Here is a 57,671-nt window from a genome sequence, read left to right on the forward strand (position 1 = left end):
CATGTGGCTCACCGGCTTTGATGTGCCAACCTTGTCGACCTTGTATCTGGATAAGCCCCTTAAGGCTCACACGCTGATGCAGGCCATTGCACGCGCCAATCGCGTGGCCGAGGGAAAGAATAACGGCCTGATCGTGGACTATTGCGGTATCCTCAAGCACCTGCGCCAGGCGCTGGCCACGTTTGCCGGGATGCGGCCGGAAGGCGAAGGCGGCGGGACCGAGCCAGCTCGGCCCGAGGAAGAGTTGCTAGCCGATTTGGCCGAAGCGATCACCTTGGTGCGAGTCTTTCTGTCTGACCGGCATGCTGCGCTGGATGACGTGATCATAAAGAGCGGCTTTGAGCGAAATGCCGCCATCATTGCCTGCAAAGAGGCGGCTAATGAAAATGACGAAACCCGCAAGCGCTTCGAGGTCATGTGCCGCGAAGTGTTCAAGAAATTCAAAGCCTGTATCAATGTGCCGGGGGTGAACGCCTGCCGCACGGATCGGGATGCGATCAATATCGTGTATAAGAGTCTGCAACAGGATCGTGAGCAGGCGGATATCACCGATATCATCCGCCAGCTGCACCAGGTTGTAGATAAGGCCATCGAGGTGCGATCCGATCGCGCGGCTGAACCTTCCAGACCTTACGACATCAGCAAGATTGATTTTGAGCGACTGCGGCAAGAGTTCGACCGCAGTCCGAAAAAGAACACGACGGTGCAGAACCTGCGCGAGGCGGTCGAGCAGCGTCTGCAACGGCTTTTGCGGCAAAACCCCTTGCGCACCAACTTTCAGCAGCATTATGAGAATATTGTGGCAGAGTACAACCGAGAGAAAGACCGGGTGACCATCGAGCACACCTTCGAGGCCCTATTCAAGCTGGTGCAGGAACTCGATGATGAAGCCCACCGCGCCGTGCGCGAGGGGCTGAATGAGGAGTCACTGGCCATCTTCGACCTGCTGAAAAAGCCGGATCTGAAGCCACCCGACATCCAACGCATTAAGGCGGTGGCCACACAGTTACTGGCCCGGTTAAAGGAAGAGAAATTACGGGTTGATCAGTGGCGCGAGAAAGAAGCGACCCGGGATGCCGTTCGCCAGGCGATATATGATTTTCTCTGGAACGAAAATACCGGCCTGCCGATAGATTGCTTTGCCGAACAGGATGTGGAGGTCAAGACTGAAGAAGTTTTCCGTCATATCTATCGTACCTATCCGACCCTGCCTTCCCCGTATTTCACGGCACATGCGGCAATGTGACCTGCTAGGTGCACCACAACACCCTCACTTTGTAAGTTCTATTCTTCCTCTCCTTAGTCACCTCAATTAGATGAGTTTTACTCTTCGCTTTTTTTGGGATCCGCTCTCGAGTCATTTAGACAAATTTTTTTTGCTCCTTCCCAGTGGTTATGGATGAAAACAGATGAAGTGAAAACCATACTCATGGAGGGCAAACCCTACAGTTTATGGCTATGGGAATTTCAAAAGAATCTCCTGGCCTATGACCATTCAAGTAATTGTTTTATAATTGTTTTTTGTGAATTTTTTAATTTATTCCTGGAAGTCATTTTCCTTTTGGTGAAATTATTAGAAATTCTTCATAAATTCACCAGGCAGAACGGTTACATTTCATCAACAAAAACAATGTGTTATGCGAATGAGTTTCCACTAATTCAGGGAATGATTTTTGCTCACTAAGGCGGTCCTGTGGGTAGTTAGAATTATTCTCCCAGGATGATCTAGGGAGAGCGTGGTTAACCTTTATTAATTTTGGAGGGCTGAATCATGGTTAAATTATTCACTGCTTTATTGACCTTACTTGTTGCCTTGTCCTTTGGCGGAATGACCTTCGCCGGGTCCTTGGCTGACAATTCGTCCATTCAGAACACCTTTCCCTTGGGCTCAGATGGGGATAAGGATGACCATGGCGATAAAGGTGACGACAAGAAGATGGACGACAAAAAAGACGATGAAAAGGATGGAGAAAAAGGCGAGAAGTAGTTTTTTGCCTGGTCTACATAAATTTTCTTTCAGTCTGATTGAAGAACGACCTTCCAGGGCTTATCCCGGAAGGTCGTTTTTTATGGAACATGTTTTCTCAAATCAACCCTAACCAACGTTCTTTACCAATCAGCCCCCAGCCGATCCAAAACAACCTGATGCACAACCGTATGGTATCCCAATGTCGCCAAAAATATGGCGGTTTCGGCCACATCATAGGGATTGATCTTTTCACTGTTGAGGATTTCTTCAGGCGTCGCATCCACCAATTCATCGGCCACACCACCCGGGCAGATCGCACTCACTTTGATATGAAAGGCACGCCCTTCATCGGCCAGCGACTTGGTCAAGGCCATAATGCCATGCTTTGAAGCGCTGTAAGTGCCTGTTCCTGCCCAGGCCTGAACGCCGGCGACACTGGAGATGTTGATGATAAGCCCGCCTCCCTGCTTTTTCATGTGTTGAAACCCGGCTCGACAACAGAAAAAGGTCCCCCGCAAATTGGTGCCCACCACCTCATCAAACATTTTTGTAGATGTGTCAGCCACCCGTCCTCCTCCAACCACGCCAGCATTATTAACAAGAATATCAAGGCGCCCAAAGCGCCTCATGGTCTCCTGCATGAGCGCCTCGACTTGTTCTTCCTGCGAAATATCCGTTTGTTGAGCATGCGCGATTCCGCCACCCTCTTGTATCTGCGCCACAGTCTTTTGACATAGATCGAATCGCCTGGCGGCCACCACCACCCTTGCTCCCTCTTCTCCGAATCGAAGGGCAATGGCCTTTCCAATCCCGCTGCTGCTTCCCGTGACGACCGCGATTTTCCCTTCTAACCGTTTCATAGGTCTCTCCTTCTTTAGGCCGCTCCTCCCCATACTGTTTCAGCCCCTTTCGCCGGACCAAGCCTTCGATTGACTGTAGACCACCTCGTCAGTAAAGGCCAACCATGATGAACCATACCCGGGATTGTTGAAAAAAGCCGCCAGCGGCGTTTTCGCCATTTTTCCGTGTTCGCGTAGTGGAAGTACGCTCTGCGCGCAAAAATGACTGCGGCCTTGCTGGACGGACCCTTCGGGAAGACTCAGGGCATGCTTTTTGAACCGCCCCGAGGCCTCTAATATACAACGTGCCTGTGGGGTAATATGCCCTTGGAAATTGGTTTCATTCAACATTTCCTACCCCGACGGTGAGAATGAGATCTCATTCAGGTCTCGACAGACATACGGAAACCTCCTTGAGAGAATGGCCTTCATTTCAGAGAAGTCTTTTAGCTGAAAGACTTGGTCGCAACCCCACCATAAGCGGAAAGGGATGAGAGAGGACTTCTTCGGCCAACAAAGAGGGCCGTTATTCCTGTCGCTCATTGGCCAGCCCCCGACACGGTAAGCCGGAGACCCTCCTCACCCGGTTCCCTTTTTCATTTTTTAAACCCGATACCCGGCCTAACTAGAGAATTCTCAAGGTTGTTTTTCGAAAACCGACAAGTTGAGACATGGCTCTCTCTACGATCACGCCCCTTGCACAAGAAGAAAGGGAAACCCTCCGTTCCTTCCTCGCCGGTCAATTGGAACGAGGCAATCTGGATCTCCCTCTTCTGCCCGTGGTGGCCAATCGGGTTCTTCTGCTTTCAAATGATCCGGATGCGGACGCCTCAAAGCTGTCTTCATTGATTCAACAAGACCAGGCCCTTGCGGGACAAATCCTCCGCATTGCCAATTCCCCTTCCTATGCGACGCGCACACCGATCGTCTCGCTGCAACAAGCCATTACATGGTTGGGGTTGACGATGTTGGCCGGGTTAGCATTTTCGGTGTCGGTACAAAGCGGCGTATTTCAAACGACCGGCTATGAAAAAGAAGTACGGAACCTCTGGCGGCACGCCTTAGCGACGGGGCTTTTCGGAAAGGAAATCGCCAGACGAATGCGTCATAATGTGGAAAACGCCTTTTTGTGCGGGCTTCTGCATACCATCGGAAAACCCGCCATTCTACATCTGCTCTCCCAATCCCCAGACAAATCACCGGAACCGGTTCCCTGGACTACGGTTGAATCTCTCTTTGAAGAGTTTCACGTCATGGCAGGCTCTAAATTGGCGGCCGTCTGGCAACTGCCCGATCCGGTTCAGGAAACAATCCGCTACTACCAGGACGACCACTACCACCAAGGACTTTCCCCCACAAAGGGAGCCATGATCACCTGCCTTGCTCATCATTTAGCCTCTCTCATGCTTGGAAATTCAACACATGACGAAGATACCCTGCTCACACTTCCCATCGTACAGGATCTGAATTTTTACCCTGAAGACATGACGGCCCTTCTGGAATTGCGGAAACCCATCAAGGCAAGCGTGGAGTGTTTTTTGCCATGACATCACCGACCCGATTTGATCTCATTGTGATCGGAAGCGGCCCGGCAGGACAAAAAGCCGCCATTCAAGGCGCCAAAGCAGGAAAGCAGGTGGCCCTCATCGAGCAAACCCGGGAGGTGGGAGGGGCATGCGTCTATCAGGGCACCATTCCCAGCAAAACGTTACGGGAAAGCGCCCTCCAAATGGTGCGATTTCTCCAGGCAACTGAAGTCTTTGAATTCCGCATGCGCGACGATGTCAAAATCACCAGCCTGATGACCCGCTTGGACCGGGTCGTGCGCGCGCATGGGAAGTTCATGAGGGACCAACTCACCCGAAATGGTATCCACTGCTTTCATGGTCGCGCGGGCTTTACGACCGACCATGAAATACGAATCCAAAAAATTGATGGCACGGCCGCCCTTATCACCGCGCCGATTATCATCATCGCCACCGGCTCGCGCCCACGCGTCCCTGAGAATATTCCCATCGACCATGAACATATTCTGGATAGCGACTCCGTTCTCTCCCTGGTGTATTTGCCGAAATCCCTGACCGTGTTGGGAGGTGGCGTCATCGCAAGTGAATACGCCTCAATTTTTACCTTGCTGGGAGTGCAGGTCACCATGGTGGATACGGCGGACCGCCCGCTCAAATTCTTGGATCAAGAACTCACCGATGAATTTTGTGAAGCGTTTGAGAAAACCGGGGGGCACTATCGGGGTGAACAAAAAATCGCCACAGTCCAGTGGGACGGATGCTCTAAGGTGACCACCATTTTAGCAAACGGTGAAACGCTGGAAAGTGAAAAGGTGCTGGTAGCTCTCGGTCGAGTGTCCAATCTGGAACATTTAAACTTACAAGCCACGGGCATCCACCCGACGACTCGTGGGCTCATTCCGGTCAATACCCACTGCCAAACGACGGTTCCCCATATCTATGCTGTCGGTGACGTCATTGGCCCCCCGTCACTGGCATCCTGCTCCATGGAACAGGGGCGACGTGCCGTCTGTCATGCCTTGGGCCTCAACCCCGGCGGCGCTCCGGAGCATATACCCATGGGAATCTATACCATCCCTGAAATGTCGAGCGTGGGATTAAGCGAGCAGGAAGCCACGGCCAAGTATGGGGGTGCGACAGTGGGAAGAGCGAGGTTTCATGAAATTGCACGAGGACAGATTTCCGGCATGACCAATGGATTGCTTAAAATGGTCGCCGACTCAACAGGCGAGCACCTGTTAGGTATTCATATCGTCGGGGAAGGAGCAACCGAACTGATTCATATTGGGCAAATGGGATTGCTTCACCGTATGCCTATCGACCGATTCATTGATAACATCTTCAACTTCCCGACTCTCGCCGAAACCTATCGGGTCGCCGCACTCGATATCGCCAAACAACGTCAGCACTAAACAGCAGGCTTCTCATATTCGGATATTATTTTTCCAGCGTAGAAGCCGTCATCAGTGTGATGATGAATCATTCGGCCATTGAAAGAAAAACACGATGAGGCGGGACGACCTTAACGGCGGAGCGCTACCTCCATGATGGCAGGAATCCTCTCAAATACCTTCAGAACCGATAGCTGAGCTCAATCATGTGCAGATCCACTCCGCGATTATTACTCCCGTATATTGCGGCATCTGACATATGATGGAATCGATACCCGACAGATACGTTCCAGGGAAGATGATAGGTAAGGCCACCATGCCCAATAATTTGAACGGGCCCTCCTATATCCTGGCGACCATACTTCTCCTGGCTCAGATACGCCGCACCGCCACCAATATCGAATGTGAGTCTCCAGCTTGCCTTTGAAAAGGCAATTCCAGGACTGAGCTCCCCGATAAACCCGGAGTCTCCGGCCGCTCTCAACGTCCCTGCGGCAAGATTCAGCCTAAAACGGATATCCCATCCAGAAGAAAAGTCCCAACTCCAAGGAGTCCCGACAACCGCAAACACATCGTATTGCTCAAAATCTTCTTTTTCGGTGGGCGGGATGCCAATCGTTTCAGAATTGGCCCCTCCCCGTATCCCGACAGAGAGTAATTCAGTCTCTTTTGTGTGGGCTAGGCCCGAAAAGATTACCGAAAGCCACACTGTCATCACCAGGATACCGGCTATCGTCACTGGGAATTTTGACACAATTTTGCTTCTCTCCACAGTTGGTCCTTTTGTTGAGTTGTGACAATGGCCAATCACTCCACCATTTGACAATAAACCGCATGCCTTCTGACTTGAGTAGTGCATGGTCTCTTCCCTTCACACTTCGCCACTTGTGGCCATAGCAACGGCTTTCACGGTTTTTCCACACGTGAAATTTCTCTCTGCTCGTAGCCGAAATCTATGAGAAAAAATTACAAGAAGGGATTAAGAAAAGAATGCCAAGGGTGCGATGAGAGGGCAAACACTGACGGGAATATATCATATTCTCATGTGCCTGTCGTCCCCTTGTATTTTTTTTGGGGGGCAGCAATCATACCCTATAAACTTTCCGTTTCTTTTGAGGCTGTCCATCCAGAATATGAATGTGGTTGCATATTCCCTTTTCTTTAAAAGCCTACCAGGTCTTCTTCACTCTGACAAAAATTTTCGGGTTAGCCAATGCCAGGGGCTAGATCTTCATCAAGCCGCTCTTTTTGAGCCTCTTTATAGGCTTTCTCGGCATCCTCTAGTGCCGTGGATTGTTGAATTTCCAGGACCTCTTTGGGAGTGAGATATTTTAATGCCGTCGCTCCAAGCACCTTTTGCTCAGTAGTGCCCTTTAATTGAATATGAATCAAGGCATCTGCCCCCATACGCTGCGCCTTCTTCACAAGGGCAAAATGGAGTTCATCCCAATTGACCTTCGATTTATCAGAAGATTGTTGTACCTCTATCTCATCCAACGTTTCATAGGGAACAATAGGGATTTCATCAAGTATTTCAACAACTTTATTGAGGTAAGCATGGTCCTCAGAGGGAGGGACATCTTCAGCAGCGGGTTCCGGCCGTGGAAAGCGGGCCACCTCCACATCAAAATCTTTCAATCGCATGGCGGCCAAGGCCGCCTCGTGTGGATTGCTGCTCTCTGACAACCGTTTGAGTTTCTCCACCCGTGCAAGGGCTTCTTGCAGACTCATTCTCGCCCCAGGTTTTCGCAAAGCATTCACCGGCATTGCACAACTCCATGATCGTATAGCATAGACCTTCCAAGGCTCATTTCAAAAAGGAAGGAAATCGCTTACAAGGCGGCTTTAAAGTATGCCCAATAGCAGATGGGTCTAAGCTTTTGGGGTATTTTTCTACCTGTCTAGGATTCAGATTGTCAAATGATCTTTTGGCAAGGAAAGATAGGCTCCAAAGGCTGTCACCCTAGGGCCTTCTCGTCCAAAGCTGGTCATCCAATCATGGCGAGGAAATGGGGGCGCTGGCCTGAAGCCACCAAAGACCTTGATCGCCATCGATTGATCAGCAACCATGTTCTTCTGAATACAATAGAAATTGGCTTTTTCTTTGCCTATGGAAACCAATGTGGATTGAGCACCGGTCCCCTGAAAACTTCTATGAGGGTCACTATATTATGGAGTGGTCAACCGGATCAGCCCAAATCACCTCACACCCTAAACAGATACCCCATTTTGTATATTGGCTTATTCCAACTTCCGCTCTGTAATTGTGCACCGAACTTGGTGATGTCTATAATTAGTGGCTTGACCATGGGTATGGGATGACCTCCTCACGATTGCCCCTGGAGTTTCCCATATCATTCCTATCATTCATAAGAAAGAAATGGGAAGAAAGCCGGTAATCCCCGGTACAAGTCGAGAGCAGGGTGAAAAAGGCAATCCACCAGAAATCTTCAGAATGTAAGGAGGAAGCATATGAGTCTAGCCGATAATACATGCGTACCTTGTCGTGGGGGCGTACCTCCCTTGGAACCTCAAAAAATTCAGGATCTGCTTGGTCAATTAGAAAAAGGATGGGTGCTCAATGCTCAAGGTCATATTGAGAAAACCTATTCTTTTGACAACTTTGCAGATGCCTTGGCTTTTACTAATCGAGTAGGGAATGTGGCGGAACTTGAGGGCCATCACCCTGATATATATTTGGCCTGGGGCAAATGCAAGGTGGAAATTTGGACTCACAAGATTCAAGGCCTCACCGAAAGCGATTTTTATTTAGCCGCCAAGGCCGATCGCGCCTTTCACCTTCCTCCTTCCGATTGAAGTCTCCTATGGCCACTGTCCCGATTTTGATTCACCCGGTCGCTTCAGAAACAAAACGAACCCAGACTGCGGTCTCTCAGGGCACCACCGATTTCCGATCTTTCGGAACGAAGGTTGCTCTGGTAACCATGCCGTTTAGTTATTCGAAATTTCCCTCGATCCAATTAGGGACCCTCTCCTCCTTACTAAAAGCGCAAGGGATTGGTACCCAAACCTATCATTTCAATCTCCAATTCGCCCATAAAATCGGGGTGCCATTATATGAAATTTTATGCGAAAAACGTGGGCTATTTGGCGAATGGCTGTTCTCAGCACTCCTGTTTCGGAACAATCCGAAACACAGGGAATATCCTATTGTGTTTAAACCGATTTTTGAAGACACGGCTCGGGAAGCCGGCTGTTCGATCAGTCATTTAGAAGAGATAGCCCGGTCGATCGCTCCTCAATTTTTAACCTGGTGCCTGACCTCAGTGGATTGGAGTCAATTCGAAGTGGTGGGCTTCACCTCCACGTTCGATCAAAATGTGGCCAGCTTGAGTCTGGCCAAATTGATCAAGGACGTATATCCCGATGTTCGGATTGTTTTTGGGGGGGCAAATTTCGACGGAGAAATGGGACTGGAACATTTTCGGGCATTTCCCTGGATTGATTACGTCGTGATCGGAGAAGGTGAACAAACCTTTCCTCCATTGGTTCAACGCATCCTCCTGAACGATGAAACGGATATTCCTCCGGGAGTGGCCTTTCGACGGGAAGGACAGATCAACTTTACCCCTCAGGAAACCTTATTCACCAAGTTTTCAGAAACGCCCCCACCCGATTACGACGATTATTTTGCAGAACTCCAGGAATTAGCCAAGCAGGGATCCACTGGATTGAACCGGATTCTCCTCTATGAAGGATCTCGCGGTTGCTGGTGGGGAGAAAAACATCATTGCACCTTTTGCGGATTAAATGCTCAAGCGATGGAATTCCGCGCAAAAAATCCTGCTCAGGTCGCATCAGAATTAGACTATCTTTCCAGCCGCTACGACACCACCCGTTTTCGCTTGGTCGATAATATTATTGATATGAAATATGTGGACGGTGTTTTCGGGCAACTGGCCCAAGAACACGTGGACCTTGACGTGTTTATGGAGACGAAAAGCAATCTCAATAAACGACAAATTCAGACACTGGCAAAGGGTGGGGTTAAATGCATGCAACCGGGCATCGAAAGCTTGAGTCCGGCACAACTAAAAGAAATGGATAAGGGTGTTAGCCCGCTTCAAAACATTGAATGCTTAAAATGGAGCCGATATTACAATATTGACCTCTCCTGGAATATTTTATTGGGCTTTCCACAGGAAACAGATACCGATTACCAACAACAAATCGAACTCATTCCCTCATTGATCCACCTGCAACCTCCGGAATCCACGGCCAAACTCTGGCTGGAACGGTTTAGTCCTTATTTTAAATGGCCCGAACGCTATGGGATTCGCCGAACAGGACCGGGGTTAGCCTATGCCTATGTGTATGACGAACGGCAGGTTGATCTCAACAAGATCGCTTATGATTTTGAGTACACAATCGATTGGAAAGTCGATCCACATCTCTATAAGGAACTTGTCAGACTTGTTGAAGAGTGGAAACAGCGATATCACTCTTCCAATCGGCCCTTTCTCTTCTTTGCAAAAGCCTTAAGCTATCTCACCGTTTACGATGGGCGAGGCTCAACTCCGACGAGCGAACGTTTTGAAGGACCCCATGCCTTCATATTAGAATTTTGCAATGAGCAACCCAAGTCCGTCGAACAGATTCGTAAAGCCTTGCAGGGTTGCTCCTTTCCAGGATCGAAGGAAGACGTGGTCGTGCCCATCACGGATATCCTCACGACATTGCAGGGGAAAAGACTATTGCATGAGGAAAGGGGCCGGTATTTTACTCTCGCCCTGCCGGTCAACCCTCATCGTTGACATTTTTGCCTAATAAGCGGAAAAAAAACACCGCTCTCATTCACTGGGCCACCATATTTTTTCTTCTTTTCATACACTTATTTTTTGGTGCATTTCGTGCAGGATTTCTACCCATGGGCAAATGTCAAAAATTCATGAATATGTTTGACAATTTTTCCTTACGAGGGTAGCCTATCAAGTTATGCATAGATTTGCCGAAAAATCTTATAAAATGAGCCACTTAGATAAAACATTACAAGATCAACGCTCCTTCCTGACTCCGCGGGCTACAGGTCTTGCCCGCAACTTACTGCTTGGTTTCAGTGTGACTTTGATCACCTTAGCTCTCGGCCCTCAACCAACCCTCGGTGAAAACTCTATTTTACCTCCAAATGATTCCCCCGAGACTCTTACCTTCAATTATGCAATTGCGAATAGCCACTCTCGCCCAGCGACCTCGATTGAGGCTCAAACGTTTGAGACAAGCACCACCACCAACCATAACAATCAACAATCGTCTATTCTCATAGATCAAACCGGGGGGAAAACACCAAACACGCCGGGGTTATCTACCGAAGATAACCCGAGTCCGTCTTCTGCAGAAACCCTAGCTCAAACCCCTGAACACCAGATTCAATCATCGGATGCTGGAAAACCTGTTGTTCCCTTATCCGTTGATGTCGCTCAGGAATCTAACGCTACCCAAGACCAGCGGATTTTTTTGTCTGACGAGAACAAGTTTGAAGCCCTCGACACTCAAACACAATTTTCAACTAACTCCTCTACGAAATTACGCTTTTACCCTGCTGACTCATCTGAGCAACGGTCGCAAGTTGCCCTAGCCCGATTTGCCAAAGTTTTCGATCAAACCTGGGAAGCACCCCAGCAGAGAAAACCTGGGGCATATGGCAGCATTCCCCTTGTCTTGAACGATTCTGTAGAAAAAAATCTTGAATATTTTCAGTATGGCATTCATGAACGATTTCAATCGTATCTTGACCGCTTTCATCATTACCAAGATCTTGTGGAACCCGTTTTTCGTGAACTGGGTCTCCCGCCGGAACTCATGTATCTTTCACTCGTTGAAAGCGGGTTCAACCCACGAGCTTTTTCTCGATCCCGTGCTTCCGGCCCCTGGCAATTTATGAAAGGGACGGGTCGTGTGTATGGCCTCGATGTCGACTGGTATTTGGATGAACGGCGGGATCCAATTAAATCCACAGTTGCTGCGGCTCATCATCTTCGTGATTTATATGACCAATTTGGCTCATGGCCTCTGGCCCTTGGGGCGTATAATGCAGGAAGCGGAAAGATTTCGCGAGCCATCAAAAAAACGGGCACCCGTGACTTTTGGAAGATTCGACGGTCACGTTACATAAGACGGGAAACTAAAGACTATGTGCCTCGCTTTATTGCGGCGACCCTTATTGCCAAAAATCCCACGGCCTATGGATTCACAACTCCAGACGGTGAGCGCCATGAATTTGAAGAAGTCCTGATTACAAAACGCGTGCATCTTTCCGCCGTCACCCAACAAACAGGGATTCCGGTCGAGGAACTTCAACGGCTAAACCCTGAACTTCGACGCAGTATCGTACCCAATCTTACGGCTCCTGGTTATTATCTCAAGGTACCCCTTGGAATGGCCTCGCTTGTTGAGGAACTCCATCCGACACTCGCTGTCTGGACCCAACCTCCCCCGCCACCAACCGAATGGCATACGGTCAGACGAGGAGAAAGTTTATCGGTTGTAGCCAAACGATATAGGATGAAAGTGAGTCAACTGAAAGAAATGAATAACTTGCGGAGCAATATAATACGAGTCGGAACCAAACTCCGGGTTCGTGGAGAGGCTGGTGACGAGGATACTGACACTGAAATCACCTGGTACCGCGTTCGATCAGGGGATTCCCTGGGAAGCATTGCCACTCGATTTAGACAATCAGTTAATTCACTGATGAGACTGAACAATCTCTCCAGCCATATCATTCATCCAGGAGATCGGTTACGCGTAAAAGGGGAGCCTTCCGTCAGCCCTTCGGGCAAAAACAACTCTAAATGGTATAAGGTCAGACGGGGAGATAGTTTATGGACGATTGCTCAACAATTTAGTATGAGCGTGAACGATTTGCGAGCACTGAACAATCTCTCTTCCAGCATTATCCAGGCTGGCCGCATGTTAATGGTGAGCCAATAACCTACCTGATCAGGTTAGGCGACTGGACCCATTCTATTTCCCTTCTTCTTTATCCTGAACCTGTGGAGTTTCAGGACTGCCCTTCTCAATTTCACCCTGACCATTTGTTTCAGATGAAGGAGAATCTTTGGCGTCTTCGGGCGCTAATACCTTTATCCGGAGAGCGGCTTCAGAGGCAAACGGAGATAAAGGAAATTCCTGGATAACCTTTTTATATTGCTCCACTGCTTCAGTAATATTTTCATCCGCCTCTGCAATCTTCGCCAGCTCAAAAACTACCTGGTCTTTATTTAACGCATGTGGATTGGCCAACACTGCGTCAAAAGCTTTAAGCGCGGCCTCTCGATTGCCATTAAGTAAATAGGCAAACCCCAATCGTTGCTGGACTAATCCGAGAAGGATCTGATTTTGCCCATATTCCTTGACCCATGAAGTATATACATCTATAGCGCCTTGGTAATTTTTCTCCTCAATCAAACTATTTCCCAATAAAAATGAGGAAACTCCCGCGCTAGGCGTACCTGGGTATTGATTAAGAATGTCTTTGAACATGCCTGAAGCCTTTTGAATATTCTCTTGGCCCTTTTTGACATCATCCAGAGGACGATCCAAATAGACCGTTTGCGCCTGGCCTTCTAATTCCCAGGCATGCTCTTGGTTATTTTGATTGAGCCAACTCAATGTCACAATCGCCACAATCACGGCCAAACCAAGAAAAATCCCGCCCCATACCAAAGCTCGGTTCTCTTCGACAAAGAACAAAAACCGTTCTTTACTAGACAAAAACTGAGCTTGCTCCACCATTGGAGGTTTATTGCTAAGGTCTTTAATTTTATATCCCATAATTATTTTTCCCTCTCGTCACTAGGACGACCACATATTTTTTCGGGCAATACGCATTGATCAAGGCGTGATGCCTTATACCCACGTGCCCTTATCATGTCAAACTGTATTCCACACTATTCCATTTAAGTTGACAAGACCTAACTCACTGTTATAATAGAATAATTGTAGTATTTTTATTTTTAGGCGGATAGCTCAGCTGGCAGAGCGCTGCCTTTACACGGCAGATGTCGCAGGTTCGATCCCTGTTCCGCCTACCAAATATATTTTTTTGGCTTATGGTCTTCTTGATCTGATATATTACCGAATTCTTCATCGACTCCATTTCCTCTTTTGAATGAATGTGTGGGCTACTTGCCCAAGATCAAAAAAATTTTTCGGGGCCGTCGTTCAGCTAGGTTTAGGACGCCAGATTGTCAATCTGGAGGTCGCGGGTTCAAATCCCGTCGGCCCCGCCATACCTCATCTCCCAGTGGTTTATTTCTGTATCACTTATCCCCTGTTTAGATTCTGACCAGCCTAGAGGAGGTCGAAACACAATCTATGACCTTTGCTGCCAATCCTTCTGAGTTTTTTGGATCTTTGGGACTGCTATCCATTGTCATTCTTTTCATCCTGTCAATTTTTTCCGTGATTTCATGGGGAATCATCGTGAACAGATTCAGGCGATTTAATCGCATTCGACAAGAGGAATCACAATTTCTACAATTGTATGAACAAAATCCCATCGACCAGCACACCTTAAGAAGCCAGGCTCAAGCATTAGCTTATAGCCCAAGCTCAGCGGTTTATTTGGGCATTACGGACCGCTTGCCAGAATCCTCCGATCTTTTTACCTCGAGACCTCCCATGGAGGCAAAACACACAGAGCGCTCCCCTAATCGACAGTATTTGGAAAAGGTCGCTCAATACATCATCCAGAACCAAATCGGCCAACAGGAAGCCTATTTGCCTTTTTTGGCAACCACAGGAAATCTGACTCCATTTATTGGTCTCCTCGGAACCGTCTTGGGCATCATCAATGCCTTCCATGAAATCGGTCTTCAAGGTTCAGCAAGCATTGCCGCAGTTGCTCCTGGCGTCTCTGAAGCACTTGTGGCTACTGCAGCCGGGCTATTTGCCGCAATTCCTGCTGTGATGGCGTACAACTATTTTCTCTCTAGAATTCGAAAGATGGCCTTCAGAGTTGAGGCCTTTACAATTGAATTTCTCAATACGATAGAAGAAGCGGAAAAAGCCTTTGAGGTAGAAGTAACCCGATGAACATTGGATCAAAGCCTCGGCAATTTCTCTCTGAAATCAATGTCATTCCTCTCGTCGATGTCGTCTTGGTTCTCCTGGTGATTTTCATGGTTACCGCCCCGATGCTACATCGGGGCTTAGACATTAACCTCCCGACGACAACGGCCAATAATATAAAAGCCGAAGAACGACTGATTGTGACCATTCAGCGGGATCACACCTTATCCCTCGGTAACGAGACAATTAGTTTGGTCAATTTACGAACTAAACTTCAAGAAGCCAAAACCTTAAATCCCTTGATTTCAGTGTATCTGCGAGCAGACCAAACGGTTCCCTATGGAACCGTTGTGCAGGTCATGGATGAGGTCAAAGGGGCCAAAATTGAACGTCTCGGAATGATTACCGGCCCGAAGATTGAAACACTAATCGAGGACGAGACCATCGGGATTTCCCGCTAAGCGTTTGACCAATGGGACATGCTGAATCCCCAAGTCTAATTTCCCTTGGGCTCGCTACTGACGTTTCTCAAGAAGACGCCTCATTTCGCTGGGGACTCGCCACTTCAGGGCTTTTTCATGCTGTTTTTATCATGATGGCCCTCTTCCTACGATTTCAATCGACAGTTGAGGAACCTCTCCGAGCCATTGATGTAACTCTTATCTCTGTACCGGAAGCCCAAGCTCCGGCTCCGGCTCCGGCTCCAACCCAAAAAAAATCTTCTCCTCCGGCGCCATCTCAACAAAAATCCCAACCAACAAAAGCAGAACCAACAAAGACGCAACCAATAGAAGCCCCCCTTCCGCCCTTGCCGGTTCCAAAAGCATCCGAGCGATTATCGGAATTCTTGGAAGGGGCCGTTGGCTCAATCGTGATGCCCCACAAACAAGAAATGGCTTCTCCAACGCCACCTCCCCCAGTCAACGAACAACCTCCCTTGAATGATCAGTCACCGTTATTGGAAAACCTTCGAATGCCTCCTATTGCTCCAAAAATTTCGCGCCCGGAACGTTTACAACTTTCACAACCCTTAGTCATTCCCAAACCTGCTCCAGCTCCAGCGCCATCTCCTAAAGAGGCTGCGCCCCTAACAACAGTTCCTCCCGATCCTCAAGGCTCGGAATCACAACCCCAGCTTCCTAAAATTGAACCAACAGTCAAACTAGCTCCGGTGCTACCGGAACTGAATTCGGTGACCCCATTTAGGGCATCGAGAAAAGAAATAAAACCCAACGACGCTTCTCCATCGAATAATATTGAGGAATCTCTCAAACGATCCATCCCAACAGTTCCAGTACCCGCGCCAACTCCAAAAATCAAAAAACAGCCAAAAGCCTTTGTCCCAAAACAGGAAAAACCTTTCGTCCCTGAAGTCTCCCCTCCTCAATTGGCCCCAATCTCTCCTTCCCCACCACTGGAAAAAACTCCCCAACGCGAAAAAATCTCCGATATGATGAAGCAATTACTGGAAGAAGCTAGAGTCCCGAGTTTACAATCGTCTCCACCGCCACCCCCCTCTCCACAACCATTGCCCTCTTCTTCCACATCAACCCAGCCGGTCCAGTCGGAAATTGATCAACAAATTGCAAAGTTATCTATTCCCACTGTCACACCCGTCGAATCAATCAAGGAACGACTCCAACGACTCGAGGTGCAGCCTAACTCAAAACCAGGCCAAACTTCGTCTCCGGCTTCCCCTGGAAAAAACCAATATTTGGCGATGGTCGAGGACAGAATAGACCACGAGTGGAGAGCCCTTCCACTCGTAGCAAACCCTCCGGTTGTGGTCCTCAAATTCCGTATTTCCCGATTGGGGGAAATTTCTAATATTCATATCGATGAAAGCTCAGGAAACGGGAACTACGACTCCGCAGCCAAACGGGCGGTAACTGCCGTGAACCCATTACCGCCTTTTCCACCAGACATTTCAGATCCATTCTTCGAAGTACGATTTCGATTCATTAAAAAAGATTAGAAGGACACCAGCTTTATTATGAAGAAAGCACTCAATCCTTTGTATGCCATTCTGGCTCTTTTTGCCTTTTCTGTCATTTCGGTATCACCGGCCTTTCTTCATGGGGAGGAAGCGGACCTTAAAGCCACACGTTCAGAGTTTCAAAAAATCCCGATTTGGGTAATGGGATTCTCGCCCGTTCAACGAGATACCAACCTTTCAGAGGACCTCGAGACTCAAGTCGCATCGGTCCTAAAAGCGGACCTTAAACGCTCACAAATATTTTCGATTGCTGAATTACCTCCTGCCAAAGGGGAATTTTCTGACAACAAATGCATGAGTCTTTCTTCAAATTTGGCTCCGCACTTCCAAAAGGTGACAGTCTCTACCTGGGGAAGAATAGGTATAGGAGGGACATCGAGCGGAGTCCAGGGACTCATCCTCGATGCCTGCGCATTTGATCCCGGACAACAGGATGTGTTGACAGGGAAACGCTACTTTTCCCTTAAAACGACAGAAACCCTCACTCGCTTAATGGCTCACCGGTGGGCAGACGAACTGGTTTATCGGTATACCGGCGAGCAGGGCATTGCCAGAACCAAAATTGCATTTGTAGGTCAAAAGGACAATGGGCGGGAGCTTTTCGTCATGGATTACGATGGTTATAATCCGCAACAGGTTACCGCTGATGGGTATTTAAACCTCATGCCTACCTGGGCCCCGGACCGGAAATCACTTGTTTACACCGCGTATCGTGACCGAAAACAACTGATTATAAAAAGGGAGCTGGCTACCGGTCGGGAGGAAGTCTTGGTCTCGCCAGCCAGTCTGAACATCACCGCCACCTTTGCTCCTAATGGAAAATCTCTCGCCTATTCCGCGGCCCAAGATGGCAACTCGGATATTTATCAGATAGAATTGGACAGTAGAAGCGTGAAGCAGTTAACCTCCCATAATAGCGCAGATCTGTCCCCGTCATGGTCGCCCGACGGGCGGCATCTGGCCTTCACCTCAGATCGGGGAGGCCGCCCCCAAATTTACATCATGGATGCCGATGGCTTGAACGCCCGTCGATTAACCTTTGATGGAGACTACAACGCGGCGCCAGCTTGGTCTCCAAAAGGAGATTGGATTGTTTATGTGTGTCGGATACCAAACGAGGGATTTAAATTATGCCGCATCAGTCCAAATGGGGAACAACGGAAACAAATCACCAACGGGCAAAGTATTGATGACTCGCCTTCCTGGGCTCCAAATGGACGCCATATTGTCTTCAGTTCGATTCGAAGAGGAGAGAGTCAATTGTACATCATTACTAGCGAGGGAGCAGGGTTGGAGAAAATTTCCTTGGCAGGCGAACATCTCAGCTCTCCCTCCTGGTCACCGTTTCAACCATAATTAACGAGACAACAACCGTGATAGTCCAAAAAAGGAGTCGTTCCATGCGCCCAGTCATTCATATGATTTCACTACTTGGCATTCTCAGTCTTTCACTCCTCAGTATTTCAGGATGTGGAGAAAAACGGATTCACGTCTCCACCGCTTCCGGCTCCCCAGGTGAAGAAACCGGGTCATCCGCATCAGGCACCGACACGGCAGGGTTAACAGGAACCTCCCTTGATGAATCCCCCCTGCCAGGGCAAGGCACTTCCAACGATGAACTTCGGGCAGAGGCGGTTCAACCACCCGCTGCAAAGGACGATCCCAATTTTGGTTACGACCCCAACCACATGGATGAATCGTTTAAGCAGAATCTCCAAGCTGGTGTTCCTTCTGGGAAAAACTCCGAAATTGAAAAAGACAGTGCCAGCTCATCGAGCCCGTTTAACGAGGGAAATGACATCTCGACTCAATCCAGTTCTTCAAGTATGAACGGCTCACCTCACGACCAAATAGGAACGTCCCCTTATACCTCCCAGGCGGAATTCCAAAATGATCTTTCGAATTTGCCAAAGGACGTGGAACCAATTCCTGAGACGTTTCAAGTAGCGAAAGCTGAACCATCAGAAATCATTCGGGAGCAGTTGGATAAAATTCAGGAGGAAGAATTGGCCACCGTATCCGCCGGCTTAGAGGATGTATTTTTTCATTTTGATAGTTGGTCTCTCACCGCAGAAGCCAAGGATTCCCTCGAACGAGATATGGCGTGGCTCACCAACGATCCCTCCTCGCTGTTAATAATTGAAGGACATGCGGACCAGCGTGGAACACAGGCCTATAATATGGTGCTCGGAAAAAAACGAGCCATGGCTGTTCGGGATTTCCTTTCTCAATTGGGGGTCGATCCCTCGCGATTGACCGTCATTTCCTATGGCAAAGACAAGCCCTTTTGCCAGGACACGACAGAAGTGTGCTACCAATTGAACCGACGGGGACATTTGCTTGTGCAAAATTAACCATTCCTTTCAATCGACCAGTTTTCGAAAAACATGGAGGGATAATTCCAGAGTGAACAGAGGGCTGACCTTGCAACATATTTCAAAACTTTGGCCATCGCCTTTTTCTCTTAATTGGCTAGTGGTCTGTGGCGTCTGTAGTTTATTGGGTGCGGGTTGTGTAGCTCAACAGGCCGATCTTGCCCGAATTCAAAAGGACTTAGAACAACAAATCGCCAAGATCAAAGAGGAGAAAAAGACCCTTGGCGTGCAAGTTGAGGAAACCAAAGCCCAACTCATCAAGATGAATGAGGAAGCGCAAAAAACACGGGGCAATCTGGCTTCTATTAATCAAAAAGCCACACTCCTCCAAGAAAAGGATGTGGCGAGTCTATATGGAAAACTTGAAGAAACTGAAAAAAGTATTCAGGATCTCAATAAGGATTTTACGAATCAGACAGGCGCTTTAAAATCTGAGGTCCAATCGATTCAAACAACCATTCAAACACATGGAGAAGATCTCCAAACGATAAAAACCCACAACACAAACCTCGCCCAACAGGTGGATGAAAACAATTCAGCGTTGACCACAAACATGGGCGAATTTCAGAATTCGCTCACCCAATTCAAGGAAACGCTGACCAGCCTCGGAGCGAGAATTGGACAGGTCCAAACAGATTTGTCAACACAGCGGCAAGACCTGGGAACCGTGCAATCCCGCACGGAAGAACTGCCTAGGGTGTTTAACACCAGACTTGAAGAGCAATCAAAGCAACTCACTCAGCTGGAAAATCAGGTCACCACCCTGCAAGAGAAACTTACCGCCGATACCCAAGCCCTTCGTTCCTATCTGGAACAAGACGTGAAAGGATCTATGGCGGGGTTGGTTGCTGATATTGACGCCCGCCAAGGCCCAATCTTAGCGCAGATTGATTCCTTACAAAAAGATATGGAAGCCCTGGGAACGCACGTGCAAGCGGATGCCTCTCACGTGCAGGATCTATCCCAATCAGTTCTTAAGCTTCGCGAAGCTCAGGAAGTCATGGGAAGTTTACTCGGGAAACGCGGAGATGAAATTATTCAACAAGCGGGACGAATTTCGGAACGCATGAATATGATTGAATCACACCAAACCGCACTGACCGAACAACTCCAATCCAATACCCAAAAAACGTCAGCCCATCTAGCCGAGGTCCATGCCAGCCTCACCTCCATTACTCAAGCCCTTGACCAAGCCAGGCAATCACTCTCCAGTCGCCTGGCCAAACAAGAAGAGGCAGGACAAACACTGAATCAGTCGGTTCAACAAATTCAACAGTTGAAGCGAGACGTCCAGGACCAAAAGCAACAAGCACAGGCGGTCAGCCAGGTTGCCGATCAACTCAACCAGACGGTCGAGCGCATTGGCTCACGATTAAAAGATCTGGAGACTCATCAATCTGGGCTGGTGGGGAAAATTGACTCTGACACCCAGATGACCAATACCCATCTCCAGGAAGTCAACAGCGGAATTCAATCGGTCGCCCAAGCATTGGAAAATGTCAGTACGAAGTTGAATGCTCGCATTGAAAGCCAGGAACAGCGGCTGAATCGAGCCATGACCTCTTTCCAGCAGGTCCAGGGAACCGCTGATACCTCGCAAAACAATCTGACTCACCTCAACCAGTTAACAGAAACGGTCAATAAGTTGCGCGATGTGATTAATACCATTGGGACCAAATTAGGCGAGCGGGTGGACCAGCATGAAGATCGTCTAGGCCAATTGGCCCAGAGAGTCAATCGCTTGCAAAGCCCCAAACCGCAAAAATAGGGTACATCATCATTTAATATTCTCAAAGAAAGGCCGACTATACTTATATACTGTGAAAGACCCCTTTGTCTAAACTCCCTGGCAATTGATAAGATATGGGGCGGAGGGTAGCTGCCCCCCTCATTTCAAATACTATTTGTTGCCGAAGCCGGAATTTCATGACTTTAAAATTTTCCAATATGGCCGTCTTTATTGGGTTAGCCCTCACGGGCGGATGGGGTTGCGCAACAGAACCCAATTTGACTGACATCCAAAAACAAGTCCAGACTCTTATCATCCAACAGGAAGCATCCCACAAGCAGGAACAACAAATTCTGGACCGCCTGGAGACGGTTGAATCGCAATTAGACGAACACGATTTCTTAGTAGGAGAACTCATCAAAACAGAGGAAGAAGCCAGTCTGGACACGCGACACCTCCTAGAGAAGCTCGAACGGACCAGCGCTCTGCTCCGAGAACAAATCGAACAAACCCGCTCCACCACCCAACGCCGGGATCAGGACCTATCCATTCGGGTAAAAGCTCTGGAAAGCCGAATAGACAATGTGATCCATCAACCTCGATCTGTATCGGAATCCCCTGACGGCACGACTCCCAACCCCACAAACCCCTCTTCCGACCCGAAAGCGACCCAGACAGGAATCCCCGCATCACCGAATTCCTCTGGAGAAAGCGCAGGAGCGGAAAACGAGGCATCGGCCTTTCGGTCAGCCTACAAAGTGTACCTTAACGGAAATTATGACCGGGCCTCGGTGGAATTCCAACGATTTGTCACAAATTATCCTTCCACCACCCTAACTCCCCAGGCCTATTATTATCTTGGGGAATCGTTCTACGTGCAAAAACAGTATGACCCGGCCAAGCAAGCTTTAGAACAAGTCATCAGCCGCTATCCAAGCAGCAAATATCGAAGTCACGCTTTGTACAAGCTCGGACAGATTATGCTGGAAATCGACCAACGATCAAAAGCCCAGGAACTGTGGAACTCCATCATCCAAGATTACCCGGACTCACCAGAATCCACCCAAGCGAAGGAACAATTAAAAAAATCTGGGCTGTCTTGATTCTCTGCAAGTCTTCGCATTCTATTGTTCACCCTGATCACCCCGTGCTTGGAATCTCATGATTTCGACCGTCACTGGAAAAGTTCAAATTCTTCCAGACAGCGTGTCATGCCGTATCGCCGCAGGAGAAGTGGTTGAACGACCAGCCTCCGTGGTGAAGGAACTAATCGATAACAGCCTGGATGCTGGCAGCACGTTGATCACCGTGGAGGTCGAAGAAGGTGGTCGACGTGTCATTCGCGTCATCGATAATGGGACAGGCATGACGCGAATGGACGCCCAACTGGCCTGTCAACGTTTTGCAACCAGCAAACTTCGATCCGAAGACGATCTCTTGACACTCATGACCATGGGATTCCGGGGGGAAGCTCTCCCCAGCATTGCCTCCATTTCTCGTTTTTGCTTGAAGACAATTCCATGCGATAGCACGCTTGGCACCCATACTCAGTCCACGGGGGGGGTGACATGGGAGGTTCAAGACTATACCGGACCTCAAGGTACGCAAGTGGAGGTGCGCGATCTCTTTTTTAATACTCCAGGACGGCTGAAATTCCTCAAGACCGTTCCCACCGAATTTTCTAAAATCTGTTATGTCGTCCAACAGGCAGCAGCCGTGCATCCCGAGATTCACTTTCGATTACGCCACCAGAACCATAAGGTGCTGGAGTACCCCGCTGTGTCTTCGCTGCAGGATCGATTATTCCAGATCTACGGACCAGACTTCCTTGAACGCTTTATCCCCGTCACCTATAACGCTGGTTCATTTCAACTCACCGGGTATACGGTCAGTCCTCACCACGCACGAGCATCTCGTGCGCCACAGGAAATTTTTGTCAATGGACGCCCTATAAAGAATTCGACCATATCCCATGCGGTGCTTGAAGCCTACGGATCCTTTTTACCAAAAGGAAAACATCCACAATTTATTGTATTTCTCCATCTTGATCCCCAGTCAATCGATATCAATGTCCACCCGACGAAACGGGAGATTCGCTTCTCCAATCCAGAATTTATACATACGGGTGTTCTTCGTGGCATCAAAGCCCTCTTTTTCACGCAACATCTCCCATCCGATGAACACAAGGAACAGACCGGGGCGGCTCCTCATTCTGCCAGGCCACCTTCCGGACTCACTGTCGCACCGGCTCCATTCCAGAATGCTTCTGTATTCTCTGGTGGCGGCACCGCTCGCCATCCTGCTCTTTCTCTATTTGTCCAGGAACCGCCTGCTATCTATACAGGCAGAGAGCAGCCATACGATGTATATCCGCTTGGGCAGATTCATCACACCTATCTTCTCGGACAAATCGGTCAAGATCTATTCATTATCGATCAACACACGGCCCATGAACGGGTTCGTTTTGAGAGACTGCTTCGGTCATGGAAGAAAAAAGAAATCCTTCAACAACCCTTACTCATTCCTGAGCCGATTGAACTTCTGCCCCACCAGGGAGAATTATTGGACGAATGGCTGCCCCTCCTGGCTCAAGCGGGATTGGAGGTAGAACGATTTGGCACCACATCATATGTTGTGCGAGCGATTCCAGCCATATTAGGAAATATATCCGTTGGTCCCTTGGTCCTGGAATTATTGGATGAACTCTCAGAATGGCAATCAACAGATTCGCTGGACAACACGATTAAACCCATTCTGGCTACCATGGCCTGTCAAAGTGCCGTTCAGGCCGGACGACCCATGACGCAACCGGAAATCACCATCCTTTTGCAGGACTGGGCACAGGAAAGTTTTCCTATGACTTGTCCGCATGGAAGGCGAGTGGCCATTCGACATTCCTTGGAAGAATTGCACACCATATTTGCCCGTCCATTAAAATAGTTGTTATTTGCCGATAGCTCATGAAACAGGCCGACATCATCTCAGCATGGAAACCCGTCGTCGCCATTGTGGGACCCACCGCAATCGGAAAAAGCCGAATCGGGATTGAGGTCGCTAAAATTCTTAACACCGAGATTTTAACGGCAGACTCCCGGCAGGTCTATCGTGGAATGGACATCGGCACCGACAAACCATCCTTAGCCGAGCAACAAAATATTCCCCATCGCTTGATTGATCTGGTCGATCCCGACCAATCCTTTAATGCAGGTGATTTCAGGCGTCACGCCATCCAAGACATTGCCCGTCTGCATCGCCTGGGTCTCCTACCCCTTGTCATCGGAGGGACCGGGCTCTATATCCGCGCCCTCTTACGAGGTCTTTGCCCTGGTCCACCGGCTGATTGGCTGATTCGGAGTGAATTGGCCCAAGAAGCCAAAATTCAAGGACCCGCGTTTCTTTATGAAAAGCTTCAGCAAGTGGATCCTGAACTCGCACAACGGCTCCATCCCAATGACCAGCCCAAGATCCAGCGCGCACTTGAAGTGTTTCGCATTCTTGGCACGCCTCTATCAGTCATCCAAAGACAGCACCGTTTTGACGAGGCGCCGTATCCATATTTATTGATCGGGCTCACCATGGGACGCCAGACCCTCTATCAGCGAATAGAAACCCGCGTCGATTGGGAAATTCACAAAGGTCTTGTGGAAGAAACGCAATCCCTCATGAATCAAGGATTTTCTCGAGAACTCGGTTCCATGAAAGGGCTGGGCTATCGACAGTTTTCAGGATTCTTAGCGGGGGACTATTCTTATGAAGAGGCTGTGCGATTATTAAAACGCGATACCCGTCACTTCGCCAAACGACAGATGACCTGGTTTCAGAAAGAATCTGAGATTCAGTGGATGACGTTGGAAGAGTCAGACATTCCTGATCGAGCGGCCGCCAAAATCGTGGACCACATCTATCAGTTTCTCTCTACCTTCGTAAATTTACCACTTCCGGCAAAAGCAACGTCCCCTCTAAAATCCGCTCCATCGTCGGGTTAACCATACAGGACCGTTCATGATACAATGCCGGGGTTTTCGTTCCGTTGAGACATGAATGACTCCCCATTTGTTGGGGGCCAATCAGCATGCCACCAAAACCACATGTCTTTCCCCTTTAATCAGAGAGACTTTTTCACATGACGGAGAACGAGGAAGCGAAGACTACAGGGCCTTCTTTACGTACCCAGCAGGCCAAAATCGGGATTATCGGAGGCAGTGGACTGTATGAAATGGACGGGTTCACCAACCTCAAAGAAATCCGGATGGCCACCCCGTTCGGAAAGCCTTCTGACCCCATTATTGTGGGTACCTTGCATGGCATACGAATCGCCTTTTTAGCTCGCCACGGTCGAGGACACCACACGCTACCTTCCGCTATAAATTATCGCGCAAATATTCATGCCCTAAAAGCCCTGGGTGTGACCCGGATATTTTCCATCAGTGCGGTGGGAAGCATGAAGGAATCCATTCGACCGGGGGATTTTGTCCTGCCTGATCAATTCATTGACCGAACCACTCAACGTGCCAACACGTTTTTCGACAAGGGGATTGTCGCACATGTAGCTTTTGCAGATCCCATATGTGAGACCTTATCGAGTGTGTTAGAAAAGGCTAGCCTGAGTGTCTCCGTCACGGTACACCGTCCGGGAACATACCTCTGCATAGAAGGCCCACAATTCTCCAGCCGGGCAGAATCGTTTCTCTACCGACAATGGGGCGTTGATGTCATCGGGATGACAAATATTCCTGAAGCCAAATTGGCTCGTGAAGCCGAAATTTGCTATGCCACCCTTGCGCTGGTGACGGATTATGATTGCTGGCACGAGACGGAAGATGCGGTTTCCGTTGGGGCCATCCTATCTATCATGCATCAAAATGTCGAAACCGCTAAAATCGTTTTGCGGCACGCGCTGGAACTTGTAAAAGACCTTGGGCCTTGCTCCTGTCAAACTGCATTGGAACACGCCGTTATCACCCCGCTCAATCGAATCAGTCCGGTCTTGCGAAAGCGGTATCAGCTTCTGTTACGGCGTCATTTATTATCGACCACCCTACACAAAAAAAGGGCCTAATCATTATGGGTAATTTATTAGTCGTTGGATCCGTTGCCTTTGATTCTGTACGAACGCCGTTTGGCGAAGCCTCGAATGTGCTGGGAGGATCCGCCACGTATTTTTCCACTTCGGCCAGTTTTTTTACAGATGTAAATCTCATTGCAGTCGTTGGTGAAGACTTTCCAAAAGAACATCTCGATTTCCTGCACAGTCGGGGCATCAATCTGGACGGATTAGAGCAACGGCCTGGAAAGACTTTTCGCTGGCGAGGAGAATATTCCTATCAACTTAACGAAGCTCAAACCCTGGAAACCCATCTCAATGTCCTAGAAACGTTTCGCCCGAAAATTCCCGACAGCTACACCACGCCGTCCGCCTTATTTCTGGGTAATATCGATCCAGAATTACAACTGGATGTCCTGAATCAAGTGAAGCGGCCCTCTATCGTGGCCTGCGATACCATGAACTTTTGGATTGAGGGGAAAAGGGAAGCATTATGGAAAGTCCTTGAACATATCGATATCCTTGTCATTAATGACGGGGAGGCCCGTGCGTTAGGCAATGACGCAAATCTCGTACAAGTGGCAAAACGGATCTTATCGCGCGGCCCCAAAACCCTGATTATCAAACGCGGAGAATATGGCGTCTTGATGTTTCATCAGCAGGAAATTTTCGGGGCTCCAGCCTATCCGCTGGAAGCGGTTAAAGATCCAACCGGCGCAGGCGACACCTTTGCCGGCGGCTTTATGGGATATCTTTCCGCTACGGAAAATTACTCCCAGGCTGGACTTCGACAGGCCATCATTTTTGGAAGTGTCATGGCGTCCTTCAATGTGGAGGAATTTAGCCTGGACCGACTCAGGCATTTAACCCGCGAAGAAATTGACAAACGATTCACATCGTTTAAACATCTGACTCATTTTGAGGATTTGTCATAGGACTCAGGATTTCCCAAGGCACACCTTTTAGATGACGTGGGCCTTGCCATGACAAGTCAATCACATGCATACCGGAAAGGCCTTTCCCATTCAGGATAACGCCATGGAAACTCTTGGTGGATTATTCCGACAGACCCGGGAACGACAACGTTTATCTTTGGAGCAGATCGCTTCCAAAACTCGCATTCAACAACACCACCTGCAAGCACTTGAAGAAGAGGATTTCGCAAGGCTACCAGCCAAAGTGTTCGTCAAAGGATTCGTTCGGTCATATGCACGTGCGTTGGGACTGGATGAAGATAATGCCATTCAGCTTTTCCTGACCTCCTCCAGCAATTTCTATGATCGCGCCCAAGAAGAGCAACAACACAGCCAAGTCACCTTGCAAGCAGCTCATCGTAAACGATTCAATTGGAATTTTGTGCTCATACTGTTTCTCGCTCTCGGCGGAATCCTCTTTTATCTGCTACCCGAACAGCAGGAACCCCTTCCACCCACATCTGAATCCGAACCCCCCTTACCTATCAATGAGAAGCAGAAGGAAGCCCTCATGGAGCCCCTACCCCCCATTGAAAAATCACCCGACAGTGTTTCATCAGAAGACCCTGTCCCCACTGAGATACAGCTCACTGCTCCTCCCCCATCCGACATCCCACTTTCACCGCTACCCCCTAAGTCTCGACCGCTACCCCCTGAGCCTCGACCGCTACCCCCTGAGCCTCGACCACTACCCACTGAGCCTCAACCGATAGCCCCTACCTTGCCCGATTCCCCCGTTCCTGAGAAGACCACAGAGACCGATGGAACGCTGGTCCTGGAAATCGAGGCCACCCAATTGACCTGGGTGGTGGTGAAATCTGACGATCAGGCTCCGCATGAAGCCTTATTACAACCGGGACAAAAAAGCACCTGGAAGGCGAATACACAATATTTGCTCACGCTTGGAAACGCTGCCGGTGTGGTCATCCGCCTAAATGGAGAACTACAAGGTCCATTTGGAAAGCCAGGTCAGGTGGTCAGAGACATTCGCTTGAAGCCTTGACCTCACAAAACGAACGCCAAGGGCTCCACATAATCTTCCTCCCGTCCTCCCGCCCCCCAAATTTTCTTAAATTCGCAATCATCTATTTTCCTTACCGAATAAAGGTTAAAAAACCATAATCCTGGCTAGTGCACTCTTCTCAGATGTTCGAGTGGGTCCAGCCATCTTGACCCGCGATAGAAAATTTCATGCGGGAAACCACATTGCAATTCCGGTCGTTCTGGGCCTCTTTGGGCACGAGTTGCACTTTCCAAGGCCCTAACCCTTATTACCGGGCCGAGCTTGCAACCAACTACTTGTGGGAATTTGCGCCGAAGGTCAGAATTGTGGTTGAAGTAGAAGTTAGGGTCAAAGACTACCGAGAATCCATGATATTCTGTCTTTTTCCTTTTAAGTCAATGAATGAATATCATTCAGAAATGCCTCGTCAATCTTGCTTCAAAACAACTCATTTTTCACCTTCTTGACAGTCTAAAAAATTGATTGATATGATGACTGAGTTTGGGTGGATTAAAGTTAACCTAGCTTATGAATATGCTATGATTATGAATAAGTTAGGTGCACTCAAACGACACCACTCCAAAAAGAGGAATAAAAGGGGACGCGATAATGCACCCTCATGTTTTTTACGGTCTCATCAACTCTGTTTAACCTAGGAGGCTTACATGACGTTTTCGATGAAAGTGCTTGGAACCTTGACTGCCGCCATGTTTTTGACCACGGGCTTGGCCATCGCCGGACCAGAAAAAGATCCTTTACCAGCCCGTGTTCCGGCTGATCAACGTGGTGATGCTAAGAAGGATAAATCCCCCTTATACGACAAAGCAGAAGAGGCTTCGCCGGAAATCGTGGCGGAGGGAAAAGCTTTGTACGAGGGAAAAGGGACCTGCATTAACTGCCACGGCAAAGAAGGCAATGGCCAAGGTCCGGCAGGAGCCGTCTTAAATCCGGGTCCACGCGATTTCACCAATTGCAAATTTCACAAGAAACGGAAAGATGGCGAACTCATGTGGGTCATCAAGAATGGTAGCCCGGGCACAGGCATGGTTCCTTTAGTCCCAGCCACTATCAGTGAGGAAGAGGCCTGGAAAGTCATTGCATACGAAAGAAGTTTCTGCAAGGGTTAATAAAAGGTATTTTCACGAAAACCCCCGCTGGGCTTGACCTAGCGGGGGTTTTTTTTTGAGGAGAACCTACCCCCTGCCAATAATGACGGTTCCCCGTTGACACCATTCAAATCCCTTGACTAGACTCAACGTGGGAGAAGGTAACCCGTACCACTATTCGTCACTCAAATTTTTAGTGTAAGGAGAGCATAATCATATGGCCAAACGACGATCACTTCAGGAAGACGCAACATCTCTAAAAGCCAAGGTCACGAAATCCCTAGCCAGTAGCGACAATCCTGAGGGAGACTCAGCCATTCGGTCATTACGAAAACGATTACGACGGGTACAACGGAAGGTTCGAACCGCCAAGCGGCGCGAGGAACACCGAAAATCAAAGAAAGTCGCGGCAGAGGCCTAAGGTTTTCTGCAGATCGACCCTGAAGAGTAATGTGGAGGAATTGAGTTATGAGAGACGACGAAAAAAATATCGATGATGCATTTTCAGATCAAACGGAGGAGTTTGTATCACTGGAAGGCAAGACAACCCTGCCTCAAGACGAACTAGTGGATGAAGTCTCAGAAGCCATCACGGCAGAAGCAGATGAAGAAACAGCCGACACCGTCGCCTCTGCTGAAACCGAAGAGGGCGCAGAACAAGAAGAAGAGTTGGTCGAAGAGCAGGTTAAAGATGAAATCGATATTCAGATCGATCTCTTGAATGACTCAGATTGGGTCGTCCGACGTGAAGCAGTGATTACCCTCGGCGAAATGGGCGATGAACGCTGTGTTGAGCCTCTTGTCCGGTGCCTTCGAGACGGGGACTGGCAGGTTCGGGATGCCGCCGTTGAAGCCATTGCCATGATTGGGTCACCGGCTGTAGACCTGCTCCTCCGCTATATACGAGACTACGATGCCCGGAAATCAGTGATCAAAGCATTGGGGAAGATCAATGATGAACGAGTCCTTGATCCGCTAATTTCAATGCTTCACAATGATGAATTTAAGGACGATGCGACCTGGGCGCTTGCAGAACTTGGACAACCCGCTGTTGGACGGTTACTCGAATGCCTAAAAAATCCAGATGAAGTGATTAGAAAGCAGGCTATCCTGGCTCTTGGAGAGATTAAGGATGCCAGTTGCGTGGATTTATTGATCGAACGATTGCAAGACCCTGACTGGTTTATTCGACTTTCATCAGCTGCCGCGCTTGAAAAAATTGGAGATCCTCGTGGCCGTGAGGCGATCAAACCCCTGATGAAAGATCCTGATCTGGTTGTGCGCTTACGTATCGAACGCATGTTGGCAGCATGGAAAAAACAGGCTGTCACGGCTTAATCCTGTTTACGCCGTCAAGGTTGCAAACAAACCTGAGCCCTCAATTGTCCGGACAATTGAGGGCTCTTTTTATGGGATGAGTCCCATCACATCTTCCCGCCAGCACTCTTAATTTCCACATAGAAGATCGACGAAGAGAGGATCAGAAATGGACGAATCAGGGAAAATAAGATGGGATTGAAACCACCACACAACACAATCGACGTCAGGCTATTTAAAGCCTTGATCAAGGCATAACGGATTGCAATTCTTGACGAAGATCGTCCAACAAGTGAGGAGGAAGGCTATGGCCTTGAGCCAGACTTTGCTGGGCCTCCCGAATTTTCTGTTTAACGATTTTGATTTTTTGAGCCATGGGTCCCTGAGGGTCCAACTCAACCGCTTGATCTAAATGGTGCAGTGCACGCTCAAACTCCTCCGAAGCTTCCTTGAAATGATGATCTAACAGATACGCTCGTCCTTCCAAAAAGCCATCCTTTGCTGCCAGCATTTGTCTCTGCAAGTTGGTCTTCTGATCAAATCCAATCGTGTTCTCCAGGACTTGTCCCGACAAGTCTCGCAATCGTTGCTTCACCTCGTCCGGCTTTTGCCCCGTGTAATAGCCCAAGCCAAATACAATACCCAGAAGGATCAATATTCGTAAAACTTTCATAGTGGACCTCGCCGGCTCAGTTTGCCTTCCGCTCTTTGCTGAATAGACATCGACCCTAGTTCACTCCATGAATAAGGCCGGAAGGGAAACTCATATTAATTGCGATTGAGGAGGAACGGATGAGACAGGGAATGATGCACCATACGTAAGTCGATGGTAGCACTGCATTGCAGAAGGTACAACTCTGACACGGGATACTCAATGACCTTCTGGGCAAAGAGTCAGCCTACCGCACATGAGCTGAAATTTATAGAACACGCTGAGAGATTCAGGCCAGCTTTGCGTCTCGCTCCTTCCCTGCCTCTGAGAACAGCGGCGTATAGGCACGCTTTACGTATTCTTTGAGCATGCGACGGGCACTAAACCTTGGAGCCGATGTCCGAATGGAATTTTTGACGACCGTACACCACCCATGTGGAACGCCATCAACACCACGGTCGTAATACAACGGAATCACCTCGTTTTCAAGTTTAGTATAGAGGCCGACCATATCCAGGTCGTCCTGTGCCCAATCACCAAGTGGCTCTTCAGGGAGAGGCACTGCCCAGCCATTGCTTCCATCATAGCCTTCCTTCCACCATCCATCTAACACGCTCAAATTGGGCACGCCATTTAAGGCGGCTTTCTGGCCGCTTGTCCCGCTCGCCTCTAACGGCGGGCGAGGATTATTGAGCCAGACATCGACCCCTTGCACCAAAAATTTGGCCACATGCATATCGTAATCTTCGACAAAGGCAATATGGCCACCCAGATGGTGCGCTTTGGCAAATTGATAAATACGATGGATGAGTTCCCGCCCTGCCTGATCAGCAGGATGTGATTTGCCGGCAAAGATAATTTGAACAGGCCGCCATGGATTTAACAGAATCTGTTTCAGCCGGTCCAAGTCTGAAAACAACAACGTGGCACGCTTATAGGAGGCAAATCGCCTGGCAAAGCCCAGTGTCATCGAATGCGGTTCAAGAAACGCCCCGCTCGCTAACACCTGGATAGGCTCCATAGTCCCATCCATCCACCCCATGCGGGCGCGCTGACGGATAAACGTCAACAGCTTTCGTTTCAAAAATTGCCGGACCTCCCAGATTTCCCCATCCGGCACCTCTTGCATGCGCTGCCACATGCTCGGATCGTCACACCGTTCACGCCAGTCAGAGCCAAGATATTTTTGATACAACACATCCATTTCCTGGGCAATCCACGTGGGGACATGCACCCCATTGGTGACGCTATGAATAGGCACCTCCTGCAGCGGTCGTTCCGGCCACAAAATGTGAAACATTTTTTTTGAAACCTGTTCGTGTTCCTTGCTCACGCCATTAATGAACGAGGCCAGGCGGATAGGCAATGTCGTCATATGGAATTGATCCGCTGATAATTCCGGATGACGCCCCAACGCCATAAAATCTTCCTGCGTGAGCCCTACCTCCTCCCACCACCATTGACAATGCTCACGAATAAGGTCTCCCGAAAAGACATCATGCCCGGCCGGGACAGGCGTATGGGTGGTAAATACGGTATTCTGGCGAACCTGAGCGGCCGCCTCCGACAGGGACAGCCCTTGTTGAAGTTGTTCCCGCATCCGTTCGACCAGAAAAAAGGCCGGATGTCCTTCATTGGCATGCCACACATCGGGATCACACCCCACCGCACGAAGGGCCCGCACACCGCCAATGCCCAACAACAACTCCTGACAAAGCCGTGTCCGGTGATCTCCTCCATAAAGCCGGGCAGTCAGATGACGATCCTCTGGTGAATTTTCCGGGGTGTCGGTATCCAAGAGATACAGCGAAACCCGGCCCACTTGGATCTGCCAGATCACGCAGGCGACCATTCGGGAGCCCAATTGGACTTGGACCTTTGCCAAATCCCCGGCCGGTGTCCGCGCCAACTTAATCGGCATCATCATCGGATCGACCGAATCATACACGGCTTCCTGCCAACCATTGGTATCCACGACCTGTCGAAAATAGGCCTGGCTATACATAAATCCGACAGCCACCAGCGGCACTCCCAGGTCACTGGCTTCTTTAAGGTGATCACCAGCCAGAATCCCTAATCCCCCGCTATACAGGGGAACGGAACGATGCAAGCCGAATTCTGCAGAAAAATAGGCAATTGTGTGATTCTGCCACTGAGGATATGTTCGGCCAAACCAGTGGTCCTTGGCTTCCATATAAACATGAAACGCCTTCATCGCCTCGCGATACAGGGAAAGAAACACTACATCCTGCCCGAGAGCCTCCAACCGATCAGAGGCAATCTTCTGCAACTGCTTAATGGGATCGTGATACGTCAGTCGCCAGAGCGTGGGATCAATATACGAAAAGACAGCCCGGCCCTCAGGAGACCAACTCCACCACACATTTTGAGCTAACTCAGAAAGATTACGAAATTCTTCCGTCAACGTACGAGTTTGATTCATAGCATATACTCACAAAAAGATGGCATCATCCAAGGGTCAACAGTGAAGGATCTTCACCAACACTGGACACATGTTGAAGTGGTCAAAGAGAACACACAGAAGAGTCAATTAGAGAGGGTTAGGCATTCCCAACAGGTTGATTTGGATTCGTCCCCGATTGCGCCAACGAAGCCACAACCGCAAACCGCTCGCCCACGATTCGGGTCGCCCGGTTCATGTGCTTGGCCAATTCCTTGGCTTCATCAGGGGGAAGGTCGCGCCGAAATTGTGGATGAAGCCCCCACCAGGATTCGACCTCTTCTCCCTGTGCGCGTGACACCACGCTGATCAACTTGATCAGGTTTTTCCCCGCTGTCTCTGCGCCACCGGATTGTGTCGAAGGGCTTCCTTTTTCAGTAGCCCCAGACGAACCGGCCCCTTCCGCTGCGGAGTGAGCCGCAGACGTCGCCGGTTGGACTTTGGGTTTAGTCGCATCTTCAAACAGGCTTTTGAGAGCGGGGACAACCGCGCTTCCACACAAAAATGCCGCAGCGGTAATTTCCTGCTTGCCCGGGGCTCCGGCTTTAGAGGCAATGCGTTCCGAAAAAAACTGGAAATATTGATCCCGCTCTTTGGTTTGGTCTGTGACCACAAACTTAAATTTTTCATAGGTTTTTCGACTATCCGCCACCACCTGGCCAACGGACAGCGTCACTTCCATGTCATCGACTTCACTTGAACTCAAAGAAGGGGCCAGGACCGTTTTTAATTGATGGGCCACGGAATCTTCCAAACTATTCATAAATTCCTTTTGGCCCTGAATCGGGATATAAAATCCAGACAGGCGATCCACCAGGTTAAACAGCATACGCAGGAATTCCAAATAAATTTCCCATTCCTGCTTCCGCTGAAGCTTCATGGCGTGCTGCTGGTCAGACCGTTTGATCAGGCCGACCGATTCCCGGGCCACGCTCATCATGGTATGAGCAAGATCCTTCAGCACACTCTCGTAATTTTCTGCAGATTGTTTGGCCATGTTCAACTCCGTAATTGGCTAAAGTATAACCGAGGGCTCGTGACCTGTCCAAGCCTAATATGGAAGTGGTGAAAAAAGCCGCCAGTGGCGTTCTCGCCACTTGGCCGTGCTCACGTACTACTTGTACGCTCCGCTCGCCCAAGTAGCTGCGCCCTTACTGGACGAGCCTTTTTGAACACTCCCCCATTGTTTTCATTTGCTTTTAGCCACTCATCTGCTCCGGAAAAGGGGAACATATTCCAAAATTCAACAGACCTCATATCGCCCGCGTTGCAACCCACCACCACGTATGCTATACACGGCCAAAGGCCTTCAAAAGACGAAACCCGGGTGCATATCTCCCGTCAATTCCTGCCCATGGATTCATGGATTCCACGTCGCCATCATCCAAAGTTTATGTCCTGAAACGTCCTCTGGAGGAGTCCACTCCGCCAAAATTATCGCGTAATTACGCGGAAGAATTGAATCCCCAACAACTGGCCGCCGTGGAAGCCGTGCAGGGCCCGGCCCTGGTCATCGCCGGGGCCGGCAGCGGGAAAACGCGCACCCTCGTGTACCGGGTCGCCAGGCTTATCGACCTGGGCATTGTGCCCAGCTCCATTTTACTCCTGACCTTTACCCGAAAAGCCTCCCAGGAAATGCTCAGCCGGGTCGGACTCCTCATCGGACTCCGCGCCCAGCAGGTCGGCGGTGGAACCTTTCACTCAATGGCCAATATCCTCCTGCGACGATATGGCCGCCCCGTCGGACTGGAACCAGGGTTCACCATACTCGATCGGGGCGATTCAGAAGATTTACTGAGCCTCCTCCGTGGTCAATTGGGGCTTAACGACATCGGCAAACGGTTCCCCCGCAAACATACCCTGGCCGAAATATTCGGGAAAACAGCCAACACACTGGAAAGCCTGGAAGACATTGTCATTAACGAATACAGCCACTTCGGGGAGTATCTGGGAGAACTCCAGAAACTCCAGGCCGCCTATGACGCAGCCAAGCGCCAACGGCAACTGGTTGATTACGACGACCTCTTAGTCAAACTCCTCGAACTCCTGGTCATCGACCAACAGGCCCGGGAAACCATTAGTCAAATCTTTCGCTATATTCTGGTGGATGAATATCAAGACACCAATCGCCTGCAAGCCTCACTGGTCCGCAATCTGGCGGCTACCCATGACAATGTCATGGTGGTGGGCGACGATTCCCAATCCATCTATGCCTTTCGCGGTGCCACCTTCCGCAACATCATGGAATTTCCCGATCTCTTCCCGGGTACGACCATCTACAAATTGGAGGAAAACTACCGGAGCACGCAACCGATTCTCCAACTGGCGAACAAGCTCATTGAAGCGGCGCCCGAAAAATACAGCAAAACCCTCTTCACACGAAAAGGAGAGGGCCCATTACCCACGGTCGTGGAGGCGATGGGAGAGAACGCTCAATCGCGATTCATCGCTCAAAAAATTCTGGAATTACGGGAAGAAGGGATCCCCTTACATGAGATCGCCGTGCTGTTCCGATCCAGCTTTCATGCCTTTGACCTCGAATTGGAACTCACCCGGCGAAACCTTCCCTTTATTAAACGAGGCGGGTTCAAATTCATTGAAACCGCCCATGTCAAAGACCTGATGGCCCACTTGCGGGTCATGCACAATCCCTTGGACACCATCAGCTGGAACCGGCTCCTCTTGCTCCTCGAAGGGGTGGGCCCCAAAAAAGCCAAGGATCTGATCGCGTCCATCCTCCAGGCCCATGGCCAGTATGAAGTTCTGAAACACAGCACCGGCCGCTCCGCCTCGGGATTGCGGCACCTGGCCGCCACACTGGACCAGTTAACGGAAAATCCCCTCACCCCTGCCGTGCTGCTCGGAGAAATGATGGAATACTATGTCCCTCTCCTCAAAGATCAGTATGACGATTATCCCAAACGGATTCGAGACCTGGAACATTTATCCGTCATGGCGGAACGTTACGAAAGTCTCAACGATTTCCTGGCCGATCTCACGCTCGAGCCCCCGAATGAAAGTGTGGTGGACGTCGAAGCCCCCGATCGGGACGACGAGCGGTTGATTCTTTCAACTATTCACTCGGCCAAGGGATTAGAATGGCAATGCGTCTTTGTCATCTGGCTCGTGGACGGACGGTTTCCTTCAGCCTACTCATTCATGGGCCCCGAAGAACTGGAAGAAGAACGCCGACTGCTCTACGTGGCGGTCACCAGAGCCAAACATCACCTCTTCCTCACTTACCCCATCAATGTGTACGATAAAATGACGGGGTCCGTCCTCACGAAACCCTCACGGTATCTGGATCACATCCCGCCATCCTATTTCGACACCTGGAGTTTAGTTGAAGAAGATCAAACCTATTCCTGGAGGTAAGACAGTGTCATATTTCGGTCGGATGTTGGGCCTGGCCATTCTGGTCAGCCTGATAAGTGTGAACATGCCAAGCCAAGCCCGGTCCGCTGAGGACACCAATTCAAGTCGTCCTAACCCTCGTCATCCGTGGCCTGCCCTTCTGCAGCAAGCCGACACCCTGGGGCTGCCAACAGGGTTTCTCAAACACATCGACCCCAAATTTGTCACCGTACACTTTGAAGACCTCCGCACGTACGCCGCAGAATATCATCCGCACGATCACACCATGATTCTCAATCTGCGGCTGTCCTTTAATGAGGCCGGCGGCGCTTTGGCCGATCTCGCACGGATGACCCATCATGATGTCGCTCTGCTTTATCATGAACTCCTCCATGCCTATCTGGACTATCTCTACGCCACCGACCATGGACAAGCTTTGACCGCGGAAGACCAGAAGGTCTTGGAGGCAGCCAACAAGCAGATGGCCTGTCATTACCGCTTTGTCCGGATCAATCCTATCCGACAGCTCAAAGGGGCCACTGAACTGCGATTTCTCTCGGATCAGGATACGTGGGAAGTCATGAATGAAACCTGGGCGGTCTTTGTGGGCTGGGTGCTATGGACTAAATTGGAACTCTTCCAGGATCACCTGACCACAAAAAGCTGGACACCCGCACTCATTGAGCAATGGACCCAACGGTTAACGGATGCGGTGAAATCCGGTGAATTATTGGGCTATTACGAACCCGATGATCCGGAGGAACGCCAGATCGCCCGTAAACGCTTCATTGCCCCTTCCAATGGCCTCACCCCGCAAGACGTCGAACTATTATTAACCACAGTCCTAGGGGAACCCCCCGAACTGGTCCAGGCCTCCACCGCGGTCTTTGAGGAGTACCAAACCAGCATGGAACCGGCTCCCTCCTGCGAATAAAATCGGGGCCTCCGGCAGGTAGACATCACCTAAACATCCATGCTAGCTTCAGAACTTTTCCGGGGCGGTTGCCTTCTGTTTTTCCTCTCTGATGTCGGAGAGGCCACAAGAACTAGAGGCCGGATGTAATTGTACATGAACACAATCTTGCGCCTGTAGCTCAGTGGATAGAGCACTTGCCTCCGGAGCAAGGGGCCACAGGTTCAAATCCTGTCAGGCGCACCATGCACATGAGTAATTCGACTTTCCTCTTTCTTAAAAAAAAAAGGCCTAGGAAGAGGCAGATTCGAAATGCTTTCTCCTTATGTAAGTTGGGCAACGAAAAAGGGTTCAAAATCCCCCTCCTTTGTAAGGAGGGGCTAGGGGAGGTAGAATTTTCCGATAATCAGTAATGGTTCTGGAAAAACCCTAAATATTTTCATAAAATATTTTGCATCTCGGTGGGGCCGTTAGCTCAGTTGGTAGAGCAGCTGACTCTTAATCAGCGGGCCGTAGGTTCGACCCCTACACGGCCCACCAGATCCCAACATCTAGACCTACACCAATCCAATACGAAACCAAATTACTCTTGGGAGAACGCACAACATCAAAGAGCGTTTCTCCCCAATTTCTCGACATCCTTCCGGACAGAACCTTTCATTCATCTGGTCTTTTGAGTTCCCATTTCTCAGGTATCAGCACTCGATCATGTTCGCCGTCTGGTGAAGGCAATGTGACAGTCCTAGGCACATTGGTCGACACGAAGTCTCCTTGGACTCCAAAACTCAGTCAGTGTTTCAAGACAGCATGATCATCACTCACTCTAAATGAACCAGAGATGTTCACTTCGGGAGTTTGCGCTGTGACCTAAAGCTTTCGCATCCGAAGGTGTGAGGTCCTCAAGAAATTTCCCACCAAAGATTAAGAAAAGGATGAACGGTCCTCAGAAAGCCGACACAAGATTTCTCTCGATAACTTCGAAGTTCCTTCACCTCTTCAGGGGAGAAATTCATTTCTGCTCCCCCCCTTCATCCAATTTGACCATTTCAGCATTCATCGCTGATAGACGAGGCATGCCTGCTCATCAGCATAAACTCGATTCATAAAAAACATCAGGTCAGAATTAGTAAGTGTCCTTCTGGGACACGCTTCTATAGCAGGAAACCAATCCATTTTTTTTGGTTGAAAGAGTGTGGTTAATCATTTATCCTTTTTTCACCTTCCAAAATAATTATTCATCAATAAAGTAAAGGAGGGAGTTTTGACACTAAAGAAACACAAAGTCATCCTGCTTACAGTCCTCTCTGCGTTCTTTGCGTCTTGCTCGCTTATTGAACGCCTTGAGTTTGGACCTACAAACACTGGATTTTTTTCTGCAGATGACCTCCCTTCCTATCGGAACAATTACCAGCGGATATCCAGTTATCAATTCAACCCCGGGTATGGGGAATTTCACATAGGTCGCGGTCGCGTGAAGATGACCGGCATGTATTCGCTCCAAGATTCAACAACTGCGGGTTTGACTCAACTGGGCCAGATCGATTTGGTCATCGACTTTAGCGACAGGGATGAACCCAGGCCAGGCACGGTCGAAGTTCCGATTGTCGAGGGCCAAATCAGCCGAGTGACGAATTTGGGTGGAGCAGAAATTCCCGAGGTCGGAATCGGGTGGGAAGGAACCTTGCCGATCACCGGATCCGTGTCGCTTACCGAATCTGATGGCACACGTAATCCCCCGCAACTGATCTCATTTGAGGCCAAAGGAACCCTTCGGTCGATCTCCGCCGATGGTGGAGACGGTTCTGCACGGCTGGTTGAGTTGTCCTTTTCGGGGACCTTTAAGAAGGAAGTAGAACTTGGGAGCTTCCTCTTCGCAGCAGCAGGAAAAATCGATTCGACGAGCGGAGAATCGGATTTCTATCTGGAGAAGGTGCGGTAAGGAGATCGCAGCCGGTGGATTTTCTCAACCTTCTCCGTTTCGGCGGGGCCGTTAGCTCAGTTGGTAGAGCAGCTGACTCTTAATCAGCGGGCCGTAGGTTCGACCCCTACACGGCCCACCAAAAATCATTAGGTTACAAACCACAGACCTCCGTCACGTCGCCGCCCGGACACCATGTACCGGTGGAAGGCAGCCATTTTCCGTCACGGCAACTCTGGCCTTCTCTCTCTTCAATCTTTTCCAGTCTCAAATAGTTCTGACAAAGCCCGGATTATTTTGGAATGGTAATGCCTATTTTCTTCCAAGAAACTTCCGCTTTGAAAGTCGTCCAACCTTCAGGAGCTAGTGCATAATTCCCGCCGATTCCCTACTAAACCGCCACAAAAACGCCTTCATCAGGACCGGAAGAGAATGGACCAAAAAATCCCTATCCGATCGACTCGGAAAAATGAAATCTGCCATCACGGGCATCCATCCGAGTGGTAATCTGACCAGGAAGATGACGATCGTGCAGCAGAAACCACAACCCGCCTATTCCATCCCTGTGGCGATGGTGGCGGATATCCTGTTAGGAGGCACGGCCGCGGATGCCGCGGCAGTGGCAATGGAAACCCATACCACGTCGGGACAGACGCCCAACAAGACTTCAATCCTCTCCCAACCCCCTACCCAAAGGTAAGCACATCTGTCATGGCCTTTTCGACCTAAGGCTGTTTCCCAGAGATATCGTAAGAAAAGCTGAGCTGTCCCTGTTGTTTGGCCACTGTGAATTTTAGGTTTGGCGAAGGTGCTTAACGAAACAAGGCCGGGGAGCCTTCTACTTTTTCCAGGACATCAGAAGTGATAGGATTTCTTTATGATCCGCCATGTCCTCCTACTCGTATTTGGTCTGTTTGCGCTGTTGGGCCAGGAATTGGCAGCCCAGACCGAGGGCGTAGTCCTTGAGCGGCGATATTTTTACAAACAAGGGATTGTCGGGGTGTTCGGTATCGACGGAGAGTTTAACCCGGGTCGCTATAAATGGTCGATTCTTACGCCTTCGCAAAACTCGCTCCCGGGACTACCCGCTTATGTGGATCCCAATCGCATTCTCCCATTCCCGGAAACCTCCCAACTGCCGGAGACATCCACCTTTTCTGCACTTGTGTACCAGGGCTGCTCCGAGAGTGACCAGTGCGAGTTTTCTTTCCAACAGACGAACGCACCTGCAGTGAAACGCCTAGTCATCCGACTGGCGGGCATCCGAACTCCGCACATCAAGGCGTCCTGTGAACAAGAAACGTTGTTGGGCCGACAGGCCCAGCAACTCATCCATGGATTTCTTTCATCCGCCGTTCACATTGAGCTCATCTCCTCCTCGATAGACCGGAGAGAAATCGTGGGACGGTTGGTTGCTGATGACCAGGATCTTTCCGAGCTCTTGGTCAGCCAGGGACTTGCCATTCCCGTTAGGGAAGGGAAAAGGGATTGGTGCTCATAGAACTCAGCATCGGTTCCGGTGAAGAGGAAAAAAGGAACGTTCCACGTTTTCGGTAACGCGCGAGTGCGCCACCGTGGTCGCAAGTGGCATGGTCCACTGAAGTCAAATTTCGCCTATCCTTTCTATTCATTCATCCGCATGGAAAGACAGGTGTTTCTGGTTTCCCAAAGCTGGATGAGTTTTTTGACCATAACCACGTCCTCAGCAACCTGGCCTCCATTGATTCTCATCTGCCAGCCATGGTCATCACCGGACTTACCGACCTTGATCAGAGGCCCGGGACAGATCAACACCGCGCTCTTGTCTTTCTCCACAAGCCTGTTAATGGCCTAGAATTTCCGGCGAATAAGGGGTTGAATTCTCGTGTCCAGCAGGCCCGGGGTTTTTTTGATGGTACCCTGTCGATCCCTTCTGGGAGTGTTGAATAATAAAGATTTTCAAGGGAAAATTTGCCCAGGATTAGGTTACTCATCAAAGGCTCCGGGTCGGTTCAAAAAAGCATGCCCTGAGTCTTCCCGAAGGGTCCGTCCAGCAAGGCCGCAGCCGTTTGTACGCGCGGAGCGTACGCGTCGTACGTGAGCACGGAAAAATGGCGAGAACACCGCTGGCGGCTTTTTTCAACAGACCCCTCCTGCCCGGGTTGCCCTCATACGCTAAGCCATTTATTCTTGTCCTTCCCATGGAACCTGAATGGAATTTGCCTGCATCCGATCATTCGAGCACGTCTCGGCTTGGGGGGATTCTCTCGGCTATCCTTCCAGGACTTGGGCTCCTGGTCCGGGGGTATCCTGTTCAAATGACCTGGGTGCTGATGACGGGAGGGCTGCTCGGGATCGTCACCTGGGCGCTCGGAGCCGTCGGGGGACCGGGTGCGGGCTGGTTCTTTGGCATGTTGATGATTTTGCCATGGTGGTGCCTTCAGGCCTATCAAGCGTATCTTCCAACTCCACAAGGCCAATTGGCCACGTTACGCCTTGTCTGGAAACGTGGTCACGACATCCGATTTCTTGGCGGGCTATTTCTCTGGACAGCCCTCATGGACCTGTACATTATTTTGGCGAACCCTGAATACCACCTGTCCGTATTTTGCACCAAACCTACCGGCATCTTAGGTCTGTTATTCAAAGTGCAATCACCCGTGCTGCATATCGCCATCGGGTATGGCTTTCTCACACTCCGTCGTTGGGCCTTATTTGTCTTCCTGGCCTATGCCGGCTTTGGCATTCTCAATGCCACCTCCAACTTCGTGTGCTTTGGATACGGACGCATTCGCACCGTATTCTTCATCTCACTCCTAGCTTTTACGGCATACGTCATTTGGCGTCGAGACTGCTTGGTGACACAATCCCGATGATCCTAAAAACGAGAGTGGGATCACAAACATCCGCCCCAGCTATTGGCTGGACTTTCTGCGTTTCTCCATGACACGCTTTCTCGCCTCGTATGACGCTTTCCAGATGTGTCCAGGAAATCGGGGATAGACCACCCTGAGTTTTAACTTTAGGAGAGACTTTTTCTCATTTTAAATCTAAAATACATTTTTCAAATTCCTCCTTCAGGCAAGATCCTTCATACAGTCAGGGTTTTTGTGAAATGCCACTGAATGAAACACTCGTAAAATTTCTTCAGGAAACAGCAAAGGGACTAGGACATTTTTGTCAACAGTATGAAACACCTCTTAGAGCTTTTTTAGCAATGGTTCAAGACCCAGAAGATTTTCAGAAAATTGAAGAAGTTGACCTTAGTGCAGACTATATCAACTCTCATTTAGATAATATTCTCTCTCAAGACGACTTCCTTCGGAAGTGTTGTGGGGATAAGGACAAACTAGCCCATGTTTTTGATATTCTCTTCTTTAGTAGAATATCTGATGCATATGAACCTTACTCACTTGTTTCCTTGGAACTCCCAAATCCAAATCTAATTGCCGAAAAGATCAAAGAACTTGACTCCCAAATTTATGGGCAAGGATCCTTTGAAAAGAAAGCCTATTTTCACCTTTTTAATTTCTGTGCTGACCCAAATTACCTTCCCCAAGCACCCTACCCTGACTGGACCTTCGAAAAATTAGGGTGGAGAGCAAAAGCACAATTATTGGGAGAAGTGGGTTATAGGAGTTTTTTGAGTCCACCTGGCACCGGGGATCATTTCCTGGTTGTTACTGACCATGAAGGCTTTGAATCGGAATCACTAGATGATTGGTTAAACCGCCGCATGAACGATTGTCTTCCTTTTTTACAAGTCCTTCAATATGCCAAAGATGCAATTATAGACATTGATTATGTGGTTCCTCATTTCAATCCACCCTGGGTAAATCAATTGCAGCGAGGAGGGTTACCTTATTTGGGAACTCCTAGGAAGGACGAACCCTCTAATGCTTTATGGTATTACATGCTTCCTTACGAAACAGAGCTTATTCAGTCAATTTGGCTATTTTATAAAAAACATGAGGATAAGATTTTAACAAGCCAAAATTCCCTCAGAAAGGCGATAAGAATTGCGGGTGCCTTTTATGAAGACAGTCATAAAAAAATAAATAGAATAGAACAGTTCGCAAATCTTATTATTGCATTAGAGGCACTTTACACACCTTCTGATCAGGCTGAGCACACATTTAGGATTTCCCAGAGTTGTGCCGTATTATTAGAAGAGACCCTTAGTTCACGAGAAAGCACCTTCGAATTTCTTAGGGCAATGTTTAAGAAGCGGGGCAAGTTGTTTCATGGTCAATATGATTTATCCAATGAAGACCCTCAAAGTTTTATCAGCGATGAGGATTTAACAAAACTTATTGCTATTGTAAGAATTTCTATCCTAAAATTTTTGAGTCTCCTCCTCAATGGAGAAAATAACTTGAACGATGTTCGAAAAGACCTTGAGCGAGCTATTCTAGATGAGATCTTTCGTCCTGAATTCCTAAAAAAGACTAATTATGAATTACTCATACATTCCGAAGATGTCTTGGAATAATCACCCCCCCTACTCCCCAACCACCTGGTTATAAACCAGGAGATTTTCATACACGCGGGTGTGAGAGCAGCAGGGATATGATAGGCAAGGAAACTTACCGTTTCTGTGGTTGCACACCCTTCCACGTAAGTAATAGGTCCGCAAGGCAAATATTGCCCTCACGGCTTACACATCCCCCTGCTTTGGGTTGGGAGTGGTTCAGGCCAAATCACGCAATGCATTAGCGGCAGACCGCAAACGTCGCCAGTGGCTTGCACGACTGCTTGGGCATGTTGGGCGACATCTCACTGTACGCGACAAATCTTCCCGGCCTCACCGGCCTTCGTCTTCCACGGCCACGGCGATTACGATGAGAACTGAATAATCTTGCTTCTTGCAGCCCTCGACTGGAGGCATCGCCCCACCTGGTGCGACCGGAAACGCAGTCTGCTGCACGCTTGCCGGAGAACACGAACCCTCACTGCTCGTCGGTGTATAGCGCGCGGAGCGGCACCTCAGGTGCGTCACGTCATAGAGCGTCGCCTGGTCGGCAAGCTCCCAACGACTATTTCCATTCTTGTCGGCGGGATGAATGGTCAGCATGGTCGTGACCTCGCGGTCACCCGTGACCAGGTATTTGCCGGGAGGTATCGGAAATGTCGGCTGCTCCATGATGAGGCCGTGTTCCTCCAGCCACCAGTCTGTGTGGTCGAATTTCCAGCGTGCCGGGGCGACGCCCCCTGCCTCCTCCAACTCTTCCAAGCGGCTTAACCGCACTCCCCGGGGGCCCGGATCCAGCGGCCAGAGCCCCCACGACTCCGCGCCGTTCCCGGAGGTTGCATCCGGATCACCCAATGCGGCGATGTACTGCGTCGAAATGCGCTGAAACTTTGGCTGACCTCCGCCTGCGGCATAAACCGATTGACCTAAGCCGGCTATCATCACAAACAATGCCGTCGCAAGGCATGCGCGGCCAATCAGGAGCATCATTCCGCAAATCGGCAACCAAATAGTATTTCGCTGTAAAGGGATTCGCACTCTGAGTATCCTGGGATTTGAAATCATAAATTGACTTTCCTCCTTGGATGGGAAGGAACTCCCCAAATAGGTTAGGCTGTATAGCCTAACGCCAACTATAGCGGACTGACAAACTTGTGCTGCGAGTTTGTCAGTCCGTGTTAATTATGTTGTTATGCGGTCCTCAACTATTTGTGACAGAACCCTCGGGAGACACTATGTCGACATTTCGATCACGGTACGAGCTTGAAACGATTGAGCTAGCCAACTCATCCGGGCTTTCCTTTGCGTTTTTTCAGAATGGCGGGTTATTCCGGGCCATGTGTCAGGATGTGATGATTAATCAGATACTTGGCAACCCGGTTGAAGGGTCATTGAACAATATCTATGTACGCCTCCGCACGGTTGATGCGATCACGTTTGTCCCGCTGATCGGACCCCAATCATCTAGCACGTTCGCATACGCACAAGACCAAGCCAGATGGCAGGGGCGCTGGAAGGATCTGGCATATACCTGTTCACTGACGCTCCACCCGGAGGCACCGCTGTGGTTTTGGACCATCGACATTCACAACACCGCTTCGACGGATCGTCTCTGCGATGTGATCTATACCCAGGATATCGGCCTGGCCCACGAAGGGGCGGTCCGTAACAATGAAGCCTATTGCAGCCACTACATTGATCATCATGTTCTGACCCACCATCAATACGGACCTGTTGTCTGTTCACGCCAGAATCAGGCCTGCGGAGATCACCATCCCTGGTTGATGCAGGGGAGTACCACTCATACCAGAGGCTTCGTGACAGATGGTCTGGCCTTTTTTGGGTTGTCGTATAAACACACCAATATCCCGGTTGGACTCACACAAGATTGCCTTGTGAGTGTCAAACAGCAATACGAAATGGCCTTCTGCGGTCTGCAATCCGATATCCTCCGGATTGCTCCCGGCGAATCCCGATCGGTCACATTTTACGCAGAATATGTCCCCCACCATCCGGATCCCACCCAGGCCAGTGATGCCGACCGTATTCAGCCCACGATAACCCGTATCGAACGATTACACGCTCAATCACCCCATCGCGTGTACACAACGCAACCAGCCGCCAACACGATCTTGCACAATCTGACAATGGTGACCGGACAGGATGTAACCGACGACGAGGTTCAAGGCCTGTATCCGGATCGGCGGCGCCAGGAGGAAGTCCAGGACGGAAGGTTGTTGTCGTTTTTCTATGGGGATGCCACCCACGTGGTGTTACCAGCCAAAGAGCTCCTCGTCGAACGCCCACACGGCCATATCATGCGTAGCGGGAGCGCCAGGATTCCCCAGGACGATGGACTGAGTTCCACCACGCATATGGCCGGTATCTTTCACTCTCATCTCACCATTGGCAATACGTCGTTCAACAAACTGTTGTCTATTACGAGAACGCCCTTCAACATCTTCAAAACGAGCGGCCTGCGCGTGTTCATTAAGCGAGGCGCCACGTATCATCTTCTCGGGATGCCCTCGTGTTATGAAATCGGCTTGCACTCCTGCCGATGGCGGTACAAGACCGATCAGGGATGGATTGTGGTCGATACCTGGGTCAGCCCCGAAGACGCCGTCGCGTTTGTGAGGATTGAGTCCGATCAGCCCAAAAATTTTGTCATCCTCAGCAATCTGGTTTTAGGCAACCATGAGCTGGATCATCAAGGCCATATCGATATTGACGCCCGGACCGCAACCGCCACCTTGCGCCCACATGCCACTACGGACATGGCTCAACGATATCCGGATTCCATTTTCTTCATCACCACGTCAGAGCCGGCCAAGGTCGAGCACATCGGGACCGATGAAGATTTATTTTCCGATCGCCAGTCCCGTGGACTCCCCTATCTTACATTTCGTACTAGGCCGGTGCAGACGTTTTCGTTGGCGATCACCGGTTCCATCATTAACGCCGAACAGGCAAAGACGTTATGCAAGAAATATCAAGCCCGGCCTGCCAATCTGCAGCAAGACCAACAGGCTGGTTGGTCATTTTGGCAATCACTCGGCAGACATTTTCACCTCTCACTCCCCAGGACAAACCCGCTTTGTGACAAACTCAATGACATCTTTTACTGGTACGCCCACAATGCCATGGTGCACCTCACAATCCCCCATGGTCTCGAACAATTTTCCGGTGCGGCATGGGGTGTCCGCGATGTCTGCCAAGGCCCGATCGAACTCCTGTTAGCCACCCAACACCATCCTGAAGCGAAGCACATCCTGTTAACGGTCTTTGCCCAGCAATATGAAAAGACGGCTGATTGGCCACAGTGGTTTATGTTTGACCGGTTCGCCACTATCCAGCATCCGGAGAGCCATGGTGACATCATCCTTTGGCCCTTAAAAGCGCTGGCGATGTATCTCGAAGCCAGTAATGATTTCAGTATCCTGGACATCGAGCTACCCTATACTGAGATACCAACATTTGTTCGCAGTCCCAACCGTTCGACTCTATTACGCCATGTTCGGCGCACAATTGAGGCCATCGAATCCCGCTTTATCCGAGGTACGGCATTATCAGCCTACGGTGCCGGAGATTGGGACGATACCCTTCAACCGGCTCAATCCGCCATGCGCGAGCATATGGTCAGCACCTGGACGGTCGCCTTAACCTATCAAGTGTTCCAACAATTGGCCGCCGCCTTTAAGCAGGCCGGGCTCAATGCCGATGAAGAACGGCTGCTCCAGTTAGCCCGGCGCATCAAAGCAGACTTTAATCAGCATCTTCTACCGGATGAGGTCGTGAGCGGATTTGGCTATCGGCACCCCGATGGCTGGTTCGAACCCATCATTCACCCAAGCGATACGCGCACGAAGATTCACTACCGGCTGCTGCCGATGACCCGCAGCATAATTGGCGAGTTATTCACCCCTGAGCAAGTGCAGGATCACCTGCGGCTCATCGAGTCTCATTTACGTTTTCCGGACGGTGTCCGCCTTATGAACAAACCCGTGCCCTATCAAGGCGGGGTACGAGTGCTTTTCCGCCGGGCCGAAGAGTCGGCCCATTTCGGGCGTGAAATCGGTTTGCAATATGTCCACGCCCACATCCGCTATATCGAAGCGATGTGCAAAATCGGCCAGGCCCAAAAAGCCTACGATGCGATCTTGCAGATTGTACCGATCACAATTCAGGATCAGGTAGCCAATGCGGCCACACGGCAGAGCAATGCCTACTTCAGCAGCTCGGATGCGGACGTACGGGATCGTGCTGAGGCGGAACAGCTCTGGGATACCCTGCGGTCAGGTCAGGTTCGGGTGAAAGGGGGCTGGCGCATCTACTCCAGCGGACCCGGGATCTTGATCAATCAAATCGTCAGCAATTTTTTGGGCTTGAGACTGTCGTATGACGATGTGGTCATTGATCCCGTCCTTCCCAAACAACTGGATGGCTTACAATTTACCTTTGTCATCAATGAAAAACCCATCACCGTGATCTTCTCAATCGGAAGTGATGCCCCGGCGATGGTACAAACCGTCACCATCAATGGAACCGAAATGGGATTGAGGCGCGATCACAATCCCTACCGCCCAGGCGGGGTCCGGATACCACGCGCAGAGGTTTACCGCCTCCTGACCGACGGTCCCAATCGCATTCTTATCAGCGTAGGCTAAACCAATTTCCGGCGAAGACTGCCGACATCACCGGCCGTCGGCAGCCACGGCCACAGCGATCACGAAGAGCATCGCATAGTCTGGCTTCTTACAACCCGCGCCTGCAGGCACACCCTCCCTCAAACCACCGGAAGCGCCGTCTGCTGCAGGCTTGCCGGAGAACACGCCCCATCACCGGTCGCTATGTATAGCGCGCGGAACGGCACGCCAAGTGCGCTACGTCATAGAGCGTCGCCTGGTCAGTAAGCTCCCAACGCCTATTTCCGTTCTGTTCGGGGATCAGGAGCATCCTTCCGCGAGTTGGCAACAACATGGAATCTTGCTGCAAAGCGGTTCGCACTTTGAGCACTCTAAGATTGTCGCCGTCTCCCGGCCCGCAGATGGGCCGTCGCTTCGTCGTCGTGGTTAGGCATCAAGTCGCTGGTTGATATAGGTCGGGTCCTGAAACCCATGGATGACCGCGAGTACTTGTACGGTCTGCTCGTCGAAAGTATAGAACACAAGGTACGGAAACTTATGTGTGACTGCTCTTCAGATGTCCGGCTCTACTTCCTGATACAGAAATGGATTTGGTAGAATTCGATCGCAGGCAAGTTTAATTTCGTCCATAAATCGCCTGCCAAGACCGTTTTGCTTTTCCTCATAGGAGAGCTAGCCGTGGAGAATGTCTACCTCCGCCTCCTTGGTAACGATGAGCTTGCGACTCATTCGTTCAAAATGCGGCGTTTAACGTCTTCCCACGGCGATCCAGCGCCTGGATTCGCCCGATAGGCAGCCAACCGTTTTCGGAGAAGCTGCCGTGTGGCATCAGTCAGTTCGATCTGCTCTGGGCATTCGGCGATACTGTCCCAGATCTCTGTAACTAGTTGAATACGTTCAGGAACTGACAATTCGAGGGCATCAGTAGCAGTGATTTTCATGACTTGAAATTAGCACAATATTCAAAAATGTTCCAGATACTGGCGTCCACAAGCTACCCTGGCGCCTACCGGTGTCCACGCTTGAGCCGGGGGCCGCAGCCAAATCGCTTCGAGCCACGTATACTGAGTTCCCCGTGCGACTTCAGGATGGTCAGGGATGGAAAGAGTTGCGAGATGGCCGGGTTTAGTCAAAATATAGCTCGCGCGTTGACGGACGACCTCCCAGTCCGGTTTTTGAAAGGTTTTGACAACTGCGGCAGGACGGAGAACTGGGACCGGTGGCATTACACTGTGACTTCAATCTCACGGGTTGTCACCGTCAACGGCACCCCCTTCTCTGATCGCACCCCCAGGCACTCTTTGATGGCTTCGTGAATATTTTCCTGGGCTTCTTCTTCGGTTTTGCCCTGACTCATGCAGCCTGGAATGGCGGAACAGTCGGCAATATAGATACCATCTTCATCTCGTGTAATCGTTATGGTGAATGTCCTTGATTTTACCCCCTGCGACAAATATCCGACACTACAAACTAAAAAACAAATTTTGACCGATTGACATCCGAGGTCCGTGGTAAAGAAAAACAGCTGTTTTTCCGTCATCTATTAAGCCGGGATGAGTTATGTATCACCAATTAACTTGGCCCCGCCTATTCTGTTGATGAGCAAGGCATTGTGAGTCCGACAGAACTAAAGGACGTCGTTCGAAAATGATCATCACAACAACCAGCAAACCGTATTTTGATTTCGTTGACTTGCCCTCACTCAGTATGCGATTTTTTTAGTGGGTCGCACGTTCAAATTGTTTTGGAGGAACCATTTTTAACCTTATTGATTAAGGAACATCATGGTGGTGAAAAGATTTCTCCGGTCTTTCTCCCTGGCAAGGGCAGCTTCTCTCATAATGACGTGGGTCTTGTTGCTCTATGGGAGCGGTGGACAAGCAGCAGGCGCGGCCTCTCCCGCCACGCAAAAATCCTCCGTGGTTCCCCAGCAGGGTTATGCCCCTCCCGGCTATAATCCGCCACAGCCGGGGTACGAATACGTTCCCAACCCCCGGCACAATATCTACAGACCCTTTGAAGAAAATTACGGAGGGCCCACCTACATTCAACGGAAAGCTCAAGCTCCCTACGTGACGGAATATGGGGAACCCGTTTTGGAGGAATGGCAGTATTCCGGTGGCTACCAGGGAGCATTAAACCGTGGAGAAATCCACTATCAACCCGGGTCCGGGTACAACACCCCCACTCCAGTCAGGGGGCAATGAACGGGCAGGTGTTGTCGAACACTCGGAATGAGGATCAACAAACCCGTCCAGTCCTGCCACATCTACTACCCCGTCTTTCAAAAATTCATGCCTTCATGGCCAGGATGAAACCGTTCAAGGATCTGCAATGTCGGTGGCTACTACAGAAGATGCGGCTGGATGTGGATTGGGCATAAGACGTTCATTATTCGTTTGGCCTCAACATCAGGAAGGGAGATGTCGATGGCTGTGGATACATCTTTGATCACTAGACAGCACCATTATTTCCTTTTACCTTTCAGGTCATTGGCAAATTATGATCCGGGTTTCTGTCATCGTTCCTTTTTATAATTCAGAGCGGTATATCAAGGGATGTATCGAAGGGTTGCTTCAGCAAAGCTATCCTCGGGAACAATATGAAATTCTCATGATCGATAATAATTCTACGGATACCTCCGCTGAAACAGTGCGACAATATCCCGGCATTCAATTGCTGCACGAAAGGATACAGGGCTCGTATGCCGCGAGGAATCGAGGGCTTCGGGAAGCGAAGGGCGAAGTTATGGCCTTTATTGATGCGGATTGTGTCCCCTTCCATGATTGGTTGCACGAAATCATGCTGGCCATGGAGAAGCCGGACCTCAGTATTGTTCTTGGTCGAAGGACATTTGCGGGAGACTCTATTCTTCTGTCTCTGTTTGCAGCCTATGAGGATGAAAAGCACAAATATGTGTTTAATAGCGACAAGCAGGAAATCTATTACGGGCATACGAATAATATGGCGGTGAAGAAAAAACTGTTTGATGAACTCGGTCCATTCGTGGAGCGGCTTCGGGGGAGCGATACGATCTTTGTTCGACACACTGTCAATACATATTCCTGTGAGGTCGTTCGATATTGTCCGCGGATTCAAGTCCGGCATTTGGAAATTGAGAATCTCCGTCAACGGTTCCAAAAATTTTCCATATACGGGCGAACAAACATTGGCACTAGACATGTCGTGTGCCAAAAAACGTTAACCGCTAAGGAAAAATTTCATGTGTTTCGCAACGTCGTTCGCAATCAAGAGTACTCATGGAAGGAATCCCTCGTGCTCATGGGAGTTCTGGGGATGGGTGTTGTTTACTGGGTCCTGGGAAAAATCAAACTCTCCGGACGTGAGCGAGATTCAGTAGAATAATGAAATTTGGATCTCTGACAATGGCGAAAAGGCCTGATTCCCCGCGAGGGCCATATTTTCGGTTCCTACACATTTAACCAATCTTTCAAGGACTCTGTAAAAGTGATAGCCTCGTTGTTTCTGGGGATCTGTTATATTTGTGAGGACCACTCCTGCAAGCTTGCAGAAAGATGATGGGTATACCGATGGGTCGGGATTGAGCGCCGACACCATCGTCTTCGCACCTCCTTTAAATCTACCCCCGCCTGCACGAATCGGGCGCCAACGGTGGAATTGCCAAATGGGTAATACACGGATTCATCACTCAGTATTCCTTCAGCATTCTTATTCCTGGCATAAAATAAAGCATCTGCTCAATTCGATTTGGGAAGATCACGTCAGGACGGACCCTTCACCAATCTCCGGTTAATCCATGAATCAGAACGAACTCGAACAATGGATTCTTGACCTTCCCAAAGTCGAGCTTCACCTTCATATCGAAGGGACCCTCGAACCGGAGTTGATGTTCGATCTCGCCAAACGTAACGGCCTCTCTCTTCCCTTTGCGACAAGTGAGGAACTGAGGCGGGCTTACAACTTTCAAGATCTGCAGTCCTTCTTAAATATCTACTATGAAGGCTCGCAGGTTTTACGACAGGAACGTGATTTCTTTGATCTGACCTGGGCCTATCTGCAACGCATGGCGAAGGAACATGTCCGCCACGTGGAAATCTTTTTTGATCCCCAGGCGCACATGAACCGTGGGGTAGACTTTCACACCGTCATTTCAGGTATACACGCCGCACTCGAACAAGCTCGCACCGAATTGCAGGTCTCTTCCAAACTGATTCCCTGTTTCCTTCGCGATCTTCCTCCCGAATCTGCCAGGCGGACGCTGGAAATGATCCTGGATTATCGAGACTGGGTATGTGCGGTGGGGCTCGATTCTTCCGAGAAGGGGCATCCCCCGGAGCTTTTTCAGGACGTCTTCGATCGCGCACGGTCTGAAGGATTGCTGACCGTGGCTCACGCCGGGGAGGAAGGTCCTCCGGAATATATTTGGCAAGCCTTAGAGCGACTCAAAGTCGTTCGTATCGACCACGGAATCCGTTGCCTTGAGGATGAATCCCTGGTTCAGCATCTGGTTCACACCCAAATTCCCCTCACCGTTTGCCCCCTTTCGAATGTGAAACTCCAAGTGTTCCCCTCACTGGATCGGCATAATTTAAAGCTGCTTCTCCAACAAGGTTTATGCGTGTCAATTCACTCCGATGACCCTGCCTACTTTGGGGGGTACATTACGGACAACTATCTTGCCGCTCAGCGCGCGCTGAATCTCCAGCCAACCGACATTCTTCAATTGGCCAGGAATGGCGTGAAGGCCAGCTTCCTGTCAGACACAAAAAAGGAAAAACTCATGGGTGAAATTCAGGACCATGCCGTAAATCTTTAGCATTCCCGTTTGTAATAGCTTCCATTGGTATTTTCTTCGACGGACTGCTTGGCAGGCATTCAGTTCTGATAGTTTGGATATTTTTTTAAATGGGCGGGACTCACTTTACAGAGCGTTCGTTTGTCGGAAAGATTTATTTTAGCGAGCTTCCCGGCTTTCCCGTTCAACTGCGGCTACATAAGGCAAAGCCCGACCTGCACCTCCCAGGTCCAAGCCATACCCGATGACCCAGACATCCGGAATCTCGAATCCGACGTAGTCGACCTTGAGCGCCACCTGATGGCGGCATGGCTTATCCAAGAGGGTACAGAAACGCACCCAGGCCGGGTGCTGTTGTTTCAGATGTTCATGCACCGCGTGCAACGAAAACCCCGAATCGAAAATATCATCGACGACCAATACCACTTCATCTGTGATATGAGGGAGTTCCTCCCTCAGAAAGCTGACCGACCCGGTGGCCTCACTGGTGCCACCATAGTGTGAAACTTTTAAAAATTCCACTTGTGGCTCGATACCATGGTGTGAAAGATGTCGCACGAGATCAGCCAGGAAGACAAAGCTCCCTGTCAGCAATCCAAGCAGGATGGGTTGTCGGGTCGGCAAATCAGTTGCGATCAGTTTGGCTAATTCGCCAACCCGTGTCTCAATGGTTTTCTCATCAATTAGGACAGAATGAGGAAGCACGAAATCCCTTCTATCAATTCGTGTGTCATGAAATTCTTTGTCTATTATACATAGCCACCACAAGCCAAGGAGACAAAAAATGTCCGGATACCTGAAAAGCCTACCCCCTGGGAACAATCTGATAGCGGGCAGGCTCTTTCTTCGGTTTGTCTTTTATCTGAATGTGAGAATATGCCATCAGGAAAACGGGCAAGACCAGTTAATTCGCGCCGAACGGATCAACAAGGCTCAGCTTCTCAAAGGGTGCACATTAAATTTCCGAGCGCGCTCCACGTGTCTTTCCTTCACAGTCCAATTCCCAAAACTTCACACCAAAAGGGAAACCTTATCAGAATAAAAAATAATGAAGGATTGGAGGATACATACAAGGAAAAAAGAAATGGAACCCCACTCAATTTCGCCGTCGAAAATTTATTTGTACCATTGATATACTGACGATCGTAAGCCTCATGCGGTTCTTAACCATGCAAGGATCAGTTGACAGACACTGACCCACATAATATTCCTGAGCGGTGTCATTTTCGAAAAGTACCTATGCCACCGACAAACGAGCACTGACAATCGTGAGCATATAAAAATGTTGCAAACATGCCCGGGATCTACCTGAGGGACTCGTCGAATAGCCTGGAGGCCTTCGAATTGCATTTGCCAGGATATCCATTTCCATTGAAATTCCAGGCAATCATATGATTTTGACCCGAGTGATTTTTTGTCTTCTGGCGACGGCCATCGCACTGTTAGCTGGATGCGCATCAATGCCCCCCAAGCATCAGGAAAATCTGTGCACGATTTTCGATCAATACCCCGAATGGTACGATGCGGCCAAAAAATCCCAGGAAAGATGGGGCACACCGCCCCATATTCTCATGGCTTTTGTTAAACAGGAGTCGGCGTATCACCACGACGCGTCACCCCCATGGGATTGGTTCCTGTTCATTCCACTCGGACCCCAATCGTCGGCGGAAGGCTATGCCCAGGCGAAGGACGAGACCTGGGAGGAATATGAGGATGAGGCCGGTGGTGTTTTCAATAGCCGCTCAAACATGGAGGACGCCTTGGACTTCATCGGCTGGTACAACGACAAAAGCAGCAGAGAGCTGGGGATTTCCAAGTGGGATCCCAAGCGCCTCTATCTGGCTTACCATGAAGGTCGCAGCGGCTATCGGCGTGGTAGCTACAAGCGAAAGCCGAAGGTCGTGCGCATCGCGAAACGTGTGGATTGGCAAGCCAGGCAATACGGCGCGCAGTTGCGCCAATGCGAACATCGGTTCAGGTGTCGACACTGGTATCAATTCTGGCCATTCTGCAGCTGATACTCCAGCTTCGGATCAGGGCAGGGTATTGTAAGGTAACGGGGACGTTTAGAATCGATTTATCGGCATGGCTTATTGTACAGGATCTGTGAACAACCCTCTTTACCGAATCCCAATCAAAATTTGCTTTATTCGATTACTTTATCTTGCCGCATTCCAATCAGGCCTGTCTGTCTGATATGACCCCTCTGAAAAAGAGTGCCCGCGTTTTAAAAATTACATGGGACAAGCATGTTGGGGTGACCCACTCGCGTTTACACCAGCCATTTTAAATATGAGTGCAAGGAGGAGATTATCTTTGAGTCATTCTCGTGTGATATGACACCGTTCCGTGTATCCCGCCGAAGCCGAGTCTCCTGTCGAGGAAGCACTCTTGGCATAGCAGTCTCCTGCGCAATTATACTTCGCGATGCACCCCTGGCACTTCGGCATATCATGCACATTGAATTTCCCTAAACGATCAATCGCTTTATGATCCAGGACGAATTCACCGTCCTCCTGATTCCACGCTCCATATTGAAACAATTTGGCTCGAGGATCCGAAGGTTGGAGAACTTCGTTACATGAAGTCACAATTCCACGTGAGGTGACCAGAAAGTTGCTCGCATCACTAGCTCCACAAAACGTCTCCCGGTGTTTCAGGGAAGCCGCTAAATAGTGCAGTTGGATTCCAAATCCGGCAGCCACTCGTCTTGCCTCACGGAAATGATCAACGAAGATCTGTCCATCGAGATGGTCAATCTGGTCCTTCAGGCTTGTCACGTTTGTGGCATCGAAGACCGTTTCGAAGTGGAGACTTTTGCATTAGACAGCCAATCTTCTATGCTCCTGAATTTCTTAATATCTATTCCCGGCACAACTTCACGGACATACATTGTCAATTAAAAAAACAACCTCGTCCTCTGCCGACATCCGACCTACTTATGGATAGAGAAACAAAAGAACGTTTTGGGGGTACCCTGTTTTCTTGGCTGGGGAAATCTATACGTTTGGCCACAGTCCACATAATTTGAACGTGTGTTGATGCCCAGCTTTGCCCAACTTTCCCATCTGTGGGAAGTCTCCGTCTGGCAAAACTGCCATATTCCCTCTCCATCACATCCCCTTTGAAATTATTGAAAGAAGAGAATACAGTAAACCCGTTCCGGTAGAGCTCGGTCCGATCAAGGAGACTCGGTCCTTGCTTTACTAAGGATTAAAAGGGTCTCAGCCTTTTCTGGAACAGGTCGTCCATCATGCAACGCATCCTCCTTGTTGATGATCATGAGATGGCCCGGAAAGCCATGAAACATTTTCTTGAGCACCATGGGTATGCCTGTGAGGAAGCCGAACACGGAGCCGCCGCCCTGGCTAAGTTGGATCAAGGACCGAGTGTAGATCTCATCGTTTCCGATAACCACATGCCGGTCATGATCGGCATGGAATTACTCGTCCAGGTGAAAGCCAACCCTCATTTCGGCTCCATCCCTTTCATTCTGTATTCGGGAAATATCACCGACGAGATGTACCAACGGGCAATTGAGGCGGGAGCTCTGGCCGTGCTCAACAAACCGTACAATTTTTCAGATTTTGTCGCGATGGTCAAAAAGGCCCTCAAAACGCCGTAAATCGTGGAGAGGGCACTCCCGGCCTTCGTCATCACCAAAAGGTTGCGAGCAGTTCAGCGTATCCGTGAGGGACCAGATCCCAACCAGAAGCCTACTTTCAGCCTGGAAGCCGGCCATTTTGAAGTATGGGGAGAGGAGAATACCGTCAAAGGAATTCGATCGAAGCACCGATACGATACCCGAAAGGATCCATGAAGCAGGCGCTGAGACATGGTCAAACACCCACAATTATGAGCTACACGAACAATCACGCCAGAAGACAGATCATGGCGCCACCACCTGAAAGAGATTGCTGTAGTCGTCAGTCCAGAAGATTTCCCCGAGGGTGCGCCAGGGTGCAACACGGAAGTTGACGAAGGGGTCTTTTAAAAACGCCTGGTTGGTCGTGACCAGGATCCAATCACTATAGCTATTCCCTTTCTCAGGGTCAGCCACGTCCTTGATCCAGAACGCCTGCTTGCCGAACTCTCTGGCCAAGGCCCGGACCACGGGGCTGAAGTCAAAGTGACGATTCGAGATATGAAGGGCGAGGATCCCGTCGGGTTGTAAATGCTCCCAGTAGAGAGCAAAGGC

At 49.7% G+C, this 57,671-nt stretch carries 50 protein-coding genes and 5 tRNA genes (2 of these 55 running past the window's edge); 40 read left to right on the forward strand and 15 right to left on the reverse strand.

Annotated features, from left to right (window positions below; translation table 11 throughout):
* On the forward strand, positions 1-1,246 hold the 3' end of the coding sequence (locus H6750_08235; protein MCB9774301.1) for a type I restriction endonuclease subunit R. 1,982 nt of this gene lie to the left of the window's left edge; only the last 1,246 of its 3,228 coding nucleotides appear in the window; its start codon lies off the left edge, out of view; its stop codon occupies positions 1,244-1,246.
* 525 nt (positions 1,247-1,771) lie between these two features.
* Complete coding sequence (locus tag H6750_08240; GenBank protein ID MCB9774302.1) at positions 1,772-1,987, forward strand: hypothetical protein; 216 nt, start codon at positions 1,772-1,774, stop codon at positions 1,985-1,987.
* A gap of 122 nt (positions 1,988-2,109) precedes the next feature.
* On the opposite strand, the gene H6750_08245 is transcribed toward H6750_08240, so the two are convergent.
* Both H6750_08245 and H6750_08250 read right to left on the reverse strand, forming a co-directional pair.
* Positions 2,110-2,829 carry an SDR family oxidoreductase gene (locus H6750_08245; GenBank protein ID MCB9774303.1) on the reverse strand — a complete coding sequence of 240 codons (720 nt, stop codon included), beginning with the start codon at positions 2,827-2,829 and terminating at the stop codon, positions 2,110-2,112.
* A gap of 39 nt (positions 2,830-2,868) precedes the next feature.
* Positions 2,869-3,159 carry a hypothetical protein gene (locus H6750_08250; GenBank protein MCB9774304.1) on the reverse strand — a complete coding sequence of 97 codons (291 nt, stop codon included), beginning with the start codon at positions 3,157-3,159 and terminating at the stop codon, positions 2,869-2,871.
* 320 nt (positions 3,160-3,479) lie between these two features.
* On the opposite strand from H6750_08250, the gene H6750_08255 reads away from it, so the two are divergent.
* Complete coding sequence (locus H6750_08255) at positions 3,480-4,355, forward strand: HDOD domain-containing protein (protein MCB9774305.1); 876 nt, start codon at positions 3,480-3,482, stop codon at positions 4,353-4,355.
* Positions 4,352-5,746, forward strand: a complete 1,395-nt coding sequence (gene sthA, locus H6750_08260; GenBank protein ID MCB9774306.1) for a Si-specific NAD(P)(+) transhydrogenase — start codon at positions 4,352-4,354, stop codon at positions 5,744-5,746. The genes H6750_08255 and sthA overlap by 4 nt, the downstream gene beginning before the upstream one ends.
* A gap of 160 nt (positions 5,747-5,906) precedes the next feature.
* On the opposite strand, the gene H6750_08265 is transcribed toward sthA, so the two are convergent.
* Positions 5,907-6,479 carry an acyloxyacyl hydrolase gene (locus tag H6750_08265; protein MCB9774307.1) on the reverse strand — a complete coding sequence of 191 codons (573 nt, stop codon included), beginning with the start codon at positions 6,477-6,479 and terminating at the stop codon, positions 5,907-5,909.
* Positions 6,480-6,931: 452 nt separating this feature from the next.
* Positions 6,932-7,492 carry a hypothetical protein gene (locus H6750_08270; protein ID MCB9774308.1) on the reverse strand — a complete coding sequence of 187 codons (561 nt, stop codon included), beginning with the start codon at positions 7,490-7,492 and terminating at the stop codon, positions 6,932-6,934.
* Positions 7,493-8,197: 705 nt separating this feature from the next.
* On the opposite strand from H6750_08270, the gene H6750_08275 reads away from it, so the two are divergent.
* The 3 genes from H6750_08275 to H6750_08285 all read left to right on the forward strand — a co-directional run bounded on the left by H6750_08275 (position 8,198) and on the right by H6750_08285 (position 12,676).
* Positions 8,198-8,542, forward strand: a complete 345-nt coding sequence (locus tag H6750_08275) for a 4a-hydroxytetrahydrobiopterin dehydratase (GenBank protein ID MCB9774309.1) — start codon at positions 8,198-8,200, stop codon at positions 8,540-8,542.
* A gap of 8 nt (positions 8,543-8,550) precedes the next feature.
* On the forward strand, positions 8,551-10,500 hold the full coding sequence (locus tag H6750_08280) for a RiPP maturation radical SAM protein 1 (protein ID MCB9774310.1): 1,950 nt from the start codon (positions 8,551-8,553) through the stop codon (positions 10,498-10,500).
* Between the two features lie 211 nt (positions 10,501-10,711).
* A complete protein-coding gene (locus tag H6750_08285; GenBank protein ID MCB9774311.1) occupies positions 10,712-12,676 on the forward strand; it encodes a LysM peptidoglycan-binding domain-containing protein in 1,965 nt (654 codons plus the stop codon).
* Between the two features lie 33 nt (positions 12,677-12,709).
* On the opposite strand, the gene H6750_08290 is transcribed toward H6750_08285, so the two are convergent.
* Positions 12,710-13,519 (reverse strand): tetratricopeptide repeat protein, encoded by an 810-nt coding sequence (locus H6750_08290; protein ID MCB9774312.1) that lies wholly within the window; start codon positions 13,517-13,519, stop codon positions 12,710-12,712.
* Between the two features lie 184 nt (positions 13,520-13,703).
* Here H6750_08290 and H6750_08295 point away from each other — a divergent pair.
* The 17 genes from H6750_08295 (at position 13,704) to H6750_08375 (ending at position 30,323) form a co-directional block, all read left to right on the forward strand.
* Positions 13,704-13,779: transfer RNA gene (locus H6750_08295), tRNA-Val, on the forward strand.
* 119 nt (positions 13,780-13,898) lie between these two features.
* Positions 13,899-13,977: transfer RNA gene (locus H6750_08300), tRNA-Asp, on the forward strand.
* Positions 13,978-14,368: 391 nt separating this feature from the next.
* On the forward strand, positions 14,369-14,782 hold the full coding sequence (locus tag H6750_08305) for a MotA/TolQ/ExbB proton channel family protein (GenBank protein MCB9774313.1): 414 nt from the start codon (positions 14,369-14,371) through the stop codon (positions 14,780-14,782).
* Complete coding sequence (locus H6750_08310; GenBank protein MCB9774314.1) at positions 14,779-15,219, forward strand: biopolymer transporter ExbD; 441 nt, start codon at positions 14,779-14,781, stop codon at positions 15,217-15,219. Before H6750_08305 ends, H6750_08310 begins: the two co-directional genes overlap by 4 nt.
* A gap of 131 nt (positions 15,220-15,350) precedes the next feature.
* Positions 15,351-16,733, forward strand: a complete 1,383-nt coding sequence (locus tag H6750_08315; GenBank protein MCB9774315.1) for a TonB C-terminal domain-containing protein — start codon at positions 15,351-15,353, stop codon at positions 16,731-16,733.
* Positions 16,734-16,751: 18 nt separating this feature from the next.
* Positions 16,752-18,110: a Tol-Pal system beta propeller repeat protein TolB gene (gene tolB / locus H6750_08320; protein ID MCB9774316.1), complete on the forward strand. Its 1,359-nt coding sequence runs from the start codon at positions 16,752-16,754 to the stop codon at positions 18,108-18,110.
* 44 nt (positions 18,111-18,154) lie between these two features.
* The gene (locus tag H6750_08325; GenBank protein MCB9774317.1) at positions 18,155-19,108 is read left to right on the forward strand and encodes an OmpA family protein; all 954 of its coding nucleotides are present in this window, start codon (positions 18,155-18,157) and stop codon (positions 19,106-19,108) included.
* Positions 19,109-19,160: 52 nt separating this feature from the next.
* Entirely contained in the window at positions 19,161-20,897 is a 1,737-nt protein-coding gene (locus H6750_08330; protein ID MCB9774318.1) for a hypothetical protein, read from the forward strand.
* A gap of 158 nt (positions 20,898-21,055) precedes the next feature.
* Positions 21,056-21,961 carry a tol-pal system protein YbgF gene (ybgF, locus tag H6750_08335; protein MCB9774319.1) on the forward strand — a complete coding sequence of 302 codons (906 nt, stop codon included), beginning with the start codon at positions 21,056-21,058 and terminating at the stop codon, positions 21,959-21,961.
* Positions 21,962-22,019: 58 nt separating this feature from the next.
* On the forward strand, positions 22,020-23,798 hold the full coding sequence (gene mutL / locus H6750_08340) for a DNA mismatch repair endonuclease MutL (GenBank protein MCB9774320.1): 1,779 nt from the start codon (positions 22,020-22,022) through the stop codon (positions 23,796-23,798).
* A gap of 20 nt (positions 23,799-23,818) precedes the next feature.
* Positions 23,819-24,844 (forward strand): tRNA (adenosine(37)-N6)-dimethylallyltransferase MiaA, encoded by a 1,026-nt coding sequence (gene miaA / locus H6750_08345; GenBank protein MCB9774321.1) that lies wholly within the window; start codon positions 23,819-23,821, stop codon positions 24,842-24,844.
* A gap of 137 nt (positions 24,845-24,981) precedes the next feature.
* On the forward strand, positions 24,982-25,917 hold the full coding sequence (gene mtnP, locus H6750_08350; protein MCB9774322.1) for an S-methyl-5'-thioadenosine phosphorylase: 936 nt from the start codon (positions 24,982-24,984) through the stop codon (positions 25,915-25,917).
* A 5-nt stretch (positions 25,918-25,922) separates the two neighbouring features.
* Entirely contained in the window at positions 25,923-26,837 is a 915-nt protein-coding gene (locus H6750_08355) for a sugar kinase (protein ID MCB9774323.1), read from the forward strand.
* 64 nt (positions 26,838-26,901) lie between these two features.
* Positions 26,902-27,879, forward strand: a complete 978-nt coding sequence (locus H6750_08360) for a helix-turn-helix domain-containing protein (GenBank protein ID MCB9774324.1) — start codon at positions 26,902-26,904, stop codon at positions 27,877-27,879.
* Positions 27,880-28,544: 665 nt separating this feature from the next.
* The gene (locus tag H6750_08365; protein ID MCB9774325.1) at positions 28,545-29,006 is read left to right on the forward strand and encodes a cytochrome c; all 462 of its coding nucleotides are present in this window, start codon (positions 28,545-28,547) and stop codon (positions 29,004-29,006) included.
* A gap of 196 nt (positions 29,007-29,202) precedes the next feature.
* Positions 29,203-29,406: a hypothetical protein gene (locus tag H6750_08370; GenBank protein MCB9774326.1), complete on the forward strand. Its 204-nt coding sequence runs from the start codon at positions 29,203-29,205 to the stop codon at positions 29,404-29,406.
* A gap of 47 nt (positions 29,407-29,453) precedes the next feature.
* Positions 29,454-30,323 carry a HEAT repeat domain-containing protein gene (locus H6750_08375; protein MCB9774327.1) on the forward strand — a complete coding sequence of 290 codons (870 nt, stop codon included), beginning with the start codon at positions 29,454-29,456 and terminating at the stop codon, positions 30,321-30,323.
* Between the two features lie 226 nt (positions 30,324-30,549).
* Here the strand turns inward: H6750_08375 and H6750_08380 are convergent, their stop codons facing one another.
* The 3 genes from H6750_08380 to H6750_08390 all read right to left on the reverse strand — a co-directional run bounded on the left by H6750_08380 (position 30,550) and on the right by H6750_08390 (position 34,412).
* A complete protein-coding gene (locus H6750_08380; GenBank protein ID MCB9774328.1) occupies positions 30,550-30,975 on the reverse strand; it encodes a hypothetical protein in 426 nt (141 codons plus the stop codon).
* 268 nt (positions 30,976-31,243) lie between these two features.
* Complete coding sequence (gene glgP, locus H6750_08385) at positions 31,244-33,397, reverse strand: alpha-glucan family phosphorylase (GenBank protein MCB9774329.1); 2,154 nt, start codon at positions 33,395-33,397, stop codon at positions 31,244-31,246.
* 118 nt (positions 33,398-33,515) lie between these two features.
* A complete protein-coding gene (locus tag H6750_08390; GenBank protein MCB9774330.1) occupies positions 33,516-34,412 on the reverse strand; it encodes a hypothetical protein in 897 nt (298 codons plus the stop codon).
* Between the two features lie 365 nt (positions 34,413-34,777).
* Between H6750_08390 and H6750_08395 the strand changes: the two genes are divergently transcribed.
* The 10 genes from H6750_08395 to H6750_08440 all read left to right on the forward strand — a co-directional run bounded on the left by H6750_08395 (position 34,778) and on the right by H6750_08440 (position 44,071).
* Entirely contained in the window at positions 34,778-36,790 is a 2,013-nt protein-coding gene (locus tag H6750_08395; protein MCB9774331.1) for an ATP-dependent helicase, read from the forward strand.
* A gap of 4 nt (positions 36,791-36,794) precedes the next feature.
* Entirely contained in the window at positions 36,795-37,703 is a 909-nt protein-coding gene (locus H6750_08400; protein MCB9774332.1) for a hypothetical protein, read from the forward strand.
* Between the two features lie 149 nt (positions 37,704-37,852).
* A tRNA-Arg gene (locus H6750_08405) sits at positions 37,853-37,928 on the forward strand.
* 218 nt (positions 37,929-38,146) lie between these two features.
* Positions 38,147-38,222 (forward strand) — tRNA-Lys (locus H6750_08410).
* Between the two features lie 721 nt (positions 38,223-38,943).
* Complete coding sequence (locus H6750_08415; protein MCB9774333.1) at positions 38,944-39,621, forward strand: hypothetical protein; 678 nt, start codon at positions 38,944-38,946, stop codon at positions 39,619-39,621.
* Positions 39,622-39,666: 45 nt separating this feature from the next.
* Positions 39,667-39,742, forward strand: a tRNA-Lys gene (locus H6750_08420).
* A 327-nt stretch (positions 39,743-40,069) separates the two neighbouring features.
* The gene (locus H6750_08425) at positions 40,070-40,300 is read left to right on the forward strand and encodes a hypothetical protein (GenBank protein MCB9774334.1); all 231 of its coding nucleotides are present in this window, start codon (positions 40,070-40,072) and stop codon (positions 40,298-40,300) included.
* Positions 40,301-40,477: 177 nt separating this feature from the next.
* Positions 40,478-41,101 (forward strand): thermonuclease family protein, encoded by a 624-nt coding sequence (locus tag H6750_08430; GenBank protein MCB9774335.1) that lies wholly within the window; start codon positions 40,478-40,480, stop codon positions 41,099-41,101.
* Positions 41,102-41,690: 589 nt separating this feature from the next.
* Positions 41,691-42,455, forward strand: a complete 765-nt coding sequence (locus H6750_08435) for a hypothetical protein (protein ID MCB9774336.1) — start codon at positions 41,691-41,693, stop codon at positions 42,453-42,455.
* A 239-nt stretch (positions 42,456-42,694) separates the two neighbouring features.
* A complete protein-coding gene (locus tag H6750_08440; protein MCB9774337.1) occupies positions 42,695-44,071 on the forward strand; it encodes a hypothetical protein in 1,377 nt (458 codons plus the stop codon).
* A gap of 312 nt (positions 44,072-44,383) precedes the next feature.
* On the opposite strand, the gene H6750_08445 is transcribed toward H6750_08440, so the two are convergent.
* Entirely contained in the window at positions 44,384-45,088 is a 705-nt protein-coding gene (locus H6750_08445; GenBank protein MCB9774338.1) for a hypothetical protein, read from the reverse strand.
* Between the two features lie 197 nt (positions 45,089-45,285).
* Here H6750_08445 and H6750_08450 point away from each other — a divergent pair, with 197 nt between their 5' ends.
* Entirely contained in the window at positions 45,286-48,717 is a 3,432-nt protein-coding gene (locus tag H6750_08450) for a cellobiose phosphorylase (protein ID MCB9774339.1), read from the forward strand.
* Positions 48,718-49,421: 704 nt separating this feature from the next.
* Here the strand turns inward: H6750_08450 and H6750_08455 are convergent.
* The 3 genes from H6750_08455 to H6750_08465 are packed head-to-tail and all read right to left on the reverse strand — an operon-like array spanning position 49,422 to position 50,149.
* Positions 49,422-49,637 carry an addiction module protein gene (locus tag H6750_08455; GenBank protein ID MCB9774340.1) on the reverse strand — a complete coding sequence of 72 codons (216 nt, stop codon included), beginning with the start codon at positions 49,635-49,637 and terminating at the stop codon, positions 49,422-49,424.
* 21 nt (positions 49,638-49,658) lie between these two features.
* Positions 49,659-49,922 (reverse strand): type II toxin-antitoxin system HicA family toxin, encoded by a 264-nt coding sequence (locus H6750_08460; protein ID MCB9774341.1) that lies wholly within the window; start codon positions 49,920-49,922, stop codon positions 49,659-49,661.
* Positions 49,922-50,149 carry a type II toxin-antitoxin system HicB family antitoxin gene (locus tag H6750_08465; protein ID MCB9774342.1) on the reverse strand — a complete coding sequence of 76 codons (228 nt, stop codon included), beginning with the start codon at positions 50,147-50,149 and terminating at the stop codon, positions 49,922-49,924. Before H6750_08465 ends, H6750_08460 begins: the two co-directional genes overlap by 1 nt.
* A gap of 331 nt (positions 50,150-50,480) precedes the next feature.
* On the opposite strand from H6750_08465, the gene H6750_08470 reads away from it, so the two are divergent.
* The 3 genes from H6750_08470 to H6750_08480 all read left to right on the forward strand — a co-directional run bounded on the left by H6750_08470 (position 50,481) and on the right by H6750_08480 (position 53,494).
* The gene (locus H6750_08470) at positions 50,481-50,903 is read left to right on the forward strand and encodes a hypothetical protein (GenBank protein ID MCB9774343.1); all 423 of its coding nucleotides are present in this window, start codon (positions 50,481-50,483) and stop codon (positions 50,901-50,903) included.
* 295 nt (positions 50,904-51,198) lie between these two features.
* On the forward strand, positions 51,199-52,062 hold the full coding sequence (locus H6750_08475) for a glycosyltransferase (protein MCB9774344.1): 864 nt from the start codon (positions 51,199-51,201) through the stop codon (positions 52,060-52,062).
* Positions 52,063-52,474: 412 nt separating this feature from the next.
* The gene (locus H6750_08480; protein ID MCB9774345.1) at positions 52,475-53,494 is read left to right on the forward strand and encodes an adenosine deaminase; all 1,020 of its coding nucleotides are present in this window, start codon (positions 52,475-52,477) and stop codon (positions 53,492-53,494) included.
* A gap of 138 nt (positions 53,495-53,632) precedes the next feature.
* Here the strand turns inward: H6750_08480 and hpt are convergent, their stop codons facing one another.
* Positions 53,633-54,178: a hypoxanthine phosphoribosyltransferase gene (gene hpt / locus H6750_08485; protein MCB9774346.1), complete on the reverse strand. Its 546-nt coding sequence runs from the start codon at positions 54,176-54,178 to the stop codon at positions 53,633-53,635.
* Positions 54,179-54,864: 686 nt separating this feature from the next.
* Here hpt and H6750_08490 point away from each other — a divergent pair.
* Positions 54,865-55,491 (forward strand): hypothetical protein, encoded by a 627-nt coding sequence (locus tag H6750_08490; protein ID MCB9774347.1) that lies wholly within the window; start codon positions 54,865-54,867, stop codon positions 55,489-55,491.
* A gap of 303 nt (positions 55,492-55,794) precedes the next feature.
* Here the strand turns inward: H6750_08490 and H6750_08495 are convergent, their stop codons facing one another.
* On the reverse strand, positions 55,795-56,253 hold the full coding sequence (locus H6750_08495; GenBank protein ID MCB9774348.1) for an SPASM domain-containing protein: 459 nt from the start codon (positions 56,251-56,253) through the stop codon (positions 55,795-55,797).
* A gap of 473 nt (positions 56,254-56,726) precedes the next feature.
* Here H6750_08495 and H6750_08500 point away from each other — a divergent pair, with 473 nt between their 5' ends.
* Positions 56,727-57,098 carry a response regulator gene (locus tag H6750_08500; protein ID MCB9774349.1) on the forward strand — a complete coding sequence of 124 codons (372 nt, stop codon included), beginning with the start codon at positions 56,727-56,729 and terminating at the stop codon, positions 57,096-57,098.
* A 264-nt stretch (positions 57,099-57,362) separates the two neighbouring features.
* Here the strand turns inward: H6750_08500 and H6750_08505 are convergent, their stop codons facing one another.
* Positions 57,363-57,671 carry the end of a fused MFS/spermidine synthase gene (locus H6750_08505; GenBank protein MCB9774350.1) on the reverse strand. The gene runs 1,824 nt beyond the window's last position, so only the last 309 of its 2,133 coding nucleotides appear in the window; its start codon lies beyond the right edge, outside the window — the gene reads right to left on this strand; the stop codon is at positions 57,363-57,365.

Source organism: Nitrospiraceae bacterium (genome assembly GCA_020632595.1).
Taxonomy (GTDB): Bacteria; Nitrospirota; Nitrospiria; order Nitrospirales; family UBA8639; genus Nitrospira_E.

What these genes read in the sequence shown, in the direction of transcription:
- H6750_08240 (MCB9774302.1), top strand. Translation starts at nt 1,772, where the DNA reads ATGGTTAAATTATTCACTGCTTTATTGACCTTACTTGTTGCCTTGTCC.
- H6750_08245 (MCB9774303.1), bottom strand. Translation starts at nt 2,829, where the DNA reads ATGAAACGGTTAGAAGGGAAAATCGCGGTCGTCACGGGAAGCAGCAGC.
- H6750_08250 (MCB9774304.1), bottom strand. Translation starts at nt 3,159, where the DNA reads ATGTTGAATGAAACCAATTTCCAAGGGCATATTACCCCACAGGCACGT.
- H6750_08255 (MCB9774305.1), top strand. Translation starts at nt 3,480, where the DNA reads ATGGCTCTCTCTACGATCACGCCCCTTGCACAAGAAGAAAGGGAAACC.
- sthA (MCB9774306.1), top strand. Translation starts at nt 4,352, where the DNA reads ATGACATCACCGACCCGATTTGATCTCATTGTGATCGGAAGCGGCCCG.
- H6750_08270 (MCB9774308.1), bottom strand. Translation starts at nt 7,492, where the DNA reads ATGCCGGTGAATGCTTTGCGAAAACCTGGGGCGAGAATGAGTCTGCAA.
- H6750_08275 (MCB9774309.1), top strand. Translation starts at nt 8,198, where the DNA reads ATGAGTCTAGCCGATAATACATGCGTACCTTGTCGTGGGGGCGTACCT.
- H6750_08280 (MCB9774310.1), top strand. Translation starts at nt 8,551, where the DNA reads ATGGCCACTGTCCCGATTTTGATTCACCCGGTCGCTTCAGAAACAAAA.
- H6750_08285 (MCB9774311.1), top strand. Translation starts at nt 10,712, where the DNA reads ATGAGCCACTTAGATAAAACATTACAAGATCAACGCTCCTTCCTGACT.
- H6750_08290 (MCB9774312.1), bottom strand. Translation starts at nt 13,519, where the DNA reads ATGGGATATAAAATTAAAGACCTTAGCAATAAACCTCCAATGGTGGAG.
- H6750_08305 (MCB9774313.1), top strand. Translation starts at nt 14,369, where the DNA reads ATGGAGGCAAAACACACAGAGCGCTCCCCTAATCGACAGTATTTGGAA.
- H6750_08310 (MCB9774314.1), top strand. Translation starts at nt 14,779, where the DNA reads ATGAACATTGGATCAAAGCCTCGGCAATTTCTCTCTGAAATCAATGTC.
- H6750_08315 (MCB9774315.1), top strand. Translation starts at nt 15,351, where the DNA reads ATGATGGCCCTCTTCCTACGATTTCAATCGACAGTTGAGGAACCTCTC.
- tolB (MCB9774316.1), top strand. Translation starts at nt 16,752, where the DNA reads ATGAAGAAAGCACTCAATCCTTTGTATGCCATTCTGGCTCTTTTTGCC.
- H6750_08325 (MCB9774317.1), top strand. Translation starts at nt 18,155, where the DNA reads ATGCGCCCAGTCATTCATATGATTTCACTACTTGGCATTCTCAGTCTT.
- ybgF (MCB9774319.1), top strand. Translation starts at nt 21,056, where the DNA reads ATGACTTTAAAATTTTCCAATATGGCCGTCTTTATTGGGTTAGCCCTC.
- mutL (MCB9774320.1), top strand. Translation starts at nt 22,020, where the DNA reads ATGATTTCGACCGTCACTGGAAAAGTTCAAATTCTTCCAGACAGCGTG.
- miaA (MCB9774321.1), top strand. Translation starts at nt 23,819, where the DNA reads ATGAAACAGGCCGACATCATCTCAGCATGGAAACCCGTCGTCGCCATT.
- mtnP (MCB9774322.1), top strand. Translation starts at nt 24,982, where the DNA reads ATGACGGAGAACGAGGAAGCGAAGACTACAGGGCCTTCTTTACGTACC.
- H6750_08355 (MCB9774323.1), top strand. Translation starts at nt 25,923, where the DNA reads ATGGGTAATTTATTAGTCGTTGGATCCGTTGCCTTTGATTCTGTACGA.
- H6750_08360 (MCB9774324.1), top strand. Translation starts at nt 26,902, where the DNA reads ATGCATACCGGAAAGGCCTTTCCCATTCAGGATAACGCCATGGAAACT.
- H6750_08365 (MCB9774325.1), top strand. Translation starts at nt 28,545, where the DNA reads ATGACGTTTTCGATGAAAGTGCTTGGAACCTTGACTGCCGCCATGTTT.
- H6750_08370 (MCB9774326.1), top strand. Translation starts at nt 29,203, where the DNA reads ATGGCCAAACGACGATCACTTCAGGAAGACGCAACATCTCTAAAAGCC.
- H6750_08375 (MCB9774327.1), top strand. Translation starts at nt 29,454, where the DNA reads ATGAGAGACGACGAAAAAAATATCGATGATGCATTTTCAGATCAAACG.
- H6750_08380 (MCB9774328.1), bottom strand. Translation starts at nt 30,975, where the DNA reads ATGAAAGTTTTACGAATATTGATCCTTCTGGGTATTGTATTTGGCTTG.
- glgP (MCB9774329.1), bottom strand. Translation starts at nt 33,397, where the DNA reads ATGAATCAAACTCGTACGTTGACGGAAGAATTTCGTAATCTTTCTGAG.
- H6750_08390 (MCB9774330.1), bottom strand. Translation starts at nt 34,412, where the DNA reads ATGGCCAAACAATCTGCAGAAAATTACGAGAGTGTGCTGAAGGATCTT.
- H6750_08395 (MCB9774331.1), top strand. Translation starts at nt 34,778, where the DNA reads ATGGATTCCACGTCGCCATCATCCAAAGTTTATGTCCTGAAACGTCCT.
- H6750_08425 (MCB9774334.1), top strand. Translation starts at nt 40,070, where the DNA reads ATGAAATCTGCCATCACGGGCATCCATCCGAGTGGTAATCTGACCAGG.
- H6750_08430 (MCB9774335.1), top strand. Translation starts at nt 40,478, where the DNA reads ATGATCCGCCATGTCCTCCTACTCGTATTTGGTCTGTTTGCGCTGTTG.
- H6750_08435 (MCB9774336.1), top strand. Translation starts at nt 41,691, where the DNA reads ATGGCGAGAACACCGCTGGCGGCTTTTTTCAACAGACCCCTCCTGCCC.
- H6750_08440 (MCB9774337.1), top strand. Translation starts at nt 42,695, where the DNA reads ATGCCACTGAATGAAACACTCGTAAAATTTCTTCAGGAAACAGCAAAG.
- H6750_08450 (MCB9774339.1), top strand. Translation starts at nt 45,286, where the DNA reads ATGTCGACATTTCGATCACGGTACGAGCTTGAAACGATTGAGCTAGCC.
- H6750_08455 (MCB9774340.1), bottom strand. Translation starts at nt 49,637, where the DNA reads ATGAAAATCACTGCTACTGATGCCCTCGAATTGTCAGTTCCTGAACGT.
- H6750_08460 (MCB9774341.1), bottom strand. Translation starts at nt 49,922, where the DNA reads ATGCCACCGGTCCCAGTTCTCCGTCCTGCCGCAGTTGTCAAAACCTTT.
- H6750_08470 (MCB9774343.1), top strand. Translation starts at nt 50,481, where the DNA reads ATGGTGGTGAAAAGATTTCTCCGGTCTTTCTCCCTGGCAAGGGCAGCT.
- H6750_08475 (MCB9774344.1), top strand. Translation starts at nt 51,199, where the DNA reads ATGATCCGGGTTTCTGTCATCGTTCCTTTTTATAATTCAGAGCGGTAT.
- H6750_08480 (MCB9774345.1), top strand. Translation starts at nt 52,475, where the DNA reads ATGAATCAGAACGAACTCGAACAATGGATTCTTGACCTTCCCAAAGTC.
- H6750_08490 (MCB9774347.1), top strand. Translation starts at nt 54,865, where the DNA reads ATGATTTTGACCCGAGTGATTTTTTGTCTTCTGGCGACGGCCATCGCA.
- H6750_08500 (MCB9774349.1), top strand. Translation starts at nt 56,727, where the DNA reads ATGCAACGCATCCTCCTTGTTGATGATCATGAGATGGCCCGGAAAGCC.